Source organism: Tersicoccus solisilvae (assembly GCF_014643255.1).
GTDB classification, from domain to species: Bacteria; Actinomycetota; Actinomycetes; order Actinomycetales; family Micrococcaceae; genus Tersicoccus; species Tersicoccus solisilvae.
In genome coordinates, this window is sequence record NZ_BMJI01000009.1 from 54,628 (window position 1) to 100,300 (window position 45,673).

Below are 45,673 nucleotides of genomic sequence, written 5' to 3' on the forward strand. Positions count from 1 at the left end.
TGACCTACGACCGATACGGCGACCCCGATGTCCTGCAGCTGCGCGACCTGCCGACCCCGAAGGTGGGTCCCGGGCAGATCCTCGTCCGCGTGAGCCGTGCCTCCGTCAACCCCGTGGACTGGAAGGTGATGGCCGGCGGGCTGGACGCCATGATGGACGCCCACTTCCCGGTGGTCCCGGGGTGGGACGTCGCCGGCGCCGTCGAGCAGGCCGGCCCGGACACCCCCGAGTTCACGCCCGGGGACCGCGTGGCCGCCTACGGCCGCAAGATGGTCGTCTCCGGCGGCACCTTCGCCGAGTACGTGACCCTGCCGGCCGAGTTCGCCACCACCATTCCCGACGGCGTGGGTGACGACGCGGCCGCCGCGCTGCCGCTGACCGGGCTGACCGCGAAGCGGAGCATCGAGGCCCTCGACCTGACGGCCGGGCACACGGTACTGATCCACGCGGCCGCGGGCGGCGTCGGGTACCTGGCCGCGCAGCTGGCCCTGCGGCAGGGGGCGACGGTGATCGGCACCGCCTCGGAGGCGAGTGCCGGCAAGCTGCGCGATCTCGGCGTCGCGCCGGTCGCGTACGGCGCCGGGCTGGCGGAGCGCGTGCGGGAGATCGCGCCGGACGGCGTCGACGCCGTCGCCGACTACGCGGGCGACGTGCTCGAGACGACGCTGGCGCTGCTGAAGGACGGCGGCCGGCACGTGTCGATCACCGACCCCTCCGTCGCCGAGCGCGGCGGCCGGTGGATCTGGGTGCGCCCCGACGCGGCGGGCCTGGCGGAGTTGCTGCGGCTCGTCGACGCGGGCGAGTTGCGGGTCGACATCGACCGCACGTTCGGCCTCGGCGAGGTGGCCGAGGCGTTCCGGGTCAGCCAGGCGGGCGAGGCGAAGGGCAAGCTGGTCATCGACGTCACCCGCTGAGCGGTCTCACTCCCACGCGATGTCGCCGAAGGTCGAGCCGGTGCCGGGGTAGCGGTGGCGCAGGAACTCGCCGACGACGGCGGCGCCCAGGTCGGCGGGGTCGGGCGAGACGACGCGGCCGTCCACGCGGTGCGCCATCGACTGCAGGAACCGCTCCAGGCCAGGGTCGTCGCCCAGGCGGAAGAACGTGACCTCCGCGCCGAGCCGGCCCACCCGGTCCAGCTCCGCGACCGTCGCGCGCACCGTCTCGGGTTCGGGCGGCCAGGAGAACCAGGCCTGCCCGTTGCCCACCAGGTGCGCCGTCGGCTCCCCGTCGGTGACGACGAGCAGCACCGGCTGCATCGTCGGGTGCTGGCGGAAGAAGCGGGTGGCCAGGGTGAGGCCGTGGTGCAGGTTGGTGCCCTGCTCCCGCATCGCCGCGAGGGCGGTCAGTTCGCCGATGTCCCGCTGCTGCGCGTACCGGCCGAAGGTGATCAGCTGCAGGCGGTCCCCGCGGAACCGGGTGGAGACGAGGTGGTGCAGGGCCAGCGCGGTGCGCTTCATCGGCACCCAGCGGCCCTCCGCCGCCATCGAGAACGACGTGTCCACGAGCAGCGCGACGGCCGCCTGCGTGCGGGCCTCGGTCTCCCGGACCTCGACGTCGCGCACGTCCAGCCGGATCCCGCCGGCCGGGTTCCCGCCCTCGGCGGCCACGCGGCCGATCGCGTTGGTCATCGTGCGGCCGACGTCCCACGGCTCGATGTCCCCGAACTGCCAGGACCGGGTGGACCCGGTCGCCTCGCCGGCCGCCCCGGCCAGCCGGGTCTCCCGGCCCCCCTGGCGGCCCGAGAGCCGGCCCGCGGCATCCCGCAGCAGCGACTTGCCGAGCCGGCGCATCGCCCTGGGAGAGAGCCGCAGGTCGCCGTCGGCACCGCGGCGCAGGTACCCGCTCTCCTTCATCGCGCGCTCCAGCTCGGCCAGGGTGCGCGCGGAGACCGCCGCCTCGTCGCCGAGCTGCCGGGCCAGGGACTCGACGTCGACGTCGGAGAGCGTCGAGCCGGCGTAGGACTGGGAGAGCTGCTCGGCGAGGGAGTCCAGCTCCGCGAGGTCCTGCAGCACGCCGGTGCCGTCGCCGAGCCCCAGCCCCTCCTGGCCCTCGAACCGCTCGGAGCCGGTCCAGTCCTCGCCGGGGCGCAGGCCCTGCAGTGCGGAGTCGAGCCGGTCCAGCTGCGCCATCAGCTCGGGGGACCCGAACGCCTGGGCGGAGAGTGACATCAGCTCCTGCCGCTGTTCGGCGCTCATGGACCGCAGCATCCGCTGGGCCGCGGCCGAGCGCTGCGCGAGGGCGTCGATCAGCTCGTCGACGTTCTGCGGGTTCTCCGGGAACGCGTCGCCATGTTTGGCCATGAAGTCCTCGAAGTCCTCCGGGGTGTCCTCCCCCCGGGCGTGCTTCTCGAGCAGGTCGTTCAGGTCCGAGAGCATCTGGGAGATCGCCTCCCGGTCCTCGTCGGTCGCGTTCTCCAGCGCCTGCTTCATCCCGGCGAACCGCTGGTCCAGCATCTCCCGGCCGAGCAGGTCCTTGATCTGTTCGTACGTCTGGCGCGCTTCCTGGGACTGCCAGTCGTAGTCGGCGAGCTCGTTCACCGCCGCGGCGGTCGAGGAGGGCAGGTTCTCCATCCGCATCTCGCGGAACGCCCGGTCCGTGTTGTCCATCATGGCGTCGCGGACCAGCTGCTTGCGTTCCTCGAGGACTGCCGCATCGAGCAGCTCCTTGATCTGGTCGAGGGTGCCGCCGAGGCGGTGCTGCTGGAGCAGGTCGCGGCGCCGCTGCTGCACCCGGCCGGCCAGGTCGTCCAGGCCCTGCCGGTTGCGGCCGCCCCGGCGCAGGAACTCCCGCATCGCCTGCTCGGGGGAGTACCCGGACATGACGTCCTCGGCGATCGCGTCCAGCGCTTCGGCGAGGTCGACCGGGGGCGCGAGCGGGTCGGGGCCGCCCGCGTAACGGCCGTAGCTGAAGGAGGACTGGTGGTGGCCCGGCATGGTGTGCTCCCTATCCGTAGACGGTCTCCCCGTCGCCGCTCTCCTTGGAGAGCTTGCGGGCGAGGTAGAGCCCCTCGAGGGCGAGTTCGATGGCGCCGGCGCGGTGGCCGGTGCTGCCGCCGTTGAGGCGGCCGGCGATGTCGTCGTACAGCGTGGACCCGGACAGGTCCGGCAGCGCGTCGAGGAACTCCGCGGCGGTGACCCGCTCGCCGGTGGTGATGGTGCGACGCCCGTCGAACGCCTCGACCAGCGGGCCGAAGTCCAGGCCCCGGAAGTGCTCCCGCACCGCTTCGGCGGTGGCGGTGCGCAGCCGGTGCTCGAGGATGGCGCGCTCGCGGCCCTCCTCGCCGGACTCGAACTCGATCTTGCCCATGAGCACGTCGACGGCGGTCTCCAGGTCGACCAGGCGGGCGACGGGCTCGTCGCCGGCGCGCACGGTGGCGCGGTGCCGGGCGGCGGCCGCGACGGTCTCGGCGCCGGCGATGGCGAACCGGGCGGAGACGCCCGAGGCCTGGTTGATCTCGCTGGACTCGCGCAGCGCGCGGGTGAAGCGGGCGAGGATCTCCATGATCACGTCCGGCACGTCCGCGGTCAGCGCGGCCTCCTGCCGCACGACGGCGACCTCGTCCTCGAGCTCGATCGGGTAGTGGGTGCGGATCTCGGCGCCGAACCGGTCCTTCAGCGGGGTGATGATCCGGCCGCGGTTGGTGTAGTCCTCGGGGTTGGCGGAGGCGACGACGAGCACGTCCAGCGGCAGCCGCAGCACGTAGCCGCGGATCTGGATGTCGCGCTCCTCCATCACGTTCAGCAGGGCCACCTGGATGCGCTCGGCGAGGTCGGGCAGCTCGTTCAGGGCGACGATGCCGCGGTTGGCGCGGGGGACCAGGCCGAAATGGATGGTCTCGGGGTCACCGAGCCGGCGGCCCTCGGCCACCCGCATCGGGTCGACGTCGCCGATCATGTCCGCCACCGAGGTGTCCGGGGTGGAGAGCTTCTCGACGTACCGCTCGGAGCGGTGCTGCCAGGCGACGGGCAGCCGGTCGCCCTCGATCGCGGCGCGGGCCCTCGACTCGGAGGTGATCGGCTCGTAGGGGTGCTCGTTCAGCTCGGAGCCCTCGATCACGGGGGTCCACTCGTCGAGCAGCCCGGTCAGGGTGCGCAGCAGGCGGGTCTTGCCCTGCCCGCGCTCGCCGAGCAGGACGACGTCGTGCCCGGCGATCAGGGCGCGCTCCAGCTGGGGGATGACGGTGCGGTCGAAGCCGTGCAGGCCCGGCCAGGGATTCTCCCCGGCGGCCAGCGCCGCCAGCAGGTTGTCGCGGATCTCCTCGCGGAGGGTCTTCTGGACGTGGCCGGCCGCGCGCAGCTGCGCCACGGTGCTGATCTCGGGCTGCTCACTCACCTGAATCACGCTAGACCCGTTCTCTCGATACTCGGAAGGTCTGTTCACCCGGGGCGGAGTGCGGCGGGTCACGCACCGTGCCTACGCTGCCCTCATGACGACCGGACAGCCCGAGGCCGCATCACTGCCGGCCCCGACCACCCTGGTGATCCTCGTCCGCCACGGGACGACCCCGACGACGGGCCGGCTGCTCCCCGGTCGGGCCCCGGGCCTCGGACTGTCCGAGACCGGCCGCGAGCAGGCGGAGCGGGTCGCCGAGCGGCTGACCGCCCGCACCATCGACGCCCTCTACAGCTCCCCGCTGCAGCGGACCCGCGAGACCGCGCAGCCCACCGCGGAACGCACCGGGCTCCCGGTCGCCGAGGACGCCGGGCTGATCGAGTGCGACGTCGGGGAGTGGACCGGGCAGGCGCTCGCGGACCTGGCGAAGCTGCCCGAGTGGCGCACCGTGCAGGCCGAGCCCGAGGCCTTCACGTTCCCCGGGGGCGAGAGCTTCGTGGCGATGCAGGAGCGGATGGTCGCCGCTCTGGCCCGGGTGCGGGACGCCCACCTCGGCGGCACGGCGGTCTGCTTCTCCCACGCCGACCCGATCCGCGTCGCGCTCGCCGACGCCCTGGGCACCCCGCTGAACCGGTTTCAGCGGATCAGCGTCGACCCGTGCTCGGTCTCGGTGATCTCCTACCAGGACGGGCGGGACCCGGTGGTGCTGATGGTCAACTCGTCCCAGGCGTCGCTGGCGGACCTGACGGCATCGTGAGAACCGGCATCGTGAGAACCGGCATCGTGAGAACCGGCATCGTGAGAACCGGCATCGTGAGAACCGGCATCGTGAGCAGCAGGGTCGTGACGCTCGGACGGGGTTCCCGTGGCCGGTGACGAGCGCGAGCTCGGCATCCTCGACCACGGGTCCGTCGAGCTGCTCGGCCAGATCGCGCGCAGCAGCAACGAGACGTTCATCGTCGAGGTGACCGACCCGGCCGATGATGAGCGGACGTCCTGGGCGATCTACAAGCCGGAGCTGGGAGAGCGGCCGCTGTGGGACTTCGAGCCCGGGCTGTACCGGCGCGAGCGGGCGGCCTACCTGCTCAGCGCCGCCCTGGGCTGGGACCTGGTGCCCCCGACGGTGGTCCGGGAGGACGCCCCGTTCGGGGTCGGGTCGCTGCAGTGGTTCGTCGAGTGCAACCTGGCCGAGCACTACTTCACGCTGATCGAGGACTTCCCGCAGACCCACGACGACCTGCGCCGGATGGCCGTGTTCGACGTCGTCACCAACAACACGGACCGGAAGGCCGGGCACGTGCTGCGCGGCACCGACGGGCGGATCTGGGGCATCGACCACGGCCTGTGCTTCGCGGCGCCGTTCAAGCTGCGCACGGTGATCTGGGACTTCGGCGGGGAGCCGGTCGATGAGGGTCTGCTCGAGGACATCGCGCCGCTGGCCGAGGAGGTGCCGACGGACGTCGCGGACCTGCTCGACGCCGCCGAGGTCCGGGCCCTGCGCGGGCGAGTGCAGGGGCTGCTGATGCGCCGGACGCTGCCGGTCGACGAGACCGGCCGCCGGTTCCCCTGGCCGCTGATCTGATGGAGGTGCGGCCCCATGCGTCGACGTCCTTCGTGCCGGCCTGGGTCTGCGCCACGGACCCAGCGCACGTGTGGCAGCAGTCGCTGAGCAGCCGCTCCAACGCGCGCGTTCCGGAGTGCCGGCAGGCCGGCAAGCCGAAAGCGGTTGGCTCATCACGCCGCCGCGGCGGAGATCTTCCCGGGCGCGCGATCCGGAGCGCTGCACCGGGACAAGGCGTTCGAGACGAGGAAATCTTGGACGGCTGACACCAGCGCCACCGTCGACGGTCGCACGCTGGTGATCGAGTACGACGGCGCCGACTGGCATGCGGCCGCGGCGAAGGCGCTGGTGGATGAGAGCAAGACCGCCGACGTCCTGGCAGCAGGTTCACCGTGGTGCGCCTGCGCGAGGACCCGCTTCCGGCCCTGCCGGTGGAGCACCCGGCGTACAAGGAGATCCGCGTGTACTCGACCGCGCCCCGGCCCGGTGAGGTGATGGAGGAGATCCGGGACTGGCTCGGGGTCTGAGCCCGCCCCGGATCTTCCGGGTGAGGAGCCGCCGTTGCGCTTCTTCTTCACCCCGTCCCGAGGAAGGTGGCGAGGGGCGTCACGATGCGGTCCGGTGCCCGGTTGATCCCGTCGTGGTCACAGCGGGGGACGGGCAGCACCCGCGCTCGCGGCAGCGCCCGGGCCAGCGCGTCGTTGGTGGGCCCGGAGTACGGCGGACCGGCCGCACCGTAGCCGAGCAGGACGTCGGCGGTGATGCCCGGCCACCGGGTGGCCGGCGCGTCGTGGAGCCGGACCTGCTGCGACTCGTCCAGGGTCGAGGGAAGCAATTCGCCCATGGTGCGGCCGATCGAGGTCCGCAGGAAGACGCGGCACAGCGCCGTCCGGACGGCGAGCGGGAGACGGGACGCCGGCGAATGGGTGTTGACGCCGGCGCTGGTGGTCGCGAGAGCCCGGGCGATGTCCCCAACCCGGGCCGCCTCGCGCGACCGGCTCGCGGCACCCGCGGCCCCGCGGCGTCGCACGGGCGGGACGACATCGCCGGCGCCGCCGTCGACACCGCCCCGACGCCGGGGGCCTCGGGGCGGTGTCCATGCGTGCGGTCGCGGCCGCGCTGGGCACGGGTGCCGGGTCGCTCTACCGGTACGTCTCGAGCCGAAGCGACCTGCTGGACCTGATGGCCGACCGAGCGGTGGGGGAGCTACTGGCCGTCCCGGCCCCGATCGAGAGCGGGATCGAGGGCATGCTGGTCCTGGCCCGGCAGCAGCGCGACCTGTTCCGGCGGCATCGCTGGCTCCTCGACCCGCTGACAGGCCCGATCCATGCCGGCCCGAACGCGCTGGCATGGTTCGACCACTGCCTGGCCGTGCTCGAGCCCACGCGCGCCCCGGTCTCCGCCAGCTTCGAGGCGATCGCCCTGACGACGGGACTGGCCAGCACCATGGTGCGCGGCGAGGCCGGGCGGGCATCGTTTTCGTTCGGCTCGGTCGACCCCGACCTCCATTCCCATCTGGACCGGGCTCTCGCGGGAGCGGCGTCGTCGGCCCCGTCCGCCGCCCCCGCGCGCGATCTGTTCGACCGCGCTGTGCGCGGCCTGCTGCGCGGGCTGCTCGAGACGGACGCCGATGCGGCTCGCTGACCTGCCGTGACCCCACCGCCCTTGTGACCCACGTCATTGTTCCGTACCCTGCTGTGAGCACACGTGTTCAGTTATCGAATTGCGTGTTCGATTATCGAACAGCGAACAGCGAACGGCCGCCCGAGCGGAGGCCGTCTCCCCGGACCACAACGATGTGAGGACAACTCGTGCAGTTCCACCACCACGGTTACGTCTCGGGCGACCCGAGGATCCAGCCCGTCGCCGGCACCGGCGTCGATCGCCCGGACGAGCTCCCCGACGAGGTCGACGTGCTGATCGTGGGTTCCGGCCCGGCGGGCATGCTCGCCGCCGCCCAGCTTGCCCAGTTCCCCGGCATCACGACGCGGATGGTCGAGCGCCGCGAGGGCCGGCTGGCCATCGGTCAGGCCGACGGCATCCAGGCCCGCAGCGTGGAAACGTTCCAGGCTTTCGGCTTCGCCGAGCGGATCATCGCCGAGGCGTACTGGATCACCGAGATGAACTTCTGGCGCCCCGGCACCGACGATCCGACCCGGATCGTGCGGGGCGGCCGCGCCGTCGACGACGAGTTCGGCATCAGCGAGTTCCCCCACCTGATCGTCAACCAGGCCCGCGTGCTCGACTACTTCGCGGAGGTGGCGGCCAACGCCCCGACCCGATTGACCCCGGACTACGGCTGGGACTTTCGCGGCCTGACCGTCGCGGACGAGGGTGAGCGGCCGGTGGCCGTGACGCTCACCGGCGTCGGCGCCCGCGAGGGCCAGGAGCGCACCGTCCGCGCGAAGTACGTGATCGGGTGCGACGGCGCCCGCAGCAAGGTGCGCGAGGCGATCGGCTGCACCCTGTCCGGCGACGCGGCCAACCACGCGTGGGGCGTCATGGACGTCCTGGCCGAGACGGACTTCCCGGACATCCGCACCAAGTGCGCCATCCAGTCCCACACCGGCGGCTCCATCCTGCTGATCCCGCGCGAGGGCGGCTTCCTGTTCCGGATGTACGTGGACCTCGGCGAGGTGCCGGTCGACAACGCGGGCGCCGTGCGGAGGACTCCGATCGAGGAGATCATCCGCCGCGCCAACGAGATCATGCACCCCTACACCGTCGAGGTCCGCGACGTGGCCTGGCACAGCGTCTACGAGGTGGGGCACCGACTCACCGACCGCTTCGACGACCTGCTGCCCGAGGCCGTAGGCACGCGCACCCCGCGAGTCTTCATCACGGGCGACGCCTGCCACACGCACAGCGCCAAGGCCGGCCAGGGCATGAACGTCTCGATGCAGGACGGCTTCAACATCGCCTGGAAGCTCGGGCACGTGCTGGAGGGCCGCAGCCCCGAGAGCCTCCTGTCCACCTACTCCGCCGAGCGGCAGGTCGTGGCGAAGAACCTCATCGACTTCGACAAGGAGTGGTCGACGCTGATGGCGAAGAAGCCGGAGGAGTTTGCCGATCCCGGCGAGCTGGAGGACTTCTACGTTCGCACCGCCGAGTTCCCGGCGGGTTTCATGACCGAGTACACCCCGTCGCTCATCACGGGCGAGACCAGGCATCAAGACCGGGCGGCCGGCTTCCCGGTGGGCAAGCGCTTCAAGTCGGCAGCCGCCGTGCGGGTGTGTGACACGAACCCGCTGCAGCTCGGCCACCTGGCTCAGGCCGACGGCCGGTGGCGGATCTACGTCTTCGCCGACGCGGCCCCGGCGGGATCGGTCGGCCCGGTGGCCGACCTGGCGCAGTGGCTGGAGAACGCGCCGGACTCCCCGCTGGCGGCCACGCCGGAGGGGGCCGATCCGGACGCGTGGTTCGACGTCAAGGTGATCTACCAGCAGCCGCACACCGAGATCGACCTCAACGCGGTGCCCTCCGCGTTCCGCCCGCAAGTGGGGCCGTTCTCCCTCACGGATCTGTCGAAGGTGTTCGGCGTGAACCCGAAGGCCGACATCTTCGAGGAGCGCGGGCTGGATCGGGACGGCGTCGTCGTCGTCGTGCGGCCCGACCAGTACGTGGCCCACATCCTGCCGTTGAGCGCGACGGATGAGTTGGGTGCCTTCTTCGCCCCGATTCTCGGGCGGGCAACCGCCCGCTCCTGAGCCGTCTGAGCAGGGCGTTCTCGAGCGGCAGCTCCGGTGGTCCATCATCGGCCGAGGGTGGGCGTCGAACCCGGGCCCGATGACCGCTGCGAGCCCGGATGCGCCCGCGTCGTCAGGGCACCGGCCTCGGCGGGGAGGACGGCCATCGACGCCGGGTCATCTCGGCGGTGACGTCCTGGTGCCGGTCGAGGGTCACGGGGTCGGCCCCGCCCGGCAGCGACAGGTACTCGTGGTCGAGCTGCCAGCAAAGTCGACTGTGGAGCACCTGCAGATCGACCAGATCCAGGCCGTCCAGGTCGTCGGGGAACGGATCGTCGGGGGTGAGCACCAGCGGGTTGGCTCCCGCGGACCGCCGGCGCCGGCCGGCGAGCAAGGTGACACTGGCGCGCTCCGCGCGGTCCTCGCCGTGGGCGGCGGTGTCGGTCGAGAACGACGGCACGGAACACTCCATGCCTGCGTCAGACGTGTTCACGACGCCAGCTTACGACGTAAGGGATCGATCTCGCGACGTCTGCCCGACCCGGCCGTCCATCGTGGTCGACGACGTGACGGCGGTGCGCCGTGTCGACGGCACCGCGTCCTGCCGCCGCCGCCTCGCCAGTAGCCTGAGATCATGCCCGGACCTCGACCGCACCGCCCGCGCGTCACGCGCGCCGCGACCGTCACCGGCAGCGAGTGGCTCACCCGTGACCTCGTCCGCCTTCACCTGACCGGACCGGACCTGGCGAGCCTCGAGTCGCCGGCGCACACCGACAGCTACGTCAAGTTGCTGTTCGCGCCGCCCGGGGCGGACGACAGCTGGCCCTTCGATCCCGACCGGATCCAGGCCGAGCGTCCGCGCGAGCAGTGGCCGGTCACGCGCACCTATACGATCCGCCGCCTCGACCCGGCCAGGGCCGAGATGGACCTGGACGTCGTGGTGCACGGGGAGGCGGGCCTGGCCGGTCCCTGGGCGGCGTCGGCGCGGCCGGGGCAGACCATCGGCTTCCGTGGCCCCGGCGGTGCCTGGTCGCCGGACCCCGGCGCCGATCACCACCTGCTCGTCGGAGATGAATCCGCGTACCCGGCGATCGCGGCCGCCCTCGACGCGCTGCCCGACGACGCGCGGGCGAGCGTGTTCCTCGAGGTGGCCGACGTGACCGCGCACCCGCCGTTGCGGCAGGGGCCCGGCATCCGTGTCTCGTGGGTGCACCGCGCCGGTGCGGACGGTGCTGCGACCGCGCCCGGTGCCGCGCTCGCCGCCGCCGTCCGGTCGGCGGACCTGCCCGCCGGCGACCTCCGCGCCTTCGTGCACGGCAACGCCGAGATGATCAAGGATCTGCGCCGGTACCTGCTCGTCGAGCAGGGACTGCCACGGGACCGCGTCTCCATCTCCGGCTACTGGCGCACCGGCCAGACCGAGGACGCGTGGCAGGCGGGCAAGCGCGAGTTCGTGGTCCAGATGGAACGCGAGCAGGACGGCGCGGCCGCCGGCTGACGCACCCCGCCGCGACGAGATCGACAGCCTGCTGACGGCATGCTCGCGATCGGGCCCTGACATGGGCTAGCCTCGCACCATGGCGACGCGCAGGTTCCTGGGCTGGCCGGCAGTGCGACAGTTCGCCTCCGGTGACTGGCTCGGTCGTGGCCCGGCGGTGACGTCGCCGCGGACGGAGAGCCTGAAGCCCCGCACGAGCACCGCCGACCGGGTCGTGCAGAGCGTCTGCCCGTACTGTGCGGTGGGGTGCGGCCAACGCGTGTTCGTCAAGGACGAGAAGGTCGTGCAGATCGAGGGCGACCCGGATTCCCCGATCTCGCGGGGCCGGCTGTGCCCCAAGGGCTCGGCGAGCGAGCAGCTGGTGAACTCGACCGGCCGCCAGACCGAGGTCCTCTATCGCGCGCCGCGCGCCACCGAGTGGCAGCGCCTCGACCGGGACACCGCGATCGACATGATCGCCGACCGATTCCTCGCGGCCCGGCGCAAGGGCTGGCAGGACGCCGACGAGCAGGGCCGGCAACTGCGCCGCACGATGGGCATCGCGTCCCTGGGCGGCGCCACCCTGGACAACGAAGAGAACTACCTGATCAAGAAGCTCTTTACCGCGGCCGGAGCGATCCAGGTCGAGAACCAGGCCCGGATTTGACACTCCTCCACGGTTCCCAGTCTGGGAACCTCGTTCGGACGTGGCGGGGCCACGCAGAGTCTGCAGGACATGGCCAACGCCGACTGCATCGTGATCGAGGGCTCCAACATGGCCGAGTGCCATCCCGTGGGGTTCCAGTGGGTCGCCGAGGCGAAGGCGCGTGGAGCGAAGATCATCCACGTCGACCCGCGGTTCACGCGCACGTCAGCGGTCGCTGACAAGCACGTGCCGATCCGGGTCGGATCGGACATCGCCCTGCTCGGCGCGCTGATCAATCACGTCCTGACGAACGACCTCTGGTTCAAGGAGTACGTGCTCGCGTACACCAACGCGGCGACCATCGTGAACAGCGACTACCGCGACGCCGAGGACCTCGGCGGCCTCTTCTCCGGCATCGACCCGGCGACCGGTCACTACGACACCACCACGTGGGCCTACGCCGACGGCGACTCGGGCGAGGAGACGACCGGCGACAGCCACGGCTCCGAGGCGTCGGCGCGTGCGGCCGGCGACGAGCACGGCAGCGGCGGCCCCCCGCTCGACGCCACCGACGCGCGCCGCGACGCGACGCTGCAGGATCCGTTCACCGTGTTCCAGATCCTCAAGCGGCACTACGCCCGGTACACGCCGGAGATGGTGCAGGAGATCTGTGGCATCTCGGCGGAGGACTTCGCCTACCTGGCCCGTGCCATCACGGAGAACTCCGGGCGGGACCGCACCACCTGCTTCGCGTACGCGGTCGGCTGGACCCAGCACGGCACCGGCGCCCAGTACATCCGCACCGCCGCCATCCTCCAGCTGCTGCTGGGCAACATGGGCCGCCCCGGTGGCGGCATCATGGCGCTGCGCGGCCACGCCAGCATCCAGGGGTCCACGGACATCCCCACCCTCTTCAACCTACTGCCCGGCTACCTGCCGATGCCGAGCGTGGGCACGCACGACACGTTCGACGACTACCTCTCCGCCATCTTCACCAAGAAGCAGAAGGGTTTCTGGGGCAACGCCGACGCCTACACCGTCAGCCTGCTCAAGGCGTGGTGGGGCGATGCCGCGACGGCGGAGAACGACTGGGCGTACTCCTACCTGCCCCGACTCACCGGCGCGCACGGCACGTTCCAGACGTTGACCGCGATGCTCGACGACAAGGTCGACGGGTACTTCATCCTCGGGCAGAACCCGGCCGTCGGCTCGTCCAACGGGCGCATGCAGCGGATGGCGATGTCGCACCTGAAGTGGCTGGTCGTCCGGGACCTCAGCCTGATCGAGTCGGCCACCTGGTGGAAGGACGGCCCGGAGATCGCCACCGGGGAACTGCGCACGGAGGACATCGAGACGGAGGTCTTCTTCCTGCCCGCGGCCTCGCACGTGGAGAAGGCGGGCACGTTCACCCAGACGCAGCGGCTGCTGCAGTGGCGGCACCGAGCCGTGGCACCGCCGGGGGACTGCCAGAGCGAGCTGGAGTTCTTCCACGAACTGGGCCAGCGGCTACGGGCCCGGCTGGCCGGGTCGACCGACGAGCGCGACCGGCCGCTGCTGGACCTGACCTGGGACTACCCGCTGGACGAGCACGGCGAGGTGAACCCCGAGGCGGTGCTCGCCGAGATCAACGGCCGCCACCTGAGCGGCCCGGATGCAGGCAGGCCCCTGTCCGCCTACACCGAGATGCGGGCCGACGGCTCGACCGACGGCGGCTGCTGGATCTACACGGGTGTCTACGCCGACGGGATCAATCACGCGGCGAACCGCAAGCCGGGCCGGGAGCAGAGCCCCGCCGCCCTGGAGTGGGGCTGGGCCTGGCCGGCCAACCGGCGCGTGCTCTACAACCGCGCCTCGGCGGACCCGGACGGCAAGCCCTGGAGCGAGCGCAAACGCTACATCTGGTGGGACGAGGAGAAGGGCACCTGGACCGGCGACGACGTGCCGGACTTCCCGCCCGGCCTGGCGCCCGGCACTCGTCCCGACCCCGAGGTCGGGGGCCCGGAGGCGCTGGCCGGCGATGACCCGTTCATCATGCAGGCCGACGGGAAGGGCTGGCTGTTCGCCCCGAAGGGCATGCTCGACGGGCCGCTGCCCACGCACTACGAGCCGCAGGAATCGCCCGTCGCCAACGCGTTGTACCCGCAGCAGCGGGATCCGGCGCGCGTGATCTTCGACCGGCCCGACAACCTCAGCGCGCCGAGCGCGGACGAGCGCGGGGCCGGGGTCTACCCGTTCGTCTTCACGACGTACCGGCTGACGGAGCACCACACGGCCGGCGGCATGAGCCGGTGGCTGCCGTACCTGGCCGAGCTGCAGCCGGAGATGTTCTGCGAGGTCTCGCCCGAGCTGGCCGCCGAGCGCGGGCTGGAGAACGGGCAGTGGGCCACGATCGTCTCCCCGCGCGCGGCGATCGAGGCGAAGGTGCTCGTCACCGAGCGGATGACCCCGCTGCGGATCGGCGGCCGCGCCGTGCACCAGATCGGGCTGCCGTACCACTGGGGGACCGGGGGCACCGGGGCCGTGGTGGAGGGCGACGGCGCCAACGACCTGCTCGGCATCACGCTCGACGCCAACACGCAGATCCAGGACTCGAAGGCCGCGACGTGCGACATCCGGCCGGGCCGGCGACCGCGTGGACCGGCCCTGCTCGCCCTGGTCGAGGAGTACCGGGACCGCGCGGGGGTGAACGCCGAGACCGGCAGTGAGCGGCTCTCGCCCGGCCTGCCGGTGGACGGCGCCGACGCCGAGGAGAGCCGCGCCGGCCGGGACGAGGCCGACGGCGCGGACGCCGACGCCACGAAGGAGAACTGATGGGTCAGCTGGCCGGACCGGCGAATCCCGCCGTCGACGCGCACTGGGAGCACGTTCACGATCGCCGGGGCTTCTTCACCGACACCTCCATCTGCATCGGCTGCAAGGCCTGCGAGGTCGCGTGCAAGGAGTGGAACCACAACCCGCAGGACGGGCAGCTGCAGCTGTCCGGCCAGTCGTACGACAACACCGGCGGGCTCGGCGCGAGCACCTGGCGGCACGTGGCCTTCGTCGAGCAGGGCACCGAGCAGATCGAGCAGGCCCGGGAGTCCGGGCGTGCCCTCGTCTCCCTCGGCATGCCGCGCATCGGGCCCCCGCCGTCCACCCCGTCGATGGCCACCACGAGCGAGACCGCGCCGCCGGACACCCCGCAGTTCCGCTGGCTGATGTCCTCGGACGTGTGCAAGCACTGCACCCACGCCGGCTGCCTGGACGTCTGCCCCACCGGGGCGCTGTTCCGCACCGAATACGGCACCGTGGTGGTCCAGGACGACGTCTGCAACGGCTGCGGCACGTGCGTGGCGGGCTGCCCGTTCGGCGTCATCGAGCGCCGGGAGGACGGCACCGTCCTCGTGGCCGGGGACCGCAACGGGCCCCCGGCGGAACTGAAGCAGCGGGTCGGGAAGAAGGCGACGCGGGTCGCCACGCCGGGGGAGAAGCCCAAGGGCGGCGTCGCCCAGAAGTGCACCCTGTGCTACGACCGGATGGTCGACGACCAGACGCCGGCCTGCGCGCAGGCGTGCCCGACCACGTCCATCAAGTACGGCGACCACGACGACATGGTCGCCACGGCGCGCGCCCGCGTCGCCCAGCTGCACGCCGAGGGCCGCACCGAGGCGCGGCTGTACGGCGCCAACGAGCTCGACGGTGTCGGCGGCACCGGCTCGGTCTTCCTGCTGCTCGACGAGCCCGAGGTGTACGGCCTGCCGCCGGACCCACGGGTGCCCACCGCCGACCTGCCGCAGATGTACAAGCGCGCCGGGATGGCCGTCGCGGGCCTGCTCGCGGCGACGGCCGTGGCGTTCCTCGGAGGCCGCCGATGAGCACGTCCGTCTATGACAGCTACCGGCCGCCCGAGCAGCCCCGCACCCGGCGCGAGCGGCGGGACCGTGACCGCCGGGAGGCGCGGGGCGGCGCGGCGGGATCGCGGCAGCGCGGCGGGACCGAGGGCAACCGTGAGATGGCGATGGTGCCCGACGTCGAGTTCACCTCGTACTACGGCCGGCCCGTGGTCAAGCCCGCCCCGTGGGGCGACGACGTCGCGGCCTACCTGTTCCTCGGCGGAGTGGCCGGCGGGTCCGGGCTGCTCGCCCTGGGCGGGCAGCTGACCGGCCGGCCCGCGCTGCGGCGCAACGCGCGGCTGGGGGCGCTCGCCGCCGTCGCCGTCGGCGGGGTCGCCCTCGTGCGGGACCTGGGCCGGCCCGAGCGTTTCCTCAACATGCTCCGCACGATCAAGCTGACCTCGCCGATGAGCGTGGGCTCCTGGATCCTCAGCGCGTTCGGCGCCGGCATCGGCGTGGCCGCGGCGGCCGAGGTGGACCGGATGACCGGGTCGCGGCTGCCGCTCGGCCCGCTGCGGCGCGTGCTCAACGCCGTCGAGGGGCCGGCCGGGGTGGAGGCCGCCGTGTTCGCCGGGCCGCTCGCCGCCTACACCGCCGTCCTGCTCGCCGACACCGCGACCCCGACGTGGAACGCGGCCCGCGAGGAGCTGCCGTTCGTCTTCGTCAGTTCCGCGGCCCTCGCCTCGGGAGGCCTGGCGATGATCACCACGCCGGTCGCGCAGACCGGTCCCGCCCGGGTCCTCGCCCTGACCGGCATCGCCGGGGACATCGTCTCGGTGCGCACGATGAAGGCCCGGATGGATCCGGTGGCGGCCGAACCGCTGCGGCAGGGTAAGCCCGGCGCGATGCTCGAGTGGAGCGAGCGGCTCGTCGTCGCCGGTGCCGTCGGCACGCTGGCGGCCGGCCGCAGCCGCATCGTGGCCGTCCTCTCCGGGGCCGCGCTGCTGACGGCGTCCGCGCTGACCCGGTTCGCCACGCTGCACGCCGGCATCGCGTCGGCGAAGGATCCGCGCTACACGATCGAGCCGCAGAAGCGACGGCTGGCGGCGCGGCGGGCGGCCGGCGTCACGGACGACGCCATCACGACCGCCGGCTGAGGCGGCTCCCCGACGCCGCGGCGGCAGCGGAGCCCGGTTGCGGCGCCGCGTGTTTGGGCTGGGGTGCGGCGGTTCCTGGTGGCGGTGTGGTGCCTGCAGCGGAGCCCGGTTGCGGCAATGCGTGATCGTGCTGTCGCACTCTGGCCCAGGTTCGGCGCTGCTTGTTCGGGCTGGGGTGCGGTGACTCCTGGTGGCGGCGTGGTGCCTGCAGCGGAGCCCGATTCCGGCACTGGCATTCGGGCTGTGGTGCGGCGGCTCCTCGCACCGGCGTCACGGACGACGCCATCACGACCGCCGGCTGAGGCCGGTCAGCCTCAGCGCACCTCGATGCCGGCGCCGGCCACGGTGTGCCCGATGACCGGGTGGCCCGGCAGCTCCCCGACCACCAGCAGCCCGCCGGAGGTCTGGGCGTCGGCGAGCAGCAGCAGCTCGTCCTCGTCGATCCCGGGGCCGGTCCGCAGGTGAGGGCGCACCCAGTCGAGGTTGCGCTGCGTGCCGCCGGAGACGAATCCGTCCCGCAGGGCCTCGCGGGCGCCGTCGACCAGGGGCACGGCGGCGGCGTCGATCACCGCGCCCACCCCGGACGCCCGCATCATCTTGTGCAGATGGCCGAGCAGGCCGAAGCCGGTGACGTCGGTGGCGGCGCGCACGCCGGCCGCCAGCGCGGCCTCGGACGCGTCCCGGTTGAGGGCCGTCATGGTGGCGATGGCCGCGTCGAACACCTCGCCGGTGCGCTTGTGCCGGTTGTTCAGCAGCCCGACACCGATCGGCTTGGTCAGGGTCAGCGGCAGGCCGGCCTCGGCGGCGTCGTTGCGCAGCAGTCGTTCGGGGTCCGCGACGCCGGTCACGGCCATGCCGTACTTCGGCTCCGGGTCGTCGATCGAGTGCCCGCCGATCACCGGGCACCCGGCCTCGGCCGCGACCGCGAGGCCCCCCTCGAGCACCTCGGTCATCAGGGCCAGGGGCAGCACGTCCCGCGGCCAGCCGACCAGGTTGATCGCCACCACCGGCCGGCCCCCCATGGCGTAGACGTCGGAGAGGGCGTTCGCCGCCGCGATCCGGCCCCAGTCGTAGGCGTCGTCCACCACGGGCGTGAAGAAGTCCGCCGTCGAGAGCACGGCCAGACCCTCCCGGACCAGGACGGCGGCGGCGTCGTCGCCGTCGTCCAGGCCGACCAGCACGTTCTCGCCCGTCTGACCGGTCAGCCCGGCGACGGCCTCCTCCAGCTCGCCCGGCGGGATCTTGCAGGCGCAGCCACCGCCGTGGGCGTAGCCGGTCAGGCGGACGGCCGGGTGCCGCAGGGGGGTGGACGGGGACGCGGAGCTGGTCATGTCCCGAGCGTAGTCGCGCAGTGGCTAGGGTTGACCCCGGAGGCGTCCGGGTCCTGGTGGGCCCCCCGGTCTTCAAAACCGGTGAGACCGAGCAGCTCGGTCTGGCGGGTTCGATTCCCGTCCGCCTCCGCCAACCATGTCCCGGGTGAGGAGGAACGGTGCCGCAGGTCGATCCTCGTCGCCTGATCCCGCGCACCGACCGGCTGCTCGCCCTGCCGGCGGTCGTCGCGGCCCGGCCGCGGCTGAGTGAGCCCGTGCTGCTCGCCCTGGTGCGGGACGCCCAGCAGCGCGCCCGGAACGGCGACCTGGCCCCGGATCGGGTCGAGGACGCGGTCACCGCCGCGGTCGCCGCGCGCACGGCGACCAGCCTGCGGCCGGTGCTGAACGCGACCGGCGTCGTCGTGCACACCAACCTCGGCCGCGCCCCGCTGGGCCCCGCCGCGGTCGACGCGGTCACCGACGCCGCCGGGTACGCCGACGTCGAACTCGACCTGCGCACGGGCGTCCGCTCCGCGCGCGGCGCCGGGACCCGCGCCGCCCTGCTCGCCGCCTGTCCGGCGGCGGCGGACGCCCTCGTGGTCAACAACGGCGCCGCGGCCCTCGTGCTCGCGACCACGGCGCTGGCCGCCGGGCGCGACGTCGTCATCAGCCGCGGCGAACTGGTCGAGATCGGCGCCGGCTTCCGGCTGCCCGACCTGATCGTCTCCACCGGGGCCCGGCTGCGCGAGGTCGGCACGACCAACCGCACCCACCTGCGCGACTACGCCGACGCGCTCGGACCCGAGACCGGCTGCATCCTCACCGTGCACCCGAGCAACTTCCGCGTCGAGGGCTTCACCGCGGCCGCCCCGCCCGACCAGCTCGCGGCGCTCGCCGCCGAGCACGGGGTGCCGCTGGTCACCGACATCGGCTCCGGTCTGCTCGCGGCCGACCCGGCGCTCCCCGGGGAGCCCGACGCCGCCACGACCCTGGCCGCCGGGGCGGACCTGGTCACCGCCAGTGGGGACAAACTGCTCGGCGGGCCGCAGGCGGGCCTGGTGCTCGGCAGGGCCGACCTCGTCGCCACCCTGGCGCGGCATCCGCTCGCGCGCGCGGTCCGCGCCGACAAACTCACCCTCGCCGCGCTGGAGGCGACCGTCGCCGCCGGCGAGACCCCCGTGGGCCGTGCCCTGCACGCGGATCCGGACCGGCTGCGTCAGCGCGCCGAGCGGCTCGGCGCCGCGCTCGGCGCGCCGGTCGTACCCCACGACGGCCGCGTCGGCGGGGGAGGGGCGCCCGGGGTGCCCCTGCCGGGCTGGGCGGTGCGGCTGGACGAGGCGGTCGCGGCGCCGCTGCGCACCGGGACCCCGGCGGTGCTGCCGCGCGTGCACGACGGCGCCTGCCTGCTCGACCTGCGGTGCATTCCCGAGACGGACGACGAGCGCCTGCTCGCGGTGGTGCGGGCCGCCCGGTCCGCCCCGGGCCCCACCGGTCCCGGCGCGGACCGGACCCCGTGATCGACGCGACCACCCACGTCATCGCCACCGCCGGGCACGTGGACCACGGCAAGAGCACCCTCGTGCGCGCGCTCACCGGCATGGAGCCGGACCGCTGGGAGGAGGAGCGGCGGCGGGGCCTGACCATCGATCTCGGCTTCGCGTGGACCGTGCTGCCTTCGGGCCGGGACGTCGCCTTCGTCGACGTCCCCGGGCACGAGCACTTCCTCGCCAACATGCTGGCCGGCATCGGGCCCGCCCCGGTGGTGCTCTTCGTCGTCGCCGCCGACGAGGGCTGGCAGGCCCAGTCCGGCGACCACCGGGACGCCGTCGCGGCGCTGGGGATCGACCGCGGTGTCCTCGTCGTCACCCGGGCCGACCGGGATCCCGGCCACGGGGCGGACGCGCTGCGGCAGGCACGCGCCGAACTGGCCGGCACCGGGCTGCGGGACGCGCCGGCCGTCGTGGTCAGCGCCGTCGACGGCACCGGCCTGGACGACCTGCGCGCCGCTCTGGACGCCGTGCTCGCCACGTCCCCGGAGCCCCCGACGACGGGCCGGCTCCGGCTCTGGGTGGACCGCGCGTTCTCCATCAGCGGGGCCGGGACGGTCGTCACCGGGACGCTGCCCGCCGGCACGCTCGCGGTCGGGGACCGCCTGGAGCTGCTCGGAGCGGAGGGGAACCACCGGGTCCAGGTCCGAGGACTGCAGAGCCGCGACCGGCCCCGCACCACGGCCGGCCCGGTGAGCCGCGTCGCCCTCAATCTGCGCGGGGTGACGGCGTCGCAGGTGAGCCGCGGCGACGCGCTGCTCACGCCGGACGCCTGGCCCTCGACGGACACGCTGGGGGTGCGGCGCGCCGGCGGCAGCCCCTTCACGGGGGCCCCGGAGCAGGTGATGGTGCACGTCGGCACCGCCGCCGTGTCGGCCCGTCTGCGCTCCTTCGGCGACGATCACGCCTGGCTCGCGCTCACCCGGCCCCTGCCGCTGGTGCCGGGGGACCGGGTGGTGGTGCGCGATCCGGGCGCCCACCGCGTGCTCGGTGGGGCGCTGGTGCTCGACGCCGATCCCCCCGCGTTCCGGCGGCGCGGGGACAGCGCCCGGTGGGCCCGCCGCCTCGCCGCCATGGTCCCGGGCGGGGACGCGGTCGACGAGGTGGCGGCCCGTGGTGCCGTCGCGGCGGCCCACCTGTCCCGGCTCGGCGTCATCGCCACCCCCGACCAGGATCCGCCGGCGGGAGTGGTGGTCCTGGGCCCGTGGTGGGTGCACGCCCCGGTGTTCGCCGGCTGGCAGCAGCGGCTGCGCGCCGCGGTGCGGGCCCAGCACGAGGAGGACCCGCGGGCGGGCGGCCTCACCCACGGCGCCGCCCGCGATCTGCTGGCGCTACCGGCGGGTCTGCCGATCGACCCGGTGATCGCGGCGGCGGGGCTCGAGGAGGAGGGCGGCCGGATCCGGCTGCCCGGCACGCGTGCGGACCTGGGCGTCGCCGCGGCGGGTGTCGCCCAGCTGATCGAGCGCCTGACCGCCCTGCCGTTCCAGGCACCCGAGGCGCACGACCTGACCGCCCTGCGGCTGGGGGCCCGTGACCTGGCCGCGGCCGAACGGGCGGGCTCGATCCTGCGCCTGCGCGACGGCATCGTGCTGCTGCCCACCGCGCCTGCCCTGGCGATGCGCACGCTCGCCGGACTGGACCAGCCCTTCACGACGAGCGACGCACGTCAGGCGCTCGGCACCACCCGGCGCGTCGTCATCCCGCTGCTCGAGCACCTCGACGAGCGCGGCTGGACCCGGCGGCTGGACGCCGGGCACCGCACGGTCGTCCGGTAGGGGTCGCCCGGGAGGAGCCGTCCCGCCGACCGGTGCGAGGGGTCGACGCGGTGCCGGTCTCAGTGGCCGGTGTCGCCACGCCCCGTCTTGCCCTGCAACCGGTCGATGTGCTCCGACGCCTGTGCCTTGGTGAGGTCCGCGGGCAGCTCCTCGCCGGCCTCCCGCGCCAGGGTGTCCAGGTAGCTGCGCTGAGCGCCGGTCATCGGCTCGTCGCCGGTGACCCACTGCTCGGGATCCTTCTCGGTGGTGCCGGGCTGCGGCGTGCTGGCGCCCAGCGTCGGACGGTCCCCGCCGGTGCCGGTGTCCTGGTTCTGCTCGGGGAACTGGGCCTGCGCCGGGTCGGTGCCGGACTCCGGTGCGCTCTCCGGGCGTCCCGCGGCGGGTAGATGCTGATCGGGTTGATTCGTCTGTTCGGTCATGCCGGTCAGCGTAGTCGGCCCCTCCGACATCCCGCCGGGCACCGGCATCCGGCCCCGGCGAGGTGCCTCCGACCCCGTGTCTGCGTCGTGACGGCGACGGCATCCGCGGCCCGGACGCCCGCCGATCACAAGTTGATAACGACGCACTCTCGATTCGACGCCGGACGCATCGGGGAAACAATCGCGCACTAGGGTGGTGCCACATGTGAGACGCACCACTTACCGTTCAGTAGGGTAGTGTGTCCGTCAGCCCGGGGCCGTGTGGCCCGGGTCACTCGGTCAAAATCCATGAGGGAGGCGGAATGCGTGTAACGCGTATTTCCAAGATCGTGGGAGCTGCCGCCATCGCGGCGCTCGCACTCAGCGCCTGCGGTGGCAACACCGGTGGCGGCAACAACGCCGCGTCAGGCAGCAGCACCAGCTCCGGCGGGGGGCAGATCACCGTCGCCGAGGTCAACGGGTTCAGTTCGTTCAACCAGTCCACCGCCAACGGCAACTCGGACATCAACGGCAAGATCTGGTACTCGACTCACGCCGGCTTCAACTACATCAGCAAGGACCTCGAGGTCGTCAAGAACGAGAAGTTCGGCAAGTACGAGAAGGTCTCGGACGATCCGCTGACCGTCAAGTACACGATCAACGACGGGGTCAAGTGGTCCGACGGCACCCCCGTCACGGCCGATGACTACGTGCTCGCGTGGGCGGTGTACTCCGGCTGGTACGACGACGCGACGCTGGACCCGAACACCGGCGAGGTCACCAAGGGCAACCAGTACTTCGAGTACGCGGGCACGACCCTGGGCCTGAACAACTCGAAGTTCCCGACGGTCAGCGAGGACAAGAAGTCCTTCACGATCGAGTACACGGTGCCGTACGCGGACTGGGAGATCGCGTTCAACGCGCCCGAGGTCCCGGCGCACGTCGTCGCCAAGAAGTCCGGTCTGGCCGACGCGAACGCCCTAACCTCCCTCTTCAAGGGCATGAAGAAGGGCGACAAGGCGTCCCCGGCGCCGAAGAACGCCCAGCTGCAGAAGGTGGCGGACTTCTACAACAAGGGCTTCGACAGCACCAGCCTCCCCTCGGATCCGTCGCTGTACCTCTCCAACGGTCCGTTCGTCGTCTCCTCCATCACCGACGGCGAGTCGGTGACGCTGAAGAAGAACCCGGACTACACCTGGGGCACGCCCGCGAAGGTCGACACCATCGTGATGCGCACCATCGGTGACACGCAGGCCCAGGTCCAGGCGCTGAAGAACGGCGAGGTCGACATCGCGGCCCCGCAGGCGTCGGCCGACACGCTGACCTCCCTCGAGGAGATCCAGGGCGCGCAGATCCAGAAGGGCGACCAGCTCGCCTACGACCACCTCGACCTGAACTACAGCGGGGTGTTCGCGGACAAGAACGTGCGCGACGCGTTCATGAAGACGGTCCCGCGCAAGCAGATCGTCGAGGGCATCCTCACCAAGATGAAGCCCGACGCGAAGATCCTCGACTCGCAGCTGTTCGTGCCCGCGCAGGACGGGTACGAGAAGGCCGCGCAGGAGAACGGGTCGCAGAACTACCAGGACGTCGATATCGAGGGCGCCAAGAAGCTGCTGGCCGGCAAGACCCCGACCGTGCGGATCATGTACAACAAGGACAACCCGAACCGCGTGGACGCCTACACGCTGATCGCGCAGTCCGCGACGCAGGCCGGCTTCAAGATCGTCAACAACGGCGCCGCGGCCAAGGAGTGGAGCGGCAAGCTCGGCGACGGCACCTACGACGCGACGGTGTTCGGGTGGACCAACCCGGGCGTCGGCGTGGTCGGCACGTCGCAGATCTTCGGCACCGGTCAGTCGTCCAACTTCAACAAGTTCTCCAGCCCCGAGGCCGACAAGCTGATGAGCGAGTTGAACAAGACGACCGACGATGCCAAGAAGACCGAACTGCAGCAGCAGATCGACAAGCTGGTCTGGGACTCCAAGTACGGCCTGCCGCTCTTCCAGAGCTACGGCGTGGAGGCCTTCAGTGATCGCGTGACCGGCGGCGTGAACTACAACCCGCAGCAGTACGGCGTCTGGTGGGACGTCTGGGACTGGCAGCTCAAGTAAGCCGCCCGCTCCCCACGTGAGAGCCATCTGACACAGGGGCATCAGGATCTCTTCCGGTCCTGGTGCCCCTGTGGTCCGCAATCACCCGCCTGCCCCGGCGTTCGCCGTTCGCGTCGATCCGGACGAAAAGGTCAGTCAAAATGCTCGCTTATGTTCTCCGGCGTCTGCTCGCCGCGGTGCTGATCCTGCTCGGCGCCTCGTTCATCGTCTACCTCCTGATGGCCTACTTCGGCGGCGACCCGCTCTCCGAGGTCCGCGCCAGCAACTCGCCCTCCAAGGACGCGCAGATCGCCCGCATCAGCGATCAGCTGCAGCTGTCCGTGCCGCCGATCTTCCGCTACTTCATCTGGCTCGGGGGAGCCGCCAAGTGCGTGATCCCCACGGCCTGCGACCTCGGCCAGAACGTCAAGGGCCAGGAGGTCACCTCCCTGCTCACGCTGGCGGCCGGCAACACCCTCCAGTTCGTCACCATCGCCTTCGTCCTGGCCATCGTCATCGGCGTCACCGTCGGCATCGTCACGGCGCTGCGCCAGTACAGCGGCCTGGACTACTCGGTGACCTTCGTCGCCTTCCTCTTCTTCTCCCTGCCGGTCTTCTGGGTGGCCGTGCTGCTCAAGGAGTTCGGGGCGATCGGCTTCAACAACTTCCTGGCCAGACCGAGCATCTCGACCACCACGATGATCGTGCTCGGGGTGGTGATGGGCGCCATCTGGGTGCTGATCATCCCCGGCGGTCTTCGGCGCCGGGTGATCACCTTCGTCGTCGCCGCCGGCCTGACCGTGGCGATCCTCGCGACCCTCGTCGCCACCGACTGGTTCGCCAGTCCCGGCATCGGACCGCTGATGATCGCGCTGTGCGCCGTCGGGCTCGCCGTCGGATTCACCGCGCTGGTCGCGGGGCTGCGCAACCGGCGAGCCCTCACCGCGTCGTTGATCACCGCCGCTGTCGGCATCGTCTCCTACTTCGTCGTCCAGCCCATCCTGAACGCGAACGGCAACCCGCAGACCGTGATCATGCTCGGGGTGGTCGCCATCGTCGTCGGGCTCGCGGCCGGCTGGTTCGCGGGCGGGTACGACCGGGCGCAGAACATGCGCGCCGCCGCCCTGACGGCGTTCGTGACCTCCGGACTGATCCTCGTCGACCGGTTCATGCAGTCCTGGCCCGCGTACTACGATTCCCCGCTCGTGCACGGGCGGCCGATCGCGACCATCGGGTCCGAGACGCCGAACCTCAACGGTGACTTCTGGTTCACCGGTCTCGACAAGTACACCCACCTGTTGCTGCCGACGCTCGCGCTGATCCTCATCTCCCTGGCCTCGTACACGCGGTTCTCCCGGGCGTCGATGCTCGAGGTGATGAACCAGGACTACGTCCGGACGGCCCGCGCCAAGGGCGCCAACGAGCGCTCCGTCGTCGTCCGGCACGCCTTCCGCAACGCCCTGATCCCGCTGGCCACCGTCGTGGCCGCCGACCTCGGGGCCCTGATCGGCGGCGCCGTCGTGACCGAGCGCGTCTTCTCGTTCCGCGGGATGGGCACGCTCTTCATCGACGGCATCTTCGCCAGCGACCCCAACCCCGTGATGGCCGTGTTCCTCGTGGTCGGCGTGACCACGGTGCTGGCCAACCTGCTGGCCGACGTCGTCTACTCGCTCCTCGACCCGCGGGTGAGGCTGCGATGAGCGCGGCCACCAGGATCACCGGCACGATCGTCATCCCCAGGAGAGCGTCATGAGCACCGCGACCGAGCAGACCGCTCCGCCGACCCCCCAGTCGGACGAACCGACCAAGGGCCTGAGCCAGGGCCGGATCGTCGCCCGCAAGTTCTTCGGCCACACCGCGGCCGTCGCCTCCATCGTCGTGTTCCTGCTCGTCGTGATCATCTCGGTCACGTCGCAGGGCCTCGGCCCGATCCCGGGCTGGTGGAAGTGGACGTACGAGCAGACCCCGCCGCTGGTCAACGGCGGCGCCCCGACGTGGGTGCTCCCGTTCGGCTTCGGCGAGCACCCCTTCGGGCAGGACCGGGTCGGCCGCGACCTGTTCGCCATGACCATGCGCGGCACGCAGATCTCGCTCTTCATCATGGTCACCATCGGCGTCCTCGCCGGCGTCGTCGGCATCATCGTCGGCTCGCTCGCCGGGTTCTTCCGCGGCTGGGTCGAGGCCGTGCTGATGCGCATCACGGACGTCTTCATCGTCATCCCGACGCTGATCGCCGCGGCCATCGTCGGCAAGGCGGGCGGCCAGGGCGGCGTCCTGCTGCTCGGCGTCTTCCTCGGCCTCGTCACGTGGATGCTGCTGGCCCGCCTGGTGCGCGCCGAGTTCCTCTCCCTGCGCGAGCGGGAGTTCGTCGACGCCGCCCGCATCGCCGGGGCGTCCAACAGCCGGATCATCTTCAAGCACATCCTGCCGAACACGGTCGGCGTCATCACGGTCAACCTGACCCTGCTGATGAGCGCGGCGATCCTGACCGAGACCGCGCTGAGCTACCTCGGTCTCGGCGTGCGACAGCCGGACATCTCCCTCGGTTCGCTGATCAGCATCAACCAGGCGGCGTTCAGCACCCGACCGTGGCTGTTCTGGTGGCCGGGCCTGTTCATCGTCATCATCTGCCTGTGCATCAACTTCATCGGCGACGGTCTGCGGGACGCCTTCGACCCGCGACAGAAGAAGTTCTCGCTCCGGGCCATCCGGCGCCTCAGCGCCACGACCGGCGCCGCCGACGCGGCGGCCGGATCCGGCCGCACCGTGCCGGTGACGGGCGCGGAGTCGGACGACCCGGTCACCGCCCGGCGCCACGACGGGGAGCTCTACCGGGGCAGCCCATCGGCGGGTGGGCAGAACACCCGGCTGGAACTCGACGACGACGGCGAACCCGGGCGCAGGGACTGACGATGCGCGCGTTCCCCCGTCGGTCAGCGCACGAAGACCACGAGTGCGACACCCGCGAGCAGCACGGCACCGACGATGGTCGGCACGTGCAGCACGGTGGTGACGGGCGTCGACGCGGCCACGCCGGCGTCCAGACGGCCCGACTCCACCAGATCCTCCCAGCGGCGGCGCACCAGGATGGCCGCCTGGCCGGAGTGGGACCGGGCGAGGTCGCCGGGACGGACGGAGCGCACCGCGTCGTAGGTGCGTTCCGGCAGGCCGGTGACGTCCTCGCGGTTGGCCCACATCACCACGTGCCGGCCCGGCGCGGGCGCGGCCAGCGCCGTCACCTTCTGGTGCGGGGTCACCAGGGTCAGGGCGTACTTGGTGTCGACGTGGATCAGTGCCGCCCAGGGGACCGTGACGGTGCGGAAGACGTTGCGCACGACGATCGACTGCTCGTCGAGCGTCACGGCCGGGCGCCAGAGCACGGCCCAGCCGATCGCCGCGAAGAGCGCGGCGATCACCACCATGCGCGCCGCGGTGGTGGCGTCGGCCCCGATCAGGGCGGACACCACCATGAAGGCGGCGAACAGCCAGCACGCCACAGCCATCACTCTGCTGGTGGAAGCGGTGAAAGTGGTCACCGTCCCATGATGTCAGCGCCGGACGCTGCCGGGGACCGTGAGCCCACCGCGCGTCAGGAAGGGAAGAACCGATGAGTCACGCAGCACAGCCGAGCGCAGCGCCGTCAGCCGGACGCGGGGGCCGGGGCGACACCCTGCTCACCGTGCGCCATCTCGACATCAGCTTCGGCGTCGAGAAGAAACTGGTCCCGGCCGTCATCGACTCCAACTTCGACCTGGCCCGCGGTGAGGTGCTCGCCATCGTCGGCGAGTCCGGCTCTGGGAAGTCGACGACGGCGATGGCGCTGCTGGACCTGCTGCCGGTCAACGCCGTCGTGCGCGGCAGTGTGAACCTGGCCGGACGGGAGCTGCTGCACGCCTCGAAGCACTCGATCCGGCAGGTGCGCGGCTCCGAGATCGCGGTCATCTTCCAGGAACCGATGACGGCGCTGAACCCGGTCTACACCGTCGGCAACCAGATCGTGGAGACCGTCCGCCTGCACAACGAGATCTCGCCGAAGCAGGCCGCCGAGCGCGCCCTGCAGATGCTCGAATTGGTCGAACTGCCCGATCCGCAGAAGGCGTTCAACTCGTACCCGCACCAGCTCTCCGGTGGTCAGCGACAGCGGGCCATGATCGCCCAGTCGCTCTCGTGCGACCCGAAGCTGCTGATCGCGGACGAGCCGACCACGGCGCTCGACGTCACCGTGCAGGCCGAGATCCTCGACCTGATGCGCAACCTCAAGGACAAGCTGGACTCCGGCATCATCCTGATCACCCACGACATGGGGGTCGTCGCCGACCTGGCCGACCGGATCATGGTGATGAAGGACGGGCGCACCGTGGAATCCGGCACCGCCGCGCAGATCTTCCACGACCCGCAGCACTCCTACACGCAGACCCTGCTGGCCGCCGTGCCGCACCTGGGCACCGCCGGCGAGGAGGACATCGACCTGGTCGCGGCGCTGGCCTCCTCGGCGGACGTCTCCGGCGCCGACGTCGAGATCGACGCGGGGGAACTGGCCGCGCGCGAGGAGGAGAATCAGCGTGCCCTGGCGGAGGCGGAGCGGATCGCCGCAGCCGAGGCCGAGCGGCTGCAGGCCGTCCAGCCGGTGCTCGCCCTGACCGATGTGGCCATCGAGTACCCCAAGCAGGGCCGGGTACCCGCGTTCCGCGCCGTCAGCGACGCCAACCTGACCATCTACCCCGGGCAGGTCGTCGGCCTCGTGGGCGAGTCCGGCTCGGGCAAGACCACCATCGGCCGGGCGGCGGTCGGCCTGCTGCCGATCGTCGGGGGCACGCTGAGCGTCGTGGGGGAGGACATCACGACGGCGGACCGGAAGCAGCTGCGGACCCTGCGCAACAAGGTCGGCATGGTGTTCCAGGACCCGTCGTCCTCCCTCAACCCGCGCCTGCCCATCGGCGAGAGCATCGGTGAGCCGCTGTTCCTGGCGAAGGAGGCGCGCGGCGACGCCCTGCAGAAGCGGATCGAGGAGCTGCTGGACCAGGTCCAGCTGCCCCGCGCCTACCGGAACCGGTACCCGCACGAGCTCTCCGGCGGGCAGAAGCAGCGCGTGGGCATCGCCCGGGCGCTCGCCCTGAAACCGGCGCTCATGGTCGCGGACGAGCCGACGTCCGCCCTCGACGTCTCCGTGCAGGCCCGGGTGCTGGAGCTCTTCCAGGACCTGCAGCGCGAGCTGGGCTTCGCCTGCCTGTTCGTCACCCACGACCTCGCCGTCGTCGACCTGCTGGCCGACCGGATCGTCGTGATGAACCGTGGCCGGATCGTGGAGCAGGGCACCCGGGACGAGATCCTGCGTAACCCGCAGGACGCGTACACCCAGCGGCTGCTGGCCGCCGTGCCCCTGCCGGACCCGGACAAGCAGCGCGAGCGGCGCGAGGTGCGGGCCCAGCTGCTCGCCGCCATCGACGACTGAGGGCGTGCCGCGCCCGACGACGGCGCCCGTCCCTCTCGCCGGGGGCGGGCGCCGTCGCGCGTGACGGCGACCACGGCGCGAGCCCGCCGCGCGGGTCTAGAATGGTCTGTCGGTGCACTTCGGCGCCGCCGACCCACGCGCGGCCGCGCCCGCGTCCCGGGTGCTCCGCCCGGCCCCCGCATCGCCTTCGTCCACGGCCAGCACCGTGGACCCCCGTCTCTCACCGAATCGAGTCATCCCGCATGTCTGACACCGCCACCACTACTCGGGCCGCCCGTGCCGTCCGCGAGGACCTGCGCAACGTCGCCATCGTCGCGCACGTCGACCACGGCAAGACGACCCTGGTGGACGCCATGCTCCGGCAGACCGGTGCCTTCTCCGCCCACGGCGAGGTCGCCGACCGGGTGATGGACTCCGGGGACCTGGAGAAGGAGAAGGGCATCACCATCCTCGCCAAGAACACCACGGTGTTCTACGGCGGCCCCGCGGCCAAGGGCGAGACCATCACCATCAACGTGATCGACACCCCGGGTCACGCCGACTTCGGCGGCGAGGTGGAGCGCGGCCTGTCCATGGTCGACGGCGTCGTGCTTCTCGTCGACGCCTCCGAGGGCCCGCTGCCGCAGACCCGGTTCGTGCTCCGCAAGGCCCTCGCCGCGAAGCTGCCCGTGATCCTGGTCGTGAACAAGACCGACCGGCCCGACGCCCGGATCTCCGAGGTCGTCAGCGAAAGCATGGATCTGCTGCTCGGCCTGGCCTCCGACCTCTCCGACGAGGTGCCCGACCTGGACCTGGACGCCGTGCTCGACGTGCCGGTGGTGTACGCCGCCGCGAAGGTCGGCGCCGCGTCCCTGGAGCAGCCCGCCAACGGCAGCGCCCCGGAGAACGACAACCTCGAGCCGCTGTTCTCGACCATCGTGGAGCACATCCCGGCCCCGTCGTACGACCCCGAGGCCCCGTTGCAGGCGCACGTGACCAACCTGGACGCCTCGCCGTTCCTGGGCCGGCTCGCCCTGCTGCGCATCTTCAACGGCACCCTGCGCAAGGGCCAGCAGGTGGCCTGGGCCCGTCACACCGGCGAGCTGAAGACCGTCAAGATCACCGAGCTGCTCGCCACCAAGGCCCTCGAGCGGGTCTCCGCCGAGTCCGCCGGTCCCGGTGAGATCGTGGCCGTCGCCGGCATCGAGGACATCACCATCGGGGAGACCCTGACCGACCTCGAGAACCCGCGGCCCCTGCCGTTGATCACGGTCGACGACCCTGCCATCTCCATGACCATCGGCATCAACACCTCGCCGCTGGCCGGCAAGGTCAAGGGCGCCAAGGTGACCGCACGGCAGGTGAAGGACCGCCTGGACAAGGAGCTCATCGGCAACGTCTCGCTCAAGGTGCTCCCGACCGAGCGTCCCGACGCCTGGGAGGTGCAGGGCCGCGGTGAGCTGGCCCTGGCCATCCTCGTCGAGCAGATGCGTCGCGAGGGCTTCGAGCTGACCGTCGGCAAGCCGCAGGTGGTCACCCGCACCATCGACGGCAAGGTGCACGAGCCGATGGAACACATGACCATCGACGTGCCCGAGGAGTACCTCGGCGCCGTCACCCAGCTGATGGCCGCCCGCAAGGGCCGCATGACCAACATGGCCAACCACGGCACCGGCTGGGTGCGGATGGAGTTCATCGTCCCCGCCCGCGGCCTGATCGGCTTCCGCACCCGCTTCCTCACGGACACCCGCGGCGCCGGCATCGCCTCCTCCTACGCGGAGGGCTACGAGCCGTGGGCCGGGGACATCGAGTACCGCACCAACGGCTCGATGATCGCGGACCGGGCCGGCGTCGTCACGCCCTTCGCCATGATCAACCTGCAGGAGCGCGGCAGCTTCTTCGTCCAGCCGACGTCGGAGGTCTACGAGGGCATGATCGTCGGCGAGAACTCCCGCGCCGACGACATGGACGTGAACATCACCAAGGAGAAGAAGCTCACCAACATGCGGGCGGCCTCCTCGGACTCCTTCGAGAACCTCACCCCGCCGCGCACCCTGACGCTCGAGGAGTCCCTCGAGTTCGCCCGCGAGGACGAGTGCGTCGAGGTGACGCCGGAGTCCATCCGCATCCGCAAGGTGATCCTCGACGCCAACGAGCGCATGAAGGCCGCCCGGGCCCGGGCTCGGGCCTGATCGGTGCGGGAGGAGCCGGCGGGCCTGGCCGACCTGCTCGCGGGCGTCACGGCGCCCGCGACGGTGCTGTTCGTCCACGCGCATCCCGACGACGAGTCGATCGCGACGGGCGGGACGATGGCGGCCCTGGCCGCCGCCGGGCACCGGGTTCTCCTGCTCACCTGCACCCGCGGGGAACTCGGCGAGGTGATCCCCGAGGATCTGCGGCACCTGCAGGTGGGGCTGCCCGAGAGCGTGGACGACGGCGACCAGTTGGCCCGGGTGCGCCTGGACGAACTGGCCGCGGCCACCCGCGTGCTCGGCGTGCACACCGGCTTCCTGCTCGGCACGGCTCCCGCGCTCGCGCCCGGTGCGACGGCACGCGTCTACCGTGACTCCGGGATGAGCTGGGGGGAGGACGGTCGCGCGCGGCCCGCCCCGCAGGTCTCGGCCGACAGCTTCTCCCAACAGCCGCTCGACCGGGCGGCGGCGGACCTGGCCGCCCTGCTGCGACTGGCCCGGCCCGACGTCGTCGTCACGTACGACGACGACGGCGGCTACGGGCATCCCGACCACATCCGCGCCCACCAGGTCACCCTGGCGGCGCTCGACCAGGTCCGCGACGAGCTGCCCGCCCGGCTGTGGGTCACGGCCAGCGACGCGGGTTCCTCCTCCGGCCGGCTCGTCGAGGTGGCCGGCGACGCCGACGCCAAGCGCGCCGCGATCGCCGCCCACGGCACCCAGACGGTCGTCGAGGGCGGCCGGTTCGCCCTCTCCAACGGCATCTGGCAGGACATCTCCGGGTTCGAGCGTTTCCGGGACGCGACGCCGGGCGGGCGCCCGCGCCTCGCCGCGACCCGCACCGGTGGACGGATGCGCACCGTCCTCGCCGCGGTCGTGGCCGGCGTGCTCGTCTGCTGGCTCGGCACGCTGCTGCACGGCCACGTGGCCTATCTCGCCACCACGCCGGTGCCGTGGGGAGCGGTGCTCGCCGTCGTGCTGTGTGCGAGCGCCGCCACCGCCGTCGGACTGTGGCGGAGCGCTCTGTGGGCGGCCGCGGTCACCGGCGCCGTCGCGTTCAGCGCCAACTGCCTGCTTGCCGGGACCGGTGACGTCCCCCTGATCGTCACCCAGACCGCGCAGCCGACCGGGGTCGCCCTCGCCGGCACGATCTGGCTGGCGGGCTCGGCCGTGGCCACCGTCCTCGCCGTGTTGCTCACCGCACGGACCCTGCGGCGCTCCCGAGCCTGACCGGCCCTCCCGCCGCGCCACCATCAGTGCACTGATGGGTTTCTTTCCGGGGGTGGTGCGCGGCAGAATGAGGGTCCACGCACCCTCAGGAGGCCGCATGAAGACCCTCGCCCCCGTCGCCGCCATCGACGCCCTCGAGGACGCCACCTGGCTCGACCCCGTCGTCGAGTTCGAACACCGGCTCTCTCGCGCCATCTTCAAGCCGCAGTGGCTGCGCGACCTGCTGCACGGCGTGCCCCAGGGACACCCGCTGCACCCCCCGCTGGTGCAGGTGCCTCTCGGTGCCTGGTTCTCGGCCGCGTTCCTCGACCTCGTGCCCGGCTCGGAGGAGGCGTCGCGTCGCCTCGTCGGTGCCGGCGTCGTCGCCGCCGTCCCGGCCATCGCCGCCGGTTACACGGACTACGGCGACCTGCACGAGCAGCAGATGCGCGTGGGGTTGGTGCACGCCGCGGCGAACCTCACGGCCGTCGGTCTGTACTCGGTCTCCTGGCTGGCTCGACGTTCCGGCCGCCACGGCCTGGGCAAGACGCTCTCGTTCGCCGGGCTCTCCGTCGCCGGCGTCGGCGGGTTCCTCGGCGGTCACCTCTCGTTCCGGCAGGCCGCCGGCGCCAATCACGTCGAGGACGTGCCGCACCGGGTGGCGCCGGGCTGGCACTCGCTGGGCCCGGTCGACGAGCTGCCCACGGGCACGCTGACCCGGCGGACGGTCGGCGACGTGCCCGTCACGGTGCTTCGGCAGGAGTCCTCGGACGCGGTGTTCGTCATCGCCGACCTGTGCAGCCACCTCTCCGGTCCCCTGCACGAGGGCGAACTGACCACGGGCGCCCCGGGGGAGGGCCCCTGCGTCACCTGCCCGTGGCACGGCTCGACGTTCTCCCTGCGCGACGGCGCCGTCGTCAACGGCCCGGCCACCGCGCCCCAGCCCAGCTTCGCCACCCGTGTCGTCGACGGCCGCCTCGAGGTCAGCCTGCCCGGCGCGGGCTGAGCCGGCTCGCCGCACCCGGCGGGGCGTCCCTCAGCGGTCGCGCGCCGTCAGGTCGGGGTGGTGGGCGAAGAAGATCGAGGTCGGCTCGCCGTCGGCGTCTGCGGGCATCGCCGCGTACTCCTCCAGGACGGCCTCGATCCTCGCCAGCAGCGTCCGCCGGTGCTCCGTGTTCAGTTTGATTCCCAGTCGCACCGTCTGCAGTTGATCCGGAGCGACGCCCTCGAGGTCGGCGAGGAACGCGTCGATCAGCGTGGTGCCCGGGGGCATCGGCGTGGACCAGGACAGCCGGGTGGCGAGGTAGGGCACCTCCCGCGCGCCGCGGGTTCCCCGTCGTTCCGGCTGGGCGGCCAGGAAGCCGGCGTCGGCCAGGGTGCGCACGTGGTGCAGGCTCGTGGCCGGATTCAGGTCGAAGCGCTGTGCGATCTCCTTGTTGGTCCGCGCCTCGTGCAGGCAGTACCGCAGGATCCGGATGCGCAGGGGGGAGCTGAGGGCGCGGCCGCGGGCGAGCGCCTCGTCGTCGGTGTCCTCCGCGTGCATCAGGCCAGCCTGCCCCCAGTGATTGACGAATGCCAATCACTGGGTGATGCTGTGGGGATGACGTCCGAGAATCAGGGCGCGGCGCCGGAGCCCGCGGGCCCGTCTCCGGCCGGTCCCACCGGCACCCCGCTCGGCGTTCCCGCAGCGGTCGGCACGGTGTCACCGTCCGGGTCACCCACGTCGCCGACGCCGGCGCCCGCCGCGCCGATCCAGGCGCCGCCCGCCGCGCCGATCGAGGCGCCGACCGCCGCGGACCGCCCCGCAGCGGACGCGCCGGCACCCCTGACCGGGGACGTCACGGACGTCGTTCGCCCCGACCGGTCCCTCTGGCGCGACGGCGACTTCCTCCGCTTCTGGGGCGGCCAGGGGGTCAGCCAGATCGGCTCGAGCGTCGGCCGGATCGCGCTGCCGGTGCTCGCGGTCAGCGTGCTGGACGCGACCGCCTTCCAGGTGGGCCTCCTCGACGCGGTGCAGTTCGCGGCCTTCCTGCTGATCGGTCTGCCGGCCGGCGCGTGGGTGGACCGGTGGCGCAAGCGCCGGACGATGATCACGGCCGACGCCGTCCGGGCCGTGGCCATGCTGGCCATCCCCGTGCTGTGGTGGACGGGCAGCCTCGACTTCTGGCACCTGCTCGCCGTCGCCGCCGTCGTCGGCACCGCCACGGTGTTCTTCGACGTCGGGTACCAGAGCTTCGTCCCGGTGCTGGTGCCGTCGGGCCGGGTCGCGGACGCCAACGGAAAGCTGGAGGCCACGGCGCAGGTCGCGCGGCTGGGCGGCCCGGGCATCGGCGGTGCCCTCCTCAGCGTCGTGAGCGTGCCGGTGCTGTTCGTCGCCGAGGCCGTCGGGTATCTCGTCTCCGCGCTCGCCCTGATCACCGTGCGGGACAGTGAACGACGGCCGGACCCGCCGCACGAGGCCTCCCTGATCGGCCAGATCCGGGCCGGACTCAGCTTCGTCGTCCGGCATCCGCTGATCAGCCGGATCACCGCGGCGACCGGCATCTCCAACTTCTTCTCCACCGTCGCGGCCACCCTGTACCCGATCCTCATCCTGCGCGAACTCGGGCTCGGCGCGCCGGCGTTCGGTCTGATCATGTCGCTGGGCGCCATCGGCGGCGTGCTCGGCGCCGCCCTCGCGTCCCGGATCGGAGAGAGGGTGGGAGAGGGGACCGCCCTGCCGCTGTCCCTCGTGGCCTCCGCCGTCCTCATGCTGCTGATGCCCGCGGCGACCCTGATGCCGACCCCGTGGCTGCAGATCACGGCGATCAGCATCGCGGACTTCGGGTTCTCCGTGCTGGTGGTCGTCTACAACGTCCTCCAGGTCAGCATGCGGCAGCGGGTGTGCCCGCCGCCCCTGCTCGGGCGGATGAACGCGTCGATCCGCTGCCTGGTGTGGGGTGTCATGCCGATCGGCGCACTGCTGGGCGGGTGGCTCGGCGGCTCGATCGGCATCGTGCCCACCATCCTCATCGGAATCGTCGGTGCGGGGACCGCGTGTCTGCCGCTGTTCTTCTCCCCGCTGTGGGGCATGCGCCGGCTCCCGTCCTGACCCGGCGGGTTCGCCGGGAGGGCGGGATGACGGCGCATCCCAGCCCCGATCCGGCGATCAGGACGGGGCTGGAGTGCGATAGCCCGGTCGCCGGCGTCCATGCACGGGCTCCGGCGCGGCGCTGTTCCGTGCGGTACAGCCGAGCCCGACCTCGGCGCCCAGAACAGAGCTGGGGTGCGGAATCGCAACTGCTCGAGGCCGTCCGGCGTTGCTCGACGTCCGTGGCGGCGTGGAGTGGGCGGATCCGGTTATCCACAGCAACGATCCTCCTCGGCCCACGGGCACCGTCGGTGATCGACCATGGTGGGGTGGACATCGGCGAACTGGTGCGGGCGCACGGCGGCGTGGTCCGGTGGGGAGAGTTGCGCGACGCCGGCATCAGCAGAGCGCGCATCGATGCGTGGGTGACGAGCGGACATCTCGAACGCGTCGGTCACGGCCTGCTCGCGACGTCCACGGCTGACCCTCGGATGGTCGAGTGGCGTCGACAGGGTGCGCGGGCAGCGTGCGTCACCTTCGCCCAGGCCAGCGGGCTGTGGCAGTGGCGACTCCCGCCCCTTCCGCATCTCGGCGCCGGCCGTAGCGTGCCGTTGACGGACTGCGTCGTCCACCGCGTCAACGGAAGCTACGACCTCGTGGATGCCCTGCTCAGCTGCTGCCGTTGCCTCCCGGACGTCGAGGCGCTGGTGCTCGTCGAATCCGCCGTCGTGTTGAAGAGGACGACGCTCGGGCAGTTGCGTGAGCGTGCGTCGACCGTGAGATGCGCCCGCGTCGGACGGGTCCTGGAGCGGATCAATCCGTTGTCCGGTTCGATGACCGAGACCATCGGACGAGTCTGTCTTCAGGACGCCGGCTTCTGCGTGCAGTGTCAGGTGAAGGTGGCCGGAGTCGGTCACGTGGACCTGTTCGTCGACGGAATGCTCGGCATCGAAGTGGACAGCGCCCAGTTCCACAGCGACCGTGCGGCCTACCGTGAGGACCGCCGACGGTGGAATGCCCTGACGTCGGAGGCGGTGCCGGTTCTCCGCGTCACCTACGAGATGGTGATCCACGAGCCCGAGGCCTTCATCGCCCTCGTCAGGCGCACGCTCGAGCGTCATGCGAGCGCGCCGGCGGTGGCACCGGGTCGGTGAGCCCGGAACGGCCCGTCGACGCGGGTGGGCGCTGCAGCGGAGCCCGATGAGCGGCGTCGGCGATCGGGCTGGGGTGCGGTGTGCTGGTGGTAGCGGCTGGTCACCGCAGCGGAGCCCGGATAGCGGCGTCGGCGTTCGGGCCAGAGTGCGGTGACCCAATCTGGAGCAGTCATGATCGGGCTGGGGTGCGGCGTACTGGTGTCGGCGGCTGGTCACCGCAGCGGAGCCCGATGAGCGGCGTCGGCGACCGGGCTGGGGTGCGGCGTGCTGGTGGCGGCGGCTGGTCACCGCAGCGGAGCCCGATGAGCAGCGTCGGCAATTGGGCTGGGGTGCGGCCCGGTGCACAGCCCGGCGGACGGCAGCAGCGGTTCCTCATCCCCGGCGGGGCGCCGGGGGTGGCGGGACCGTCTTCGCGGCGGTGACGTCCGCCAGCGCGATGACCACGTCGCCGGCGGACCGGGTGCGGACGGTGCACGTGTCGGTCTGCCGCGCCACGATCTCCCCGAGCGCGTCGGTCGCTCCGTGGACGGCATCGTCGATGCGGTAGCGGACGACGACGCGCGTGCCGAGCGGCAGCGTCGCCAACAGCCGGGCCGGAGCGGTGTTCATGTTTCCACGGTAGTCATCCGCGTGGAGCCGCGGCGCGGCACGTCCGGCGGGAGCGCGGCGACATCGAGCGCCGGAGCTCGGCAGTAGACTGACGAGAGCCGCCGGACGTCCCGGTCGAGCCCGGTGATGACCCGGCGGCGCCGACCGTGGTACCCGAGGAGAGGTCAGACGTGACGTACGTCATCGCGCAGCCCTGCGTCGACATCAAGGACAAGGCGTGTGTGGAGGAGTGTCCCGTCGACTGCATCTACGAGGGTGAACGGTCGCTCTACATCCATCCCGACGAGTGCGTCGACTGCGGGGCCTGCGAACCGGTCTGCCCGGTGGAGGCCATCTACTACGAGGACGACACCCCCGAGGAGTGGGCCGACTACTACAAGGCCAACGTCGAGTTCTTCGAGGAGCTCGGCTCGCCCGGTGGGGCGGCCAAGGTCGGCAACACGCACACGGACCACCCGATGATCGCCGCACTGCCGCCGCAGAACCAGGACGTCGACCTGTGACGACGGTGCCGTCCGGGTCCCGGTCCTTCGGGCTCGACCTGCCCGAGTACCCGTGGGAGGCTATGGCCCCCTACCAGGCCATGGCGGCCGCCCACCCTGACGGTGCCGTCAACCTGTCCGTCGGCACCCCCGTCGACGCGACGCCGGGCTTCCTCCAGGCTGCGCTCGCCGACGCCGCGAACGCTCCCGGCTATCCGACCACGCACGGCACGCCGCAGCTGCGCGAGGCCGTGGTGCGCTGGTTCGCGCGCCGTCGTGGCGTCGTCGACCTGCCGGCCGAGGCCGTGATGCCCACCGTCGGATCCAAGGAGCTGGTGGCCTGGTTGCCGCTGCTGCTGGGGCTGCACGCCGGTGACGTCGTCGTCCACCCGACCGCCGCCTACCCCACCTACGCGATCGGCGCGCGGCTCGCGGGGGCCGAGGCCGTGGCCGCGGACGACCTGGAGACGCTCGACGACGCCGTCCGGTCCCGCGTGCGGATGGTGTGGGTGAACTCGCCAGCCAACCCGACCGGGGCCGTCGCCGACGTCGAGCGGCTGCGCCGGGTCGTCGACCAGGCCCGCGGCGCGGGTGCCGTCGTCGTCTCCGACGAGTGCTATGCCGAGCTGGGCTGGGACCGGTGGGACGCCCACCAGGGCGGGGAACCCGTGCCCTCGCTGCTGGACCCGCGCGTCACCGGCGGCGATCCGACCGGCCTGCTCGCCGCCTACTCGCTGAGCAAGCAGTCCAACCTGGCCGGCTACCGGGCCGCGTTCCTCGCGGGCGCGCCGGAGCTGATGCCGGCCCTCGTCAACGCCCGCAAGCACGCCGGCATGATCGTGCCGGCGCCCGTGCAGGACGCGATGACGGCGGCCCTGGACGACGACGAGCACGTCGGCGTCCAGAAGGACGTCTACCGGCGGCGACGCGCCCTCCTGCGTCCGGCCCTCGAAGCCTTCGGGCTGCGGATCGACGACTCCGAGGCGGGCCTGTACCTGTGGTGCACGGCCGGCGAGGACGCGTGGACGACCATCCAGCGGCTCGCGGAACTGGGAATCGTCGCCGGCCCCGGCGTCTTCTACGGCGCGGCCGGGACGCGGCACGTCCGGGTGGCCCTGACCGCCCCCACCCAGCGGGTGCAGGCGGCGGCCGACCGGCTCGCCGCCGCCGGATCCTGACCCCGCCACCGCACTCGCGCACCGTCTCACCTGCCGGTGCAGGATTCGGTCAGATCACCCGGTGCGGGTAACTTTGAGTCGAACACGACGCCGGTGCGGGCCTGACGCCGCCGCGCGTCCGACCACCTCTCGAGGAGGAACCAGTGGCTGAAGGCAACGGGGCGACCCTGGACTACGGCACCGGCTCGATGGAGCTGCCGCGCGTCGACGTCACCGAGGGCAACCCCGGCCTGGACGTCTCCAAGCTGCTCCGCACGACCGGGGACGTCACCTACGACATCGGCTTCATGAACACCGCCGGCACCAAGTCCGCGATCACCTTCATCGACGGGGACGAGGGCATCCTGCGGTACCGCGGATATCCCATCGAGCAGCTGGCCCAGCACTCCTCGTTCGTCGAGGTCACCTACCTGCTGATCTACGGCGAACTGCCGACCGCCGACGAGCTGGAGGCGTTCGACAACCGGCTGCGCCGCCACACCCTGCTGCACGAGGATCTCAAGGGCTTCTTCGCCGGTTTCCCGCGGGACGCGCACCCGATGCCGGTGCTCTCCTCCGCCGTCTCGGCGCTCTCGACGTTCTACCAGGACTCGCTCAACCCGTTCGACAAGCAGCAGGTGGAGCTCTCCACCTTCCGGCTGCTCGCGAAGATGCCCGTCATCGCCGCATACGCGCACAAGAAGAGCATCGGCCAGCCCATGCTCTACCCGGACAACTCGCTGAACTCGGTCGAGAACTTCCTGCGGATGTGCTTCGGCCTGCCGACCGAGCACTACGAGCTGGACCCGCTCGTCGTCAAGGCCCTCGACACCCTGCTGATCCTGCACGCCGACCACGAGCAGAACTGTTCGACGTCGACCGTGCGGCTGGTCGGCTCCTCCAACGCGAACCTGTTCGCATCCGTCTCCGCGGGCATCAACGCCCTCTTCGGCCCGCTGCACGGCGGCGCCAACGAGGCCGTGCTGAACATGCTCCGCAAGATCAAGGCCGAGGGCATCAAGCCCGAGGACTTCATGGAGAAGGTGAAGAACAAGGAGGACGGGGTCAAGCTGATGGGCTTCGGCCACCGCGTCTACAAGAACTACGACCCCCGCGCGAAGATCGTCAAGGGCATCGCCGACGAGCTGCTCGAGAAGCTCGGCATCGACGACGAGCTGCTGGACATCGCCAAGCGGCTCGAGGAGAAGGCGCTGGCCGACGACTACTTCGTCGAGCGCAAGCTGTACCCGAACGTCGACTTCTACACCGGCGTCATCTACAAGGCCATGGGCTTCCCGGAGAAGATGTTCACCGTCCTCTTCGCGCTCGGCCGGCTGCCGGGCTGGATCGCCCAGTGGCGGGAGATGATCGAGGACCCGGCGACGAAGATCGGCCGGCCCCGCCAGCTGTACACGGGCTCCCCGGAGCGCAACTACCCGCTGGACTGAGCCCCCCGGCGATTCATCCGCCAGGTCGTCAATAGATGTCGCATCGGCCCCTCCGAGGGGCCGGATGCGACATCTATTGACGACCTGGCCTCGAAGGGGAGCGGGGGAACGTCGGGGTCAGGCGTCCGCGTAGCCGTTCGGGTTCTGCGACTGCCAGTGCCAGTGGTCGGCGCACATGGTGTCCAGGTCCCGGGTGGCCGACCAGCCCAGGTCCGCCAGCGCCGCCGACGGGTCCGCGTAGCTGACGGCGGCATCGCCGGGCCGGCGCGGCGCGATCTCGTACGGGACCGGCTTACCCGCCGCACGGCCGAACGCCTCGATCACCTCGAGCACGGAGGAGCCGCGGCCGGTGCCGAGGTTCCAGCGGTGCACGCCGGCGTGGGCGGCCAGATAGTCGAGCGCGGCGAGGTGGCCGGTCGCCAGGTCGACGACGTGGATGTAGTCCCGCACCCCGGTGCCGTCGGGCGTCGGGTAGTCGTCCCCGAACACGCGCACCTTCTCCCGGCGGCCGACGGCGACCTGCGCGACGAACGGCAGCAGGTTGTTCGGCACCCCGGTGGGGTCCTCGCCGATCCGGCCGGACTCGTGGGCGCCCACCGGGTTGAAGTAGCGCAGCAGCGCGATCCGCCACCGGGGGTCCGCCTCGCCGAGGTCCGCGAGGATGTCCTCGATCTGCTCCTTGGTGCGGCCGTAGGGGTTGATGGCGTCCAGCGGCAGCTTCTCCGTCAGCGGCACCTCCTCCGTCGCGCCGTACACGGTCGCGGAGGAGGAGAACACGATGGTGCGCACGTCGTGGGCGTCCATCGCGGTGAGCAGGTTGACGGTGCCGACCGTGTTGTTCGTGTAGTACCGCAGCGGCTCGGCGACGGACTCGCCGACGGCCTTCAGACCCGCGAAGTGGATCACGGCCTCGATTCCCGCGCCGGAGAACACCGAGTCCAGATCGGCCGGGTTGCGCAGGTCCGCCCGCCGCAGCTCCACCTCACGGCCCGCCAGCTCCCCGACCCGGCGCAGCGACTCCGCGCTGGAGTTGGCGAGGTTGTCCAGGACGACGACGTCGTGACCGGCCTGAAGGAGCGCGAGGGTGGTGTGCGAACCGATGTAGCCGGCGCCGCCGGTCACGAGGATCTTCATCCGTCCAGCCTAGGGCAGCACCTGGAGTGCACCGGGGACCTCGCTGTCCGGCCGCTGTGCGGCTGCTCACCGCCGCGATCGTCGGTATCCTGAGGGCGGCCGTGCGCGTGCGAGCGGTGCGGCCGGTTGTCATGCCGCCGACAGGGACGAGGGTGCCAGTGACGACGCCGGGGGCGGGGTGGACGATCGCCGTGGACACGGCGCCGATGATGGTGCTGGCCCTGTACGTCCGGGACGCCGCCGATCTGGGGCCGTGCGGGCACCCGCAGGTGTCCCCGCTGCTGCCCGGGGTCCGCTTCGCGGATCCGCACCAGCTGACGGCCGGTGCCGGCGGCGTGGACGCCCTGCGCGAGGAGTGGGAGCTGTGGTGGCACGGCCTGTGCCTGGGCGGGGAGCACGCCGTCGAACAGTTGACCCCACCGGCATTCGGGGAGTTCGCCGGGAGCCCGGCCCTGCGGCGCTACCTGCAGGCCCATTTCGGCGCGGCGCTGCTGTGGTCCCGCGAGCGGGTGGCCGAGTACCGGCAGGTCGCCGACACGCGTGACGCCCTGCACCAGCACAGCATCCTGCAGCGCCTCGTCGAGGAGCGGGAGCTCGACGTCGATCGGTCCGCCCGGCCGTTCCGGTTGCAGATCATCGAGCTGCCCCTGGCCGAGAAGCGCGCCTGGTTCGTCGAACCGGACCGGCTGCTGATCGGCCACACCCTGCTCACCGACGAGGACGCCACGCGCGCGTTCCTCGAACCGGTGCTCGAACTGCTGGTCTGAGGCGGACTACGACTGCGCGACCGTGATGCGGACGCGCTCGGCCGAGGCGTTCTCGGCCGGCTGCCACGCGCCGCGGGCGCGCTCCCAGCGCTGCCCGTCGAACTCGACCGCGGTCACCTGCTGGCCCGAGGCGGTCGCCACCGCCCAGTGCGCCACCGCCCAACCGTCGGTGCCGGTCGCGGCGATGACGGCCGTGGCCCCCTCCGCGCTGACCTCCCGTTCCCCGAAGACCGTGTCCGCCGACTCGAGCACGCCGGCCGGCGTGGCGTTGCTGGTGGTGGGCCGCAGGGTGCAGGTGAGGCTCGCGGGGGACTGGCCGGTGAGGGCGCTCGCGAAGCTGCGGGCCACCGGCTCGTGCTGGGCGTAGGCCTCGGGGTAGGCGGAGAGCTGCACGCGCTGCGCGGCCTCGGTGATGGGCAGCTGCTGGTAGCCGGGGATGGCGACGAGATGGTTGTAGAACGCGTTGGTCGCGAACACCGGGTCGAGGATCTCCTCCTCGGTTCCCCACCCCTGGGAGGGCCGCTGCTGGAACAGGCCGATCGAGTCCATGTCCCCGTGCTCGATGTTGCGCAGCTTCGACTCCTGCAGCGCCGTCGCGATCGCGATGGACGCCGCCCGCGGGGGCAGGTTCCGGCGGACCGCGATGCCGGCGATGATCGCGGCGTTGGCCGCCTGGTCCGGCTGCAGCCGGTAGGTGGAGGACCCGTTGACGACGGTGCACTCCTCGGTGATCAGGGCGGTGTTCCGCGAGAGGGCACCCGTCACCGCGACCACCGCGCAGACGACGACGATGACGGCGACGAGCACGATGACGCCGCCCCGCCACGCGGCGTGACCACGGGCGCGACGCCGGCGGGGAGAGGAACCGTGCCCGGTGCGGGAGGCCATGGCCCCCTCAGTTGGCGTGCAGGTCGGCGTTCAGCGTGACGGCGGCACCGCCGTTGCGGGGCAGCGCCTGCACCTCACCGGTGGCCGAGTGGCGGCGGAACAGCAGGCCGGGGACCCCGGAGAGCTCGATGGCCTTGACCACGCGGCCGTCGTCCTCGGCAGCGAGGCGCACCAGCGTGCCCGCGGTGACGTAGAGGCCGGCCTCGACCACGCTGTCGTCGCCGATGCTGATGCCCACGCCGGAGTTCGCGCCGAGCAGCACGCGGTCCCCGATCCGCACCCGCTCCTTGCCGCCGCCCGAGAGGGTGCCCATGATCGAGGCGCCCCCGCCGACGTCGGAGTCGTGACCGACGACGACGCCCGCGGAGATGCGACCCTCGACCATCGCGTGGCCGAGGGTGCCGGCGTTGTAGTTCACGAATCCCTCGTGCATCACCGTGGTGCCGTCCGCCAGGTGAGCGCCCAGGCGCACGCGATCCGCGTCGGCGATCCGTACCCCGTGCGGGAGCACGTAGTCCACCATCCGGGGGAACTTGTCGACCCCGTGCACGGTGACCGGGCCCCGGCGGAGCAGCCGGGCGCGGGTCAGCTCGAATCCGTTCACGCTGCACGGCCCGTGATTGGTCCACACGACGTTGGGCAGCTTGCCGAAGATGCCGTCGAGGTTGGCCTGGTTCGGGGCCACCAGGCGGTGGGAGAGCAGATGCAGCCGCAGGTAGACGTCGGCGGTGTCGGCCGGCGGCTCGGTCAGATCCACCTCGGTGTGCACGACGACGCGGGTGGTGCCGCGGTCCGCGTCGTCGCCGTCCGCGGCCAGCGCGGCGAGGCTCGCTGTCTCCGCCTTCGACTCCTGATCGGTGCGTTCCCCGAGGGCCGGTGCCGGGTACCAGACGTCGAGCACGACGCCGTCGTCCGTGACCGTGGCCAGGCCGTCACCGTGCGCGTACCGCTCGGTGAGGGGGCTGTCGATGGATTCGCCGGGCACGGCGGACTCAGGGACGGAGGTCGGGGAGGTCATGCGGTCCAGTGTATCGGCCGCGTGGGGCGCCGGGACGGGCGTGACGGCGCGTGCGCTTCAATGGACGAATGAGCACACTCGCCCTCGATCCCACGCTCGACGTCGCCGACCTGACCGCCCGCCTGATCGACGTCGACAGCGTCTCCGGCAACGAGACGCCGCTCGCGGACGCCGTCGAGGCGCTGCTGCGGCGCTGCGCCCACCTCGAGGTGGTGCGTGCCGGTGACGCCGTGATGGCCCGCACCAGCACGGGCGCCGCCGAGCGGGTGATCCTCGCCGGTCACCTGGACACGGTGCCGCTGCCGGCCACGCCCGGGGCCACCGGCACCGTGCCGTCCACGATGCGGGACGGGATGCTGCACGGCCGCGGCGCCACCGACATGAAGGGTGGCGTGGCCGTCCAGCTCGCGCTCGCGGCCGCGGTGACCACCCCCGTGCGGGAGGTGACGTGGGTCTTCTACGACCACGAGGAGGTCGAGGCGTCCCTGAGTGGGCTCGGCCGGTTGGTCGAGCAACACCGCGACTGGTTCGACGCCGACTTCGGCATCCTGCTCGAGCCGACCAACGGGACGGTCGAGGGCGGGTGCAACGGCACCGCCCGTTTCGAGGTGCGGCTGCGGGGCACGGCCGCCCACTCGGCGCGCGCCTGGATGGGACACAACGCGATCCACGACGCCGCCGAGGTGCTCACCCGGCTCCGCGACCACGAGCCGGCCACGGTCACCGTCGACGGCCTCGACTTCCGCGAAGGCCTGAACGCCGTCCGGATCGCCGGCGGCCGGGCGGGCAACGTCATCCCGGACGAGACGGTGATCGAGATCAACTATCGCTTCGCGCCGGACAAGTCGCTCGACGAGGCGGAGGCGGTCGTGCGCGACCTGCTCACCGGGTTCGACGTCGAGCGCACCGACGGGGCCGCCGGCGCGCGTCCCGGTCTGGACCACCCGGCGGCCGCGAGCTTCGTCGCCATGGTCGGGGCGCAGCCGCTGCCCAAGTACGGGTGGACGGATGTCGCGCGACTGAGCGCGTTGGGCATCCCCGCGATCAACTTCGGGCCCGGGGACGCGCTGCTCGCGCACACCGACGACGAGCACGTCGACCCCGACGCCATCCGCGCCTGCCACGCCGTCCTGCACCGGTGGCTCACGGAGCGCTGACCCCCAACGCCAGGTCGTCAATAGAAGTCCCATCCGCGTCGATCCGGGCCGTTGTCGAACATCTATTTGTGATGTCCAGGGAGGTTGTTCAGTCGGGTGATGGGTGGTTGGCCTCCGGTTGCGGTGTGGGGTCGATGGTGATTGTAGAAGTGCAGCCAGCCCG

Annotated in this window: 37 protein-coding genes, 1 tRNA gene and 2 pseudogenes (1 of these 40 cut by a window edge); 27 read left to right on the forward strand and 13 right to left on the reverse strand. The window is 72.0% G+C overall.

What is annotated here, in order from left to right:
• Positions 1–914, forward strand: the 3' portion of a protein-coding gene (locus IEX22_RS09010) for an NADP-dependent oxidoreductase (RefSeq protein WP_188668012.1). The gene continues 10 nt to the left of window position 1, outside the view; the window shows 914 of its 924 coding nt (coding positions 11–924); its start codon lies off the left edge, out of view; the stop codon is at positions 912–914.
• 6 nt (positions 915–920) lie between these two features.
• On the opposite strand, the gene IEX22_RS09015 is transcribed toward IEX22_RS09010, so the two are convergent.
• Together IEX22_RS09015 and IEX22_RS09020 are read right to left on the reverse strand one after the other, a co-directional pair.
• Positions 921–2,933, reverse strand: coding sequence for a VWA domain-containing protein (locus IEX22_RS09015; RefSeq protein WP_188668013.1), 2,013 nt, complete (start codon positions 2,931–2,933; stop codon positions 921–923).
• A 10-nt stretch (positions 2,934–2,943) separates the two neighbouring features.
• On the reverse strand, positions 2,944–4,332 hold the full coding sequence (locus tag IEX22_RS09020; RefSeq protein ID WP_188668014.1) for an ATP-binding protein: 1,389 nt from the start codon (positions 4,330–4,332) through the stop codon (positions 2,944–2,946).
• A 94-nt stretch (positions 4,333–4,426) separates the two neighbouring features.
• On the opposite strand from IEX22_RS09020, the gene IEX22_RS09025 reads away from it, so the two are divergent.
• Complete coding sequence (locus tag IEX22_RS09025) at positions 4,427–5,089, forward strand: MSMEG_4193 family putative phosphomutase (protein ID WP_188668015.1); 663 nt, start codon at positions 4,427–4,429, stop codon at positions 5,087–5,089.
• A 30-nt stretch (positions 5,090–5,119) separates the two neighbouring features.
• Here the strand turns inward: IEX22_RS09025 and IEX22_RS16100 are convergent.
• Positions 5,120–5,236 (reverse strand): annotated as a pseudogene (locus IEX22_RS16100) (hypothetical protein); the annotation flags it as partial.
• Between IEX22_RS16100 and IEX22_RS09035 the strand changes: the two are divergent.
• Positions 5,198–5,914 (forward strand): SCO1664 family protein, encoded by a 717-nt coding sequence (locus tag IEX22_RS09035; protein WP_188668016.1) that lies wholly within the window; start codon positions 5,198–5,200, stop codon positions 5,912–5,914. The pseudogene IEX22_RS16100 and the gene IEX22_RS09035 overlap by 39 nt on opposite strands.
• Before the next feature lie 371 nt (positions 5,915–6,285).
• Positions 6,286–6,420, forward strand: a complete 135-nt coding sequence (locus tag IEX22_RS16025) for a hypothetical protein (RefSeq protein ID WP_268236873.1) — start codon at positions 6,286–6,288, stop codon at positions 6,418–6,420.
• 47 nt (positions 6,421–6,467) lie between these two features.
• Here the strand turns inward: IEX22_RS16025 and IEX22_RS09040 are convergent, their stop codons facing one another.
• Positions 6,468–6,923, reverse strand: coding sequence for an alpha/beta fold hydrolase (locus IEX22_RS09040; protein WP_188668050.1), 456 nt, complete (start codon positions 6,921–6,923; stop codon positions 6,468–6,470).
• A gap of 59 nt (positions 6,924–6,982) precedes the next feature.
• Here IEX22_RS09040 and IEX22_RS09045 point away from each other — a divergent pair.
• Positions 6,983–7,537: pseudogene (locus IEX22_RS09045) on the forward strand (TetR/AcrR family transcriptional regulator); the annotation flags it as partial.
• Positions 7,538–7,704: 167 nt separating this feature from the next.
• Positions 7,705–9,600 carry an FAD-binding monooxygenase gene (locus IEX22_RS09050; protein WP_188668017.1) on the forward strand — a complete coding sequence of 632 codons (1,896 nt, stop codon included), beginning with the start codon at positions 7,705–7,707 and terminating at the stop codon, positions 9,598–9,600.
• 112 nt (positions 9,601–9,712) lie between these two features.
• On the opposite strand, the gene IEX22_RS09055 is transcribed toward IEX22_RS09050, so the two are convergent.
• Positions 9,713–10,039 (reverse strand): hypothetical protein, encoded by a 327-nt coding sequence (locus IEX22_RS09055; protein WP_188668018.1) that lies wholly within the window; start codon positions 10,037–10,039, stop codon positions 9,713–9,715.
• Positions 10,040–10,213: 174 nt separating this feature from the next.
• Here IEX22_RS09055 and IEX22_RS09060 point away from each other — a divergent pair, with 174 nt between their 5' ends.
• The 4 genes from IEX22_RS09060 to nrfD all read left to right on the forward strand — a co-directional run bounded on the left by IEX22_RS09060 (position 10,214) and on the right by nrfD (position 16,671).
• Entirely contained in the window at positions 10,214–11,077 is an 864-nt protein-coding gene (locus tag IEX22_RS09060) for a siderophore-interacting protein (protein WP_188668019.1), read from the forward strand.
• A gap of 79 nt (positions 11,078–11,156) precedes the next feature.
• On the forward strand, positions 11,157–14,513 hold the full coding sequence (gene fdh / locus IEX22_RS09070; RefSeq protein WP_229659900.1) for a formate dehydrogenase: 3,357 nt from the start codon (positions 11,157–11,159) through the stop codon (positions 14,511–14,513).
• On the forward strand, positions 14,513–15,556 hold the full coding sequence (locus IEX22_RS09075) for a 4Fe-4S dicluster domain-containing protein (protein ID WP_188668022.1): 1,044 nt from the start codon (positions 14,513–14,515) through the stop codon (positions 15,554–15,556). Before fdh ends, IEX22_RS09075 begins: the two co-directional genes overlap by 1 nt.
• On the forward strand, positions 15,553–16,671 hold the full coding sequence (gene nrfD, locus IEX22_RS09080) for an NrfD/PsrC family molybdoenzyme membrane anchor subunit (protein ID WP_188668023.1): 1,119 nt from the start codon (positions 15,553–15,555) through the stop codon (positions 16,669–16,671). The genes IEX22_RS09075 and nrfD overlap by 4 nt, the downstream gene beginning before the upstream one ends.
• A gap of 314 nt (positions 16,672–16,985) precedes the next feature.
• Here nrfD and selD read toward each other — a convergent pair whose 3' ends face one another.
• Positions 16,986–18,002: a selenide, water dikinase SelD gene (gene selD, locus IEX22_RS09085; protein ID WP_188668024.1), complete on the reverse strand. Its 1,017-nt coding sequence runs from the start codon at positions 18,000–18,002 to the stop codon at positions 16,986–16,988.
• Positions 18,003–18,040: 38 nt separating this feature from the next.
• On the opposite strand from selD, the gene IEX22_RS09090 reads away from it, so the two are divergent.
• The 3 genes from IEX22_RS09090 (at position 18,041) to selB (ending at position 21,303) form a co-directional block, all read left to right on the forward strand.
• A tRNA-Sec gene (locus tag IEX22_RS09090) sits at positions 18,041–18,135 on the forward strand.
• Between the two features lie 25 nt (positions 18,136–18,160).
• Positions 18,161–19,498, forward strand: coding sequence for an L-seryl-tRNA(Sec) selenium transferase (gene selA, locus IEX22_RS09095; protein ID WP_188668025.1), 1,338 nt, complete (start codon positions 18,161–18,163; stop codon positions 19,496–19,498).
• On the forward strand, positions 19,495–21,303 hold the full coding sequence (gene selB / locus IEX22_RS09100; RefSeq protein ID WP_229659901.1) for a selenocysteine-specific translation elongation factor: 1,809 nt from the start codon (positions 19,495–19,497) through the stop codon (positions 21,301–21,303). The genes selA and selB overlap by 4 nt, the downstream gene beginning before the upstream one ends.
• 59 nt (positions 21,304–21,362) lie before the next feature.
• Here the strand turns inward: selB and IEX22_RS09105 are convergent, their stop codons facing one another.
• Complete coding sequence (locus IEX22_RS09105; RefSeq protein WP_188668045.1) at positions 21,363–21,578, reverse strand: DUF3072 domain-containing protein; 216 nt, start codon at positions 21,576–21,578, stop codon at positions 21,363–21,365.
• 473 nt (positions 21,579–22,051) lie between these two features.
• Here IEX22_RS09105 and IEX22_RS09110 point away from each other — a divergent pair, with 473 nt between their 5' ends.
• The 3 genes from IEX22_RS09110 to IEX22_RS09120 all read left to right on the forward strand — a co-directional run bounded on the left by IEX22_RS09110 (position 22,052) and on the right by IEX22_RS09120 (position 26,704).
• Positions 22,052–23,815, forward strand: coding sequence for an ABC transporter family substrate-binding protein (locus IEX22_RS09110; protein WP_306464438.1), 1,764 nt, complete (start codon positions 22,052–22,054; stop codon positions 23,813–23,815).
• Between the two features lie 140 nt (positions 23,816–23,955).
• Positions 23,956–25,494, forward strand: a complete 1,539-nt coding sequence (locus tag IEX22_RS09115) for an ABC transporter permease (protein WP_188668027.1) — start codon at positions 23,956–23,958, stop codon at positions 25,492–25,494.
• 49 nt (positions 25,495–25,543) lie between these two features.
• The gene (locus IEX22_RS09120) at positions 25,544–26,704 is read left to right on the forward strand and encodes an ABC transporter permease (protein WP_188668028.1); all 1,161 of its coding nucleotides are present in this window, start codon (positions 25,544–25,546) and stop codon (positions 26,702–26,704) included.
• Positions 26,705–26,727: 23 nt separating this feature from the next.
• Here IEX22_RS09120 and IEX22_RS09125 read toward each other — a convergent pair whose 3' ends face one another.
• Complete coding sequence (locus IEX22_RS09125) at positions 26,728–27,330, reverse strand: PH domain-containing protein (protein WP_188668029.1); 603 nt, start codon at positions 27,328–27,330, stop codon at positions 26,728–26,730.
• Positions 27,331–27,401: 71 nt separating this feature from the next.
• Between IEX22_RS09125 and IEX22_RS09130 the strand changes: the two genes are divergently transcribed.
• The 4 genes from IEX22_RS09130 to IEX22_RS09145 all read left to right on the forward strand — a co-directional run bounded on the left by IEX22_RS09130 (position 27,402) and on the right by IEX22_RS09145 (position 33,632).
• Entirely contained in the window at positions 27,402–29,246 is a 1,845-nt protein-coding gene (locus IEX22_RS09130; protein WP_188668030.1) for an ABC transporter ATP-binding protein, read from the forward strand.
• A gap of 242 nt (positions 29,247–29,488) precedes the next feature.
• The gene (typA, locus tag IEX22_RS09135; protein ID WP_188668031.1) at positions 29,489–31,417 is read left to right on the forward strand and encodes a translational GTPase TypA; all 1,929 of its coding nucleotides are present in this window, start codon (positions 29,489–29,491) and stop codon (positions 31,415–31,417) included.
• Between the two features lie 3 nt (positions 31,418–31,420).
• Complete coding sequence (locus IEX22_RS09140; RefSeq protein WP_188668032.1) at positions 31,421–32,647, forward strand: PIG-L family deacetylase; 1,227 nt, start codon at positions 31,421–31,423, stop codon at positions 32,645–32,647.
• A 97-nt stretch (positions 32,648–32,744) separates the two neighbouring features.
• Entirely contained in the window at positions 32,745–33,632 is an 888-nt protein-coding gene (locus tag IEX22_RS09145; RefSeq protein WP_188668033.1) for a Rieske (2Fe-2S) protein, read from the forward strand.
• A 30-nt stretch (positions 33,633–33,662) separates the two neighbouring features.
• On the opposite strand, the gene IEX22_RS09150 is transcribed toward IEX22_RS09145, so the two are convergent.
• Positions 33,663–34,169, reverse strand: a complete 507-nt coding sequence (locus IEX22_RS09150) for an ArsR/SmtB family transcription factor (protein ID WP_188668034.1) — start codon at positions 34,167–34,169, stop codon at positions 33,663–33,665.
• Between the two features lie 57 nt (positions 34,170–34,226).
• Between IEX22_RS09150 and IEX22_RS09155 the strand changes: the two genes are divergently transcribed.
• Both IEX22_RS09155 and IEX22_RS09160 read left to right on the forward strand, forming a co-directional pair.
• The gene (locus IEX22_RS09155) at positions 34,227–35,717 is read left to right on the forward strand and encodes an MFS transporter (RefSeq protein ID WP_229659902.1); all 1,491 of its coding nucleotides are present in this window, start codon (positions 34,227–34,229) and stop codon (positions 35,715–35,717) included.
• Positions 35,718–36,025: 308 nt separating this feature from the next.
• Positions 36,026–36,850: a type IV toxin-antitoxin system AbiEi family antitoxin domain-containing protein gene (locus IEX22_RS09160; RefSeq protein WP_188668035.1), complete on the forward strand. Its 825-nt coding sequence runs from the start codon at positions 36,026–36,028 to the stop codon at positions 36,848–36,850.
• A gap of 372 nt (positions 36,851–37,222) precedes the next feature.
• On the opposite strand, the gene IEX22_RS09165 is transcribed toward IEX22_RS09160, so the two are convergent.
• Positions 37,223–37,459 (reverse strand): putative acetyltransferase, encoded by a 237-nt coding sequence (locus tag IEX22_RS09165; protein WP_188668036.1) that lies wholly within the window; start codon positions 37,457–37,459, stop codon positions 37,223–37,225.
• A 170-nt stretch (positions 37,460–37,629) separates the two neighbouring features.
• On the opposite strand from IEX22_RS09165, the gene fdxA reads away from it, so the two are divergent.
• From fdxA to IEX22_RS09180, 3 genes are all read left to right on the forward strand, one after another.
• Entirely contained in the window at positions 37,630–37,962 is a 333-nt protein-coding gene (gene fdxA, locus IEX22_RS09170; protein ID WP_076693664.1) for a ferredoxin, read from the forward strand.
• 5 nt (positions 37,963–37,967) lie between these two features.
• The gene (gene dapC / locus IEX22_RS09175; RefSeq protein ID WP_188668047.1) at positions 37,968–39,119 is read left to right on the forward strand and encodes a succinyldiaminopimelate transaminase; all 1,152 of its coding nucleotides are present in this window, start codon (positions 37,968–37,970) and stop codon (positions 39,117–39,119) included.
• 143 nt (positions 39,120–39,262) lie between these two features.
• Positions 39,263–40,546 carry a citrate synthase gene (locus tag IEX22_RS09180; protein ID WP_188668037.1) on the forward strand — a complete coding sequence of 428 codons (1,284 nt, stop codon included), beginning with the start codon at positions 39,263–39,265 and terminating at the stop codon, positions 40,544–40,546.
• A gap of 117 nt (positions 40,547–40,663) precedes the next feature.
• Here the strand turns inward: IEX22_RS09180 and galE are convergent, their stop codons facing one another.
• Positions 40,664–41,680 carry a UDP-glucose 4-epimerase GalE gene (gene galE, locus IEX22_RS09185; RefSeq protein WP_188668038.1) on the reverse strand — a complete coding sequence of 339 codons (1,017 nt, stop codon included), beginning with the start codon at positions 41,678–41,680 and terminating at the stop codon, positions 40,664–40,666.
• Between the two features lie 158 nt (positions 41,681–41,838).
• On the opposite strand from galE, the gene IEX22_RS09190 reads away from it, so the two are divergent.
• On the forward strand, positions 41,839–42,447 hold the full coding sequence (locus tag IEX22_RS09190; protein ID WP_188668039.1) for a hypothetical protein: 609 nt from the start codon (positions 41,839–41,841) through the stop codon (positions 42,445–42,447).
• 6 nt (positions 42,448–42,453) lie between these two features.
• Here the strand turns inward: IEX22_RS09190 and IEX22_RS09195 are convergent, their stop codons facing one another.
• Together IEX22_RS09195 and dapD are read right to left on the reverse strand one after the other, a co-directional pair.
• Positions 42,454–43,335, reverse strand: coding sequence for a hypothetical protein (locus tag IEX22_RS09195; RefSeq protein WP_229659903.1), 882 nt, complete (start codon positions 43,333–43,335; stop codon positions 42,454–42,456).
• 7 nt (positions 43,336–43,342) lie between these two features.
• Entirely contained in the window at positions 43,343–44,353 is a 1,011-nt protein-coding gene (gene dapD, locus IEX22_RS09200) for a 2,3,4,5-tetrahydropyridine-2,6-dicarboxylate N-succinyltransferase (RefSeq protein WP_188668040.1), read from the reverse strand.
• A 68-nt stretch (positions 44,354–44,421) separates the two neighbouring features.
• On the opposite strand from dapD, the gene dapE reads away from it, so the two are divergent.
• A complete protein-coding gene (gene dapE / locus IEX22_RS09205) occupies positions 44,422–45,510 on the forward strand; it encodes a succinyl-diaminopimelate desuccinylase (protein WP_188668041.1) in 1,089 nt (362 codons plus the stop codon).
• Positions 45,511–45,673 lie beyond the last annotated feature (163 nt).

Excerpts from the sequence above, each read along its gene's own strand:
- IEX22_RS09130 (WP_188668030.1), top strand. The coding sequence starts at position 27,402 with ATGAGTCACGCAGCACAGCCGAGCGCAGCGCCGTCAGCCGGACGCGGG.
- IEX22_RS09060 (WP_188668019.1), top strand. The coding sequence starts at position 10,214 with ATGCCCGGACCTCGACCGCACCGCCCGCGCGTCACGCGCGCCGCGACC.
- IEX22_RS09075 (WP_188668022.1), top strand. The coding sequence starts at position 14,513 with ATGGGTCAGCTGGCCGGACCGGCGAATCCCGCCGTCGACGCGCACTGG.
- IEX22_RS09165 (WP_188668036.1), bottom strand. The coding sequence starts at position 37,459 with ATGAACACCGCTCCGGCCCGGCTGTTGGCGACGCTGCCGCTCGGCACG.
- IEX22_RS09145 (WP_188668033.1), top strand. The coding sequence starts at position 32,745 with ATGAAGACCCTCGCCCCCGTCGCCGCCATCGACGCCCTCGAGGACGCC.
- IEX22_RS09120 (WP_188668028.1), top strand. The coding sequence starts at position 25,544 with ATGAGCACCGCGACCGAGCAGACCGCTCCGCCGACCCCCCAGTCGGAC.
- dapE (WP_188668041.1), top strand. The coding sequence starts at position 44,422 with ATGAGCACACTCGCCCTCGATCCCACGCTCGACGTCGCCGACCTGACC.
- IEX22_RS09155 (WP_229659902.1), top strand. The coding sequence starts at position 34,227 with ATGACGTCCGAGAATCAGGGCGCGGCGCCGGAGCCCGCGGGCCCGTCT.
- dapD (WP_188668040.1), bottom strand. The coding sequence starts at position 44,353 with ATGACCTCCCCGACCTCCGTCCCTGAGTCCGCCGTGCCCGGCGAATCC.
- galE (WP_188668038.1), bottom strand. The coding sequence starts at position 41,680 with ATGAAGATCCTCGTGACCGGCGGCGCCGGCTACATCGGTTCGCACACC.
- IEX22_RS09015 (WP_188668013.1), bottom strand. The coding sequence starts at position 2,933 with ATGCCGGGCCACCACCAGTCCTCCTTCAGCTACGGCCGTTACGCGGGC.
- selD (WP_188668024.1), bottom strand. The coding sequence starts at position 18,002 with ATGACCAGCTCCGCGTCCCCGTCCACCCCCCTGCGGCACCCGGCCGTC.
- typA (WP_188668031.1), top strand. The coding sequence starts at position 29,489 with ATGTCTGACACCGCCACCACTACTCGGGCCGCCCGTGCCGTCCGCGAG.
- IEX22_RS09025 (WP_188668015.1), top strand. The coding sequence starts at position 4,427 with ATGACGACCGGACAGCCCGAGGCCGCATCACTGCCGGCCCCGACCACC.
- IEX22_RS09115 (WP_188668027.1), top strand. The coding sequence starts at position 23,956 with ATGCTCGCTTATGTTCTCCGGCGTCTGCTCGCCGCGGTGCTGATCCTG.
- IEX22_RS09195 (WP_229659903.1), bottom strand. The coding sequence starts at position 43,335 with ATGGCCTCCCGCACCGGGCACGGTTCCTCTCCCCGCCGGCGTCGCGCC.
- IEX22_RS09150 (WP_188668034.1), bottom strand. The coding sequence starts at position 34,169 with ATGCACGCGGAGGACACCGACGACGAGGCGCTCGCCCGCGGCCGCGCC.
- nrfD (WP_188668023.1), top strand. The coding sequence starts at position 15,553 with ATGAGCACGTCCGTCTATGACAGCTACCGGCCGCCCGAGCAGCCCCGC.